Genomic DNA, 54,444 nt, shown 5'->3' on the forward strand with positions numbered 1-54,444 from the left:
CTGTTCACCGTTATTGGTGCCTACCTGCTGTTCGGCGAGACATTTTCGACCACGCAGTGGTTCGGCGTCGCGGTGTTACTGGCCGGTATCTTCGGATTGGCCGGATACAACCTGCGCTATCTCGAGACGAACCGCGAAACGCTGGGTATCGCCTTGTTTCTGGCCGTCGTAACCGGGCTGTTCGTAGCGCTTTATACAACCTATGACGCCTATGGCATTCGTGCGACCGCCGATCCGTTCACATTCCTGGCCTGGTTTTTCATGATCGACGGGGCGGCAATGCCGATTTATGCCTTCCTCAGATGGCGGGCCATGATCCATCGCCCTGCGATTGGCCCACTGATGCTGCGCGGGCTCGCGGGCGGTATCATCGCCCCATTGTCCTTCGGGGCCATCATGCTCGCCACACGGCTGGACAAAGTGGGCGAGGCCGCGGTGCTTCGCGAAACCTCGACCGTGTTCGCGGCCCTGATCGGATGGCTGGTGCTGAAAGAGACCGTCGGCCCCCGGCGTATTGCCCTGATGGCCTTGATTGCATTGGGTGCAGTAATAGTTGAAATGGGCGGGTAAGCAGCAGGACAGAATCATGACAGGTAACAAAGAAATCAACCCGTTTCTGAAACAGGTGCTGGAACTGGGCCCGCCTCTGGCCTTCTTCTTCATCTATCTGCGCCTGCGTGACGACAGTTTCCTGATCGGCGGCATCGAATATTCCGGCTTCATCATAGCGACGATCATCTTTGTACCGCTGATGCTGGGTGCCATGGGCATATTGTGGTTTCTGACCGGAAAACTCAGCCGGATGCAGATCTTCACGGCCTTCATGGTGATCTTTTTCGGCGGTCTGACGGCCTGGTTCAATGATGAGCGGTTTTTCAAGATGAAAACCACGCTGGTCTACGGCTTCTTCTCGGTCATCCTGGGCATCGGTCTTTTGCAGGGGAAATCCTATCTCGCCTATGTGCTGGACGAGATGTTGCCCATGCGCCATCAGGGCTGGATGATTTTGACACGTCGCCTCTGTGGCTGCTTCGCCGTTTTGGCAGTCGCCAACGAAGTTGTCTGGCGGACCTTGTCGACCGATCTATGGGTCAAAATCGAAACCTTTGGGTTTCCGATTGGCCTGATGGTTTTTCTGATGCTGCAATTCAACCTGCTGCAAAGCTATATGGACGACCCGGATCATCAATAGGTTCCGACTGCGCACATCACAAAACCGTGAACACGCCCGCATTGGCGCCAAGTATTCTGTCTGAAATCCGGCAATTACCCACAAACAGCTTGGCTAAGCGCCAAAGCTGTGAAGAATGGGGTAACCACTCACCACCCCCATCCGGAGCCCCGTACACTCATGACGGCCTTCCCAAACAGCGGCTTTCTTGCCGAAGCATCTGACCGCCTGAAAGCCATGCTTACCGCGCAGGCTACCGAAATTTCACTGAACGACGGGGAAACCCTTTTCGAACAGGGTGACGAGGGCAACGCGCTCTACGCCATTCTGGAAGGAACGCTCGAAGTGTCCTTTCTGGCGATGAGCGGCCGAAAGCTTACACTGACGCTGATGCGTCCGGGTGAGATCTTCGGCGAAATCGCCCTGTTTGATAACGGCCCGCGTACAGCCACCATCTCCGCTGCCGAACCCTCGCGTGTCCTGTGCGTGCTGCGCAACGATGTGCTGCGTCAAATACGACAGCACCCCGATCTGGCCGAGGACATGATCCGTCTGGCAGGTCTGCGCATGCGCTGGATGGGCTCGCAGCTGAACGAGCAGGTCTTTCTGCCGATGCCGATCCGGCTGGCCCGCAAACTGCTTCACCTTTCGGAGCTTCAGGACAATCCGGCAGACAGGATAACCCTGTCGCAAAGCGAACTTGCCGAATTCGTGGGCGCCACGCGCGAAGCGGTGTCCAAGACCATCTCCACCTGGAAACGTGACAATATTGTTCAGGCGTCGCGGGGGGGGTTGCTGATCCAGGACTTCGATGCATTGCGGGAACTGGCCGAATCCGACCTGATCTGACGCCTGTGACCTGCTTCACATACATGCGGCGACGTTAACACTAAATTAATAACTGTTACCGTAGGAGGTCAGAGAATCATCCCCGATATCTGTCCACTGACCTCTCCCTGTACCAGAGCCATACGTCCTTCCCAGGCGTATGGCTCACCTTTTTCATCAGCAATTTCAGACAAAAAAGGGCCGGAGTTTACACTCCGGCCCGATTACCTTTTTGCGCCTTGGGTCATTCACCAAGGCTGAGTGCGACAAACCGGGGTTCACCTCCGCGGCGCACCAACAACAGCAGGGACTTGCGCCCGGCCTCTCGTGCTTCTTCCATCCGTGTTTCGAGGTCACTGACGGATGTCACTTTTTGCTGACCGGCCTCGGTAATCAGATCACCGGCCCGCAATCCCTTGGCATAGGCTTCAGTCGCCTCATCAACTTCGCTGACGACCAACCCGTCGGCTTCGGCGTCCAGACCAAGGTCTTCCCGCAGCTTGTCGGTCAGCGGGGAAATGGTCAGCCCCAGGATCTCGGAGTTTTCGTCCTCATCGTCCGTTTGCGCGGGCTCATCTCCGTTTTCCACCCGTTCAGCATCCTCGCGACGACCCAGAGTGACCAGTACGGTCTGTGTACCGCCGTCGCGATGGACAACGACGCGAACGGACTTGCCGACCGTTGTTTCCCCCACCTGACGCACCAACCCGCGCGTGTCTTCCACTTCGACGCCATCAAAACTCAGGATCACGTCACCCGCCTTCAGCCCGGCTTCTTTTGCCGGCCCCTCGGGCACGTCGCTGATCAGGGCGCCACCGGGCTTCTCCAGCCCCATGGCTTCGGCCATGTCTTCGGTCACGTCCTGAATGCGCACACCCAGCCAACCGCGACGCGTTTCGCCGAATTCGCGCAGTTGATCGACAACCTTGACCACCACATTAGAGGCCATGGAAAAACCAATACCGATGGACCCGCCATTGGGTGACAGGATCGCGGTGTTCACACCTATGACCTGACCATCCATGTTGAACAGCGGCCCACCCGAGTTGCCCCGGTTAATCGCAGCATCCGTCTGAATGTAGTCGTCGTAAGAGCCGCTGAGCGCGCGGTTGCGCGCCGATACGATACCGGCCGAGACCGAGAACCCCTGCCCCAGCGGATTGCCCATGGCAATCACCCAGTCACCAACGCGCGCCGTGTCGCTGTCACCAAACTTTACATATTTGAGCGGACCGGTCGCTTCGACCTTAAGCAGTGCGATGTCGGTCTTTTCGTCCGTGCCGATCACCTTGGCCGGCAACTCCTTTACGGGTTGCCCGTCACCGGGAAAGAATTCGACAAGGATTTCGTCCGCTTCGGCGATGACGTGGTTGTTGGTTACAATGAACCCGTCTTCGGAAATCACAAACCCGGAACCCAGCGCATTGCTGCGGCGTGGGAGGTTCTCATCGCCGTCGCCGTTACGGTCCTGAAATTCGCGAAAGAAATCTTCGAACGGTGACCCTTCGGGCACGATCCCGCGCGGGCCGGTCTGGCCCTCGATCAGCGTGCTGGTCGTGATGTTGACAACCGCCGGGCTGATCTTTTCCGCCAGCGGAGCAAGGCTTTCGCTCCGGGCCTGAACGGCGACAGCCTGGGCCAGAACCAACACCATTGCGGCAAAGGCCAACCACATCCACCGCATCAATAAAACCGCGTCTTCACGCCCGAGGGAAATACTGCGTGCTTTTGCCTGCACCTGTGGTCTCCTTGTCGAATTATTCAGGTGGCCACTCTCGCGCGGCCTTACTTACGGACTAATGTAGTCAGTTTGACCTGTCCCGCAACTCAGGATCGCGTGGAAATCACCGGCAAGTGAGATGTCCTGCTCAAAAGCCCAGCTGATAGGCACCCCACAGAAGGATCAACCCGCTGATCACGCACAAAAGACCCGTAATTCGCCGTGCCTGCTCGGGCAGGGTCCGCAGGGTTTCCAGCATCCGTTCGATAAGCGAAGGGGCCAGCGCATAGGCCAGCCCCTCGACAATCAGCACCAGCCCGAAGGCCAGAAGGATCATACCCATTACCGGCCGCCCTGACCTGTAGGCGATTTCAGGTAATTAAAGAAATCCGAGTCCGGGCTCAGCACCATTGAACTGTTGCCGCCGCCCAGCGCGCGCTCATATGCGGAAAGCGAGCGATAGAACTCGAAAAACTCCGGATCCTTGCCAAAGGCTTCGGCGAAAATCGCGTTTCGTTCAGCGTCGGCTTCACCACGAATGATCTCGGCTTCACGGTTGGCGTCCGAGACCAGTTCCACCACGGTCCGGTCAGCCTGCGCGCGTACACGCTGGGCCGCTTCGTTACCACGGGCGCGTTCGTCAGTGGCTTCACGCTCCCGCTCGGCTTTCATCCGGTCGAACGTAGCCTCAAGGTTCGCCTGCGGCAGATCGGTGGCCTTCAGGCGCACGTCGATCACGTTAACGCCCAGCGCCTGCGCTTCGGCAATCGCGCTGTTGCGGATGCGCAGCATCAGGGCAGCCCGGTCCGAACTCAGGATGTCGCGCGACGAAACCGAACCCAGAACTTCGCGTGTTTCAGCGCGCAGGATACGGTCCAGACGATCCTCGGCCACCGGAACGCCACCGACACCAACGGCCTGACGGAACTGGTTCAGATCGGCAATCCGATAACGGGCGAAGGCATCAACCACAAGGCGGCGATCGTCCAGTGGTGTCACCTCAAGCGGCTGCACGTCGATCGAAAGGATGCGGTCGTCATAACGCACCACTTCGTCGAAAACCGGCAGCTTGAACGCGAGGCCCGGTTCCTCCTTGACGTTTACGACCCGTCCAAAACGCAGAACAAGGGCGCGTTCACGTTCGTCAACGATAAAGATGGACGACAGTCCGGCAACGACCAGGATGACGAGAACGATCAGAATAATGGGTGACTTACGCATCAGTTGCTCCCCTCGGCCTGATTACGGCGCAGCTCGTTCAGCGGTAGATAAGGCACCACGCCTTGCCCCTGCCCGGTCGAGTTCTCGTCCAGAATGATCTTGTCCACGTCACCCAGAACCTGTTCCATCCGTTCAAGGTACAGACGTTTGCGGGTTACATCCGGGGCTTTGGAATACTCTTCCAGAACGGCGCTGAAGCGGCTGGCTTCACCCATCGCACTGTTGATCTGCTGGGCTCGGTAGGCTTCGGCTTCTTCCAAAACCTGTGCGGCTTCACCGCGCGCCTCGGCGAGTACGCGGTTCGCATAGGCGTCGGCGACGTTCTGAAGGCGGTCACGCTCTTGCGCGGCGGCCTGAACGTCGCGGAACGAAGCAATCACGTCCTGCGGCGGGTCGGCCTTGTCGAAGTTCACACGAATGATGTTCACGCCCGAGTCGTAGCTGTCCATCGTCGCCTGGATCAATTCTTGCAAACGATCAGCAATGATACCGCGGTCGCGGTTCAGGATCGGGGCCAGTTCGCTTTGCGCGATGATTTCCCGCATCGCCGATTCCGACACCGCGCGAATTGTCTGGCGTGGATCGCGCAGGTTGAACAGGAATTTGGCGGGATCGTTGATGTTCCAAACGACCTGATAGTCGATATCCACCACGTTTTCGTCGCCGGTCAGCATCAGACCATCATCACTGCCGCGCGTACCGCCCATATCCTCGGTCTGTTCGCGGGTAACCGGAATAACCTCGGCGGTCACAACCGGCCAGGGTGCAAAGTTCAGACCCGGGTTCCCAACGGCCGAGAATTCACCCAGGAACAACTCAACCGACTGTTCTTCCGGTTTTACGGTATAGAAGCTGGCAGCCGCCCAAAGGCCCACTGCGACCAGAGCGCCGATGACTACCGTGCCTTTGGTAAAGACCGGGCCACCGCCACCTGCGCCCTGACCGTTGCCGCCACGGCCACCGCCGCCACGACCACCCATCAGCACGCGCAGCTGCTCCTGGCCTTTCTTCATCAGCTCGTCGATCTCGGGGATCTGCGGGCCATCTCCTTCGGGGGGCTTGCGCCCATCACCGTTGTTACCCCGATTTCCTCCGCCGCCCGAGGAGCCTCCGCCCCCCCAGGGGCCGCCGCTGTTGCCCGCCATATGTGTCTATTCCTTCGTTTAGGCCCGTGTGATCACGGGGTCCCTTGTAACTTGTGTGCGCGCGGTTGCAAATCAAGCAGTGCGCACAGGTTGCCGCATTGTAACAAGTTCTTCCGCCATTACCGGATGAACCGCAACCGTACGGTCGAAATCTTCTTTGGTCGCGCCCATTTTGACGGCGATCCCGGCCAGTTGAATCATCTCGCCCGCACCTGGTGCTACGATGTGACAGCCCAGCACCTTGCGGGTCGCCTGGCTGACGATCAGTTTCATTAGTACCCGCTGCGTGCCGCCGGCGAAGGCTTTCTGCATCGGCTTGAAGGATGTCGCGTAAACTTCGACCGGCTCCTGTGCCGCAGCCTCTTCCTCGCTTAGTCCGACGGTTCCGAATTCCGGTTGCGTGAAGATCGCCGTCGGGATCAGTTCATGATCAACCGGGGTCGGGTTGCCTTTGAACACAGTTTCCACAAAGGCCATGCCCTCGCGAATGGCGACCGGCGTAAGGTTCACGCGATCAGTTACATCACCGATGGCATAGATCGAGGGCACGCCGGTCTGACTGTACTCATCCACCACAATCTCGCCCTTGCGACCCCGTTCGACGCCCAGTGCCTCAAGCCCCAGATTATCCGCATTCGGAGCCCGGCCAGTCGCGTACATGACAACATCGAACCGATCTTCAGTGCCGTCAGTGGCCTTTACCCGGATCTTGTCACCTTCCTTGGTCATCTCCAGCACGTTGGTGCCAAGGCGCACATCGATGCCGTTCTGGCGCATCTCTTCGCAGATCAAACCACGCGCTTCTTCATCGAAGCCACGCAGGATTTGCGCACCGCGATAGAACTGGGTGGTCTTGACCCCCATCCCGTTCATGATCCCGGCAAACTCGCTGGCGATATAGCCGCCACCAACGATCAGGATGGATTCGGGCAGCTTGTCGAGGTGGAAGATTTCGTTTGATGTGATCGCTAGGTCAGAGCCCGGAAATTCGGGCACCACAGGGCGTCCGCCGGTGGCGATCAGGATGTGCTTGGCCGTCTTGCGTGTCCCATCCGCCAGCTCAACCGTGTGGGAATCGACCACAGTGGCGCGCTGGTCAGAGCTTTCGACACCGTTGTTTTTCAGAATGTTGCGATAGATACCTTCCAGCCGGTCCAGTTCCGCCACCAGTTTGCCATGGAATGTATTCCAGTCTAGCGCACCCGGCTGAACATCCCATCCATAGGCCTGCGCATCGTCTACCATGCCGGAAAACTCGCTGGCGAAAACCATCAGCTTTTTTGGAACACAGCCCCGGATCACACAGGTTCCGCCATACCGATCCTCTTCCGCCAGCGCCACCTTGGCGCCGGTCTCACCAGCGGCCACGCGTGCTGCACGGACCCCGCCCGAGCCGCCACCGATAACGAAAAGATCATAGTCAAAGCTCATACCGGGTTCCTTTGTTCAGTTTGCCTGAAGGGTTCTGGATATCTGGGCGCGGAAAATCGTCTGCCAACCCCTAAGGATCAGGAATTCGGGTTTCTCTCTCGCCATTTGCAGAAAATCCAGCCGCAATTTTCAATCAGAGAGGTCCGAAAACAGATTGTCCCTTTCGCCATCGGCCAACTGGTCCAGTTCCAGGGTTCCTTCGTTGATGTCGCGCAGTTCGACCCGCCCGTCACCGTGGCCAATTACGACCTTGTCGCAAATATCGATGAACAACCCGTTCTCGACCACTCCGGGAACCTGGTTCAGCACCAGCGCCAACTGACGGGCATTTCCGATGCGTTGCAGATGCAGATCCAGAATGTGGTTGCCCTCATCAGTGACAAAAGGGGCCTGGCCGTTCATTCGCAGCGCAGCCGAGGTGCCAAGCACATCCATCGTATCCAGTGCTTCCTCGATCAGGGTTCGCGTGGTTTGCCAGCCAAACGGGATCACCTCGACCGGCAATGGAAATGCCCCCAGGGTTTCAACTTCTTTGCCTGCATCGGCGATGACCACCATCTGATCGCTGGCCGTTGCCACTATCTTTTCCTGAAGATGCGCACCGCCGCCGCCCTTGATCAGGTTCAACTCGCCGTCAAATTCATCCGCACCGTCTATGGTCAGGTCCAGCCACCCCGCTTGATCCAGCGAGACGACTTCGATCCCGACCTCTCGCGCCAGCTGTGCCGTGCGGGTCGAAGTGGGCACGCCCTTGATCCGCAACCCTTCCTCTTGCACCCGTTCGCCGAGCCGACGCACAAGCCAAGCGGCCGTTGATCCGGTTCCCAATCCGACACGCATGCCGTCCTGAACCATTTCCGCGGCACGGTGCGCGGCTACATATTTCGCCTTGTCGATGGGCGACAGATCCCCTGTCATGGCAGCTTTCCCCCAAGTTGCTGCGGGCCTTATACGAAATGCCACACTCAACTTCGAGACCCAAAACGCCAATTCAACGGGGCGCCCTGTCGCGAAAATACGCGTTTCCTATTGGAAACGTCGCAATCGGCGTGTCCTGCGGGAAAGGTGCGTAATAGATATGCATTATGGAACCGCGCTACCGCCTGCATTACGCCCCTGACAACGCCTCGCTAGTGATCCGACTGGCGTTGGAAGAGATGGGTTTGCCTTATGAGACCGCATTGGTCGATCGGACCCGTGATGAGCAAAACAGTGCTGCCTATAAGCAACTGAACCCCAACGGCCTTATCCCTGTTTTGGAGACGCCGCAGGGACCGATCTTTGAAACTGCAGCCATTTTGCTGTGGCTGACCGATACACACGGGCAACTCGCACCGGCTCCGCAGCATCCGGACCGCGCGGCGTATCTGAAATGGCTTTTTTTTGCGTCGAACACGCTGCACGCCGACCTGCGCATTTTGTTCTATGCCGAGAAGTACATTGAGGCGGCGCAGACAGAAGCGCTGCGGGCTGGTATCCGGACCCGCCTGAAACGACATCTTTCAATCCTCGAAAAGCAGGCGAAGGACCCGCCGGGCTGGTTTGGCTCAGACCAACCGTCGGCCCTGTCATACTACATCGCCTGCATGATGCGATGGATGGCGTTGTATCCGGCCGAGGCCGATCGCAGCTGGTTCCAACTGACTGACACTCCTCATCTGAGGCAGCTTTTGCTGCAACTGGAAGCCCGCCCCGCAACGCGCGTAGCAATCGCAGCGGAAGGGCTGGGAGTTGCACCGTTCACTGCACCATCATACGCTACACCACCAGAAGGCTCAGCTACCTGATATGTTTCTATCTGTCTTCGATATGTTCAAAGTGGGCATCGGCCCGTCCTCGTCCCACACCATGGGACCAATGGTTGCCGCGGCCCGCTTTCTGGACCTGATGCGCGCCTCGCCGTTCGAATTCTCGGGGCTTCGGGGGTCATTGCATGGCTCACTGGCGTTCACAGGTGTGGGCCACGCGACCGACCGCGCCACGATCCTCGGGCTGGCCGGGTTTGTTCCGGACACCTATGACAACAACAAGGCCGAAGAAGCGCTGGCCGCCATATCAGACTCGCATACTGTCACGCCGGAAGGGCTGCCGACGCTGAAGTTCGATCCAAAATCGGATCTGGTGTTCGACTATGAAAACAACCTGCCGGGCCACGCCAATGGTATGATCCTGATGGCCACAGACGCGCAGGGCGATGTGATCCTCAGGCAGGTCTACTACTCGATCGGTGGCGGGTTTGTCCTGACCGAAGAAGAACTGGCCGAGGGCAAGGCAACGGATGAAGGTGATCCGGTGCCGTTTCCGTTCAAAACTGCGGTCGAGATGCTTGAGATGGCCAGTTCCAGCGGCAAAAGCATCGCGGACATGAAACGCGCGAATGAAATCGCGCGTGGATGCGCGGACAGTTTTGCCAAGGGCACCGCGCGCCTGTGGCAGGTAATGAATGACTGTATCGAACGTGGATTGGTCACAGATGGCATTCTGCCCGGTGGCCTCAAGGTTCGCCGCCGTGCCAAAGGCATCCATGTCGCACTGGTGGCCGAGCGTGGCATGAATCTGAACGCTCCGCACACGATCAACGACTGGATGAGCGTTTACGCCATGGCCGTCAACGAAGAGAACGCTGCCGGGGGCCAGGTGGTCACGGCGCCCACCAATGGGGCCGCAGGCGTTCTGCCGGCCGTTTTGCGGTACTATCTGGATCACGTACCCGGCGCGTCCGAAAGCCATGTGGAAGATTTCCTTTTGACGGCTGCCGCGATTGGCGGGCTGGTCAAGTTCAATGCCTCGATCTCGGGCGCAGAAGCCGGATGCCAAGCCGAGGTTGGCAGCGCCTCGGCGATGGCGGCCGCCGGTTTGTGCGCAGTGATGGGCGGCACGCCCGAACAGGTCGAAAACGCTGCGGAGATCGCGCTGGAGCATCACCTGGGAATGACATGCGACCCGGTTGCCGGACTTGTTCAGGTGCCTTGTATCGAACGGAACGGTCTGGGTGCGATCAAGGCGGTTTCAGCGGCCTCGCTGGCGCTGCGCGGCGATGGCAAGCATTTCGTTCCTCTGGATTCGGTCATTGAAACCATGCGCCAGACCGGGCACGACATGCACGAACGCTACAAGGAAACGTCTCTGGGCGGCCTGGCCGTCAATGTTCCGAACTGCTGAGGCAAACGGCGACGTCGCAACGCGTCCGTATTTCCGCGTTTTCTGGATGGATTTGCACCAAAAGCGGTGCAAATCTGTTCCTGAAAGGAAGGTGTTTCATGCGTGGACGTTGTCTTTGCGGAAAGGTCGGCTTTGAAGTCAGTCCACCTGTTTTGTCCTGCGTCACCTGCCACTGCGAAAGCTGCCGCAGGCAATGCTCGGCCCCGATGACCGCCTATTTCGGCATCCGGGACAGCCAATGGCGCTGGACAGGTGAAACACCAAAGACGTTTCATTCCTCTCCGGGCGTGGAACGCAGCTTTTGCCCGCATTGCGGCACACCAATGTCCTTTCGCTCGCAGTCTATGTCCGACGTGATGCATATGTACGTCGCCACACTTGAGGATCCCGAGGCTTTGCGGCCTACCCTGCACGTCGCCCATGAAGAGAAACTCAGCTGGCTCAAGCTGAATGACGGCCTGCCCTGCTGCATCGGACCCGATTACACCAAATACCAACCGCTTCCGGAAAGCTGACCTTTCCCCGTCCGCAGCAAATCGTTAGCGTCGCGAACATGACTCAGGACCGACCCGTACTCGGCATCATTCTGATGCTTGGCTTTTGCATGCTCGCCCCGCTGGGTGATGCCATGGCCAAACTGTTGGGTGAGACAACTCCGATCGGCATACTGGTCTTCACCCGGTTTGCCGTGCAGGCACTGATCCTGATCCCTCTGGTCGCCCTCACAGGTCGTCCTTGGCGTCTGCGGGGGCGTATTCTGAAACTGACCGTGATCCGGACCGGTCTGCACATCCTTGGCATCACAGCGATGTTCAGTGCCTTGCAATTCCTGCCGCTGGCCGATGCCATCGCTATCGCCTTCGTTATGCCCTTCATCATGCTGCTTCTGGGCAGGTTCGTTCTGGATGAAGAGGTTGGCATAAGGCGATTGTTGGCCTGTGTCGTTGGGTTTGCCGGTACGCTTCTCGTCATTCAGCCCAGCTTCGCTCAGGTCGGAGCGCCTGCCCTGCTGCCGCTGATCGTGGCCGTGGTGTTTGCGCTGTTCATGCTTGTCACGCGGCAGATCGCCAAGGAAACCGATCCGGTTTCGCTCCAGGCTGTTTCGGGCGCGATGGCAACGCTGATCCTGCTGCCTGTGCTGACCCTAGGAAGCGCCATTGACGTTCCGGAACTGACGTTCAGCCTGACTGACAAAGACGCGGTTTGGCTGCTTTTGGGTATCGGCGTTCTGGGCACCGTTGCCCACCTGTTGATGACCTGGTCGTTGCGCTATGCCCCATCAGCAACGCTGGCGCCGATGCAGTATCTGGAAATCCCGGTTGCGACCGTGTTCGGCTGGCTGATCTTTCACGACCTGCCCAACGGCATCGCCGCGTTGGGGATCGGCATCACGATGGCGGCAGGTCTTTACGTCATTCTGCGCGAGCGGGCCACCGCCCGGTCTGCGCCGACAGAAACGCCTGCATGACCTGATCCAGCGCGCAGCGGGGAACCATTGCAACCAGACCCGGGCCATTCATCTGCAACGTGACTTCGGATACCGCACGGTTGGACGTGCCGATCTGACCGTCCGGCTCCAGAACCAGATCATCGATCGGCCACTCCAGCCCTTGCGAGCGTCCTGTCACTCTTTGCAGGGGAAACAAGGATACCACGCTCCCTTTCGGCAAGTTCAGGGAAACCTTGGGCGGCGCGTGAAACACGACTTCGTGCTCTCCCAGCAGGATGCATGATTGGTCCTGACGCTTGATCAGTACGCTGAGGACCGCCAATTGATGATCCAAACGCCCGCCCAGAAAGCCAACGCCCAAAACCACGGGGGCTTCGATATTGCGCAGCGCCTTGTCGAAATCCGTGCTGTTCTGTTCAGGTATGGGAAACAGGCGGTCCGCCGGTATCTCTTCAAGGTCGGATGCGGAAAGCGAATCGAAATCACCGATGACGGCATCCGGAATACGCCCCGATTCCCTGAGAACCGTCGCACCACCATCCGCTGCAACGGCCAAATTGGCGCGATTCAGCGCCAGATTCAGATCATCGGGCCCGATTTGCCCTCCGCCAACCAGTAAGATTGGCTCGGACGACCGCACAATCGGCGCATTTTTTCTAAGATTGATCATTTTTCCCGGATTTGGACACATTCAGACCACAAAATGATAGGTTCATATAGAGAGTTTCGAACCAATACGTGTGCCTGATTCCGGGCGAATTGGTTCAGGTAGTTTGTAAAGGACGTGCGTCTGATGGTACAGAATAACAAGGTATTGACCGTTTCTTATGGAACCTTCTCCTGCACATTAGAAGGCTTTGACGATTCGTTTGAAACGATGAAAGCGATTGCCGAGTATTTTCGCGACCTTGCAGCAGATGATCGATACTTCGGCTCGGAACCGCCACAGCCTGACGCCGAAATGCTGACCCGGATCGCACAGCGGGACGCCTCGAAACGTGTGGAAGCCAGCCAGAGCGACAGTGGCCTACTGCTGCGCGCAACCGAAAGTTCAGCCACGATGGCCACGCCCACAATGCCGCCAGCACAGGAACCAACCATCAGTACCCCCGATCTGAATGTCGTCAATACACCGCAACCAGCGCAACCCGTTGCCACTGCCGAACCCTTCGATGCTGCGCCAGCCCCCCCTGCTGACAGCATCGCCGCCAAACTTCAGCGGATCCGCGCGGTGGTTTCGCACTCGACCGACAATCCTGTCGAATACTCTGAAGACGAAGACAGCACCTTGCTGAAAGGTGGTGCCGCCCCGGTTGACGCCGTGGCCGCAGCCTTTGAGGCGGGTGCGCTGAACCCGGCAGACATCGAGCCTGTGACCCCCGTCTCGATGCCTGCACCCGAAGCGGCAACCCCACCCGCCGCTCCAGAACCTGTTCCCGCACCAGCGCCTGTTGTATCCGAAGAGTTTGAATACGAGGCTGAAGCTCCGGCAGCGGACGCACTGTTTTCGGACCTTGATGATCTGACTGAAGACGAACAGCCGGAAGCAGAAGCCGAAGAAGACGAGATCGTAAACATCCTCAGCGAAGAAGACGTGGCAGAGCAGGAAGAGGAATCCGAAGCGGCCGAGTCGCAAGAGGAAGCAGCGGAAGACAACAAGCTTCTCCTGACTGCCGAAGATGAAGTTGCACTGCTGGACGAGATCTCGGCCGTCGAGGCAGAACTGGCGCAGCGGGCCGAAGACCAAAAGCCGAAGGATCATTCGAGCCTTGATCTGGACGTGTCCCGCCTGATGGACAAAGCCGACGAACAACTTGATGACCCGGCTGCAAATGATCAGCGCGAGACATATTCGCACCTGCGCACCGCGGTTGCGGCCACCGAAGCCGAGCGCAAGGAAAAGGGTGAATCTGCCGAGAAAGCTCAGGATCAGGAATACCGGGGGGATCTGGCGTCGGTCGTCAGCCCGCGCCGCCCGGAAATTCAGGTCACCAGCATGCGTCCGGAATCCGATGCCGCTGCACCGCTCAAACTGGTGGCGGAACAGCGCATCGACAATCAGCAAAACGAAGCTGGCCCCGTCACGCCCCGCCGCGTCACCACCCCGCAAGAAGAAAAGTCTGCTGACGAAGGTGGTTTCGCGACGTTCGCCCAGGAACAGGGCGCTCAGTCATTGCCTGATCTGCTGGAAGCCGCCGCTGCATACCTGTCCTTTATCGAGGGTCAGGAACAGTTCTCGCGCCCGCAATTGATGAACAAGGTCCGGTCCCTCAAGCAGGACGAATTCAACCGCGAAGAAAGCCTGCGTTCGTTCGGTCAATTGTTGCGGGATGGAAAAATCGAAAAGGCTGGCGGAGGCCGCTTTGCCGCCTCGAACCAGATCGGTTTTCGCCCCAGCGACGAGCGCGCAGCGGGCTGATCCGCAAAAGGTTTAGTCAGAAAAAGGCCGGAGGACACCTCCGGCCTTATTCTGTTTGCGTATCTGGGAACGAACCGGAAGACGCGTACGTTTCCGTCGTTCCAACACACTCGCTTTCGCGAGCGTGGCTAACGTGATCCCTGGTCAGGGTCTTCTTTGCCAACACCACGGAAAACGAACTTGAACGGCAATGCCCACAAGATGCCAAGCACGATGTAGACCAGCAGTTCCAGCCAGATTGGCGGGCGATCCAGCCAGTTCACAACCGTCACCACGGCAACGACGTAAACGGGCAAGCCAACCAGCAGAATAATCAGCGACCAGCGGCGGCGCGCCTTGTAGCTCAGGCCGGTTTTTTGTTCGTCGCTCATCAGTCGGCAAACGGGTCTGTCACCAGAATGGTGTCTTCCCGCTCCGGGCTGGTGGACAACAGGGCGACAGGGCATTCGATCAGTTCTTCGACACGGCGAACGTATTTGATCGCGTTGGCTGGCAAGTCCGCCCAACTGCGCGCGCCTTCGGTCGATTCACTCCAACCCTGCATTTCCTCATAAATCGGCTTGCAGCGCGCCTGCTGATCTGCCGCCGTGGGCAGATAATCCAGGCGCTCGCCATCCAGTTCGTAACCCACGCAAATCTTGAGCGTCTCGAAACCATCCAGAACATCCAGCTTGGTCAGCGAAATACCGTTCACACCGCTGGTCGCGCAGGTCTGGCGCACCAGGCAGGCGTCAAACCAACCGCACCGGCGCTTACGACCAGTGGTCGTGCCGAATTCGTGACCACGCTCACCAAGGCGCTGACCGTCATCATCCTCCAGTTCCGTGGGGAACGGCCCCTCGCCCACGCGCGTCGTATAGGCTTTGACGATACCCAGCACAAAATCGATGGACCCGGGGCCGATGCCGACCCCGGTTGCAGCCTGCCCTGCGATCACGTTGGACGAGGTCACAAAGGGATAGGTTCCGAAATCAATGTCCAGCAAGGCGCCCTGCGCCCCTTCGAACAGAATACGTTTGCCCGCTTTGCGCTTTTCATTCAGCACCTTCCAGACCGGGGCGGCAAACGGCAGAATCTGCGACGCAATCTCCTTGAGCTGCGCGATCAGACCGTCGCGATCGACCGGCTCGATCCCTAAGCCTTTGCGCAGCGGGTCGTGATGCTGCAACGCCCGGTCAACCCGAGCTTCAAGAGTTGCCTCGTCCGCCAGGTCCGCTACACGGACCGAACGGCGACCGACCTTGTCTTCATATGCCGGCCCGATGCCGCGCCCGGTTGTGCCGATCTTGGTACCCTTGCTTGCAGCCTCTTCGCGCGCGCGGTCCAGTTCGCCGTGAATCGGCAGGATCAGCGGTGTGTTTTCTGCGATCATCAGTGTATCGGGCGTGATATCGACACCCTGTGCCCGGACCGTTTCGATCTCCTTGACCAGATGCCACGGATCCAGAACCACGCCATTGCCGATGACACTCAGCTTGCCGCCGCGCACAACACCGGATGGCAGCGCATGAAGCTTGTAGACTTCGCCATCGATAACCAAAGTATGACCGGCGTTATGCCCGCCCTGAAAACGCGCGATCACGTCCGCCCGTTCGCTGAGCCAGTCGACGATCTTGCCTTTTCCCTCGTCGCCCCACTGGGCTCCGACAACAACCACATTGGCCATACCAGGTCCTTTTGTGCTGATTTATCAAACCCGGCTCGTATAGCGAGGTGACAGCAGCAGGGAAACAGGTAATTCGACGCATCCGCAAATCGCGCTGCGCGCGATGCCTCCGGCGGGGATATTTTTGGGCCAGATGAAGTCCGGATCCCTTGTTCATCTGGCCCGAAATATCCCGGGGGAGTCGCCCGGTGGGCGGCGGGGGCAGCGCCCCCTCACCCTTACCTGAGGCAAACGGGCTCACCATGAGGCGTCGTCAGATAGGCGTCTTCCCAAGCGTGTCGCAGCAACAGGAGTTCATCCGGGGCAGCATCACCATGCTCTGCCAACAGCGCCTCCAGCGTTTCGAGCCAGGCGTGAAAATAATCATCTCCGCCATCCAACTCTTTGCTCAGCCCATGTTTTCTTAAGGTCGCCGAAAACCTGGCGACCCAATCTGACCAACCGAACCGACCGGTTTCGTTCAGGGCCATGGTTATCGCAAAGACCTGTGCGTGCCATGGCTGGTCAAAAACGGGCTGAGGTGCCGAATGTGTCAGACAGGTGCTCATGCGGGTTCCAGATGGCTCTGCCAGACGTCCAAAACCACCTCATCCCTCGGGTGTTCCGGGTTGGCCCAGAGTTCAGATGCGGGGAAGACCACTGCGTAAAGCGGTTCAGGGGCTTCTCCCAGACCGTGTGCGTTTGAATCGGGAAAAACATGCGTTCCGTGCAGTCTCAGAATGCGCCCCTTTGCACCGGCGGCATAGATGGGCAGACGCGTGTGACCGCCGTCCACAAGACGATTGGCCGCCAGATGCGAGGTAACGACGTCCTGGCCTGCCACGAACCTGGCCGGAATATCCGACGGACGATCGGCGGGACCACCACTGGATAGTACACGGGCCACTGCTTCGGCCTTCATGGCCTTGCCTGCCAACGGATGTGGGCTTTCAGACGGGTTCCCCTGCAGGTCATCAGGCGTCAGGATGCCGCGCTCCACCAACAAATCGGCAAGGGCGGAGATCCACTTTTCATAGTACGAGAACCGGGTGTAATCCTTGGGCGACAGGCGTTCCCGTGCGTGGCGGGAAATGTCGATGTTCCACTGTCCCAGTGATCCGGCTGCCAGGGTCAGCGCCAGCGCCCGGGCGTGCCAGTCTTCGGGAAATACAGGGCCGTCCTCGGGCTCGGGGCGAACCGGTCCGTCGCCGAAACGTCCACCCATGTCGTGCACGCGAGTCATGCCGGCACCTTCGGCAATCCGGTCCCGATCATACTGTCCCGCGTGACAAGCGTGGCGAGTTCGTCTTCGCCTAACCCCTCCGTTCCCTGCGGACGCATCGGCAGTACAAGGTATCGAACCTCGGCCGTGGAATCCCAAACCCGGACCGATGTGTTATCGGGCAGCGTCACGCCAAAATCTGCCAGTACCTTGCGAGGTTCTCGCACTGCACGCGCCCGGTAGGCATCCGACTTGTACCAGCCCGGCGGTATTCCAAGCAGCGGCCAAGGGTAACAGCTGCACAATGTACAGACGACCATATTGTGCTGATCGGGCGTGTTTTCCACCACCACCATATGTTCACCCTGCCGCCCGTAGTATCCCAGTTCGGCAACAACCGGCGTGGCATCTTCCAGCAACGCGGCCTTGAAGGCCGGATCGCTCCACGCCTTGGCGACAACGCGGGCACCATTCTGAGGGCCGATCCTATTCTGATACGTATCTATGATCTCATCCAGCGCGGCTGGATCAATCAAACCCTTGCGTGTCAGAATCGTCTCAAGTGCCTTAACGCGAAGCGCGGGTTCGGGCGGCAAAAGGGCGTGCGGGTGATCGTGATCATCATGTGGCATGGCCGCAGCCTGCGCGAGGAAAAGCCATGCTGTCCAGTCCCTTTGACGTGATCTGAGGCATCAGGGTTCTTGATGCCAACTCCTCCCTTGCCCCCAGCATCAAACTTGCATAGATACCACGCGATACACGCCACGCTGTACAGGACCACCATGGAAAACGTCGTTCTCATCATCCATCTTCTTTTGGCTCTGGGCCTGATCGCCGTCGTCCTGATGCAGCGGTCCGAAGGCGGCGGCCTTGGCATGGGCGGGGGTGGTGGTGGCGCCATGACCGGTCGTGCGGCTGCAACCGCGCTGGGCAAGCTGACATGGATCCTGGCGGCATGCTTTATCGTAACCTCGATCACGCTGACCATTCTGGCGGCTCAGAAATCCTCGGGCAGTTCGGTGATCGATCGTCTGGGCGTTCCGGCACCGGCCGCAACAGAAGACAGCACACCAGCGGTTCCGTCGGCGGATGATCTTCTGCCACCGGCGCAGGGCGACAACGCGCCGCTGATTCCGCAAGCCGATTGATTCACTAGACCTAGAAACCTGAAAGAGAACTGCAACAGCATCTTGCGGTTCTCTTGCGCTATTGGCGCGAATCCTTTATACGTGAAGTCCCGTGATGCAGCGGTTTTTCGGAACCGCCGGGCAGCTGATTTTGACGTCTCACGGGAGCAGCCGAAAAAACATGGCGCGATTTATTTTCATCACTGGTGGTGTGGTTTCGTCCTTGGGCAAAGGACTGGCGTCGGCGGCCTTGGGCGCGCTGTTGCAGGCCCGGGGATATTCGGTGCGTCTGCGCAAGCTGGATCCCTATCTGAACGTCGATCCCGGCACGATGTCGCCGTTTGAACATGGCGAAGTTTTCGTCACCGATGACGGGGCCGAAACCGATCTGGATCTTGGTCACTATGAGCGTTTCACCGGTGTTGCCGCCCGAAAAACCGACTCGGTCAGTTCGGGGCGAATTTATTCCAATGTGCTCGAGAGAGAGCGCCGTGGCGACTACCTTGGCAAGACCATTCAGGTGATCCCGCACGTTACCAACGAAATCAAGGATTTCATCGCCATCGGCGAGGATGAGGTCGATTTCATGCTGTGCGAAATCGGTGGTACCGTTGGTGACATCGAAGGCCTGCCCTTCTTTGAAGCCATCCGCCAGTTTAGCCAGGACAAACCACGCGGCCAGTGCATTTTTATGCACCTGACGCTGCTGCCCTATATAAAGGCCTCGGGTGAGCTGAAAACAAAGCCAACCCAGCACTCGGTGAAGGAACTGCGTTCCATCGGGCTGGCCCCCGACATTCTGGTCTGCCGCTCCGAAGGTCCGATCCCCCAAAAAGAGCGCGAGAAACTGGCCCTGTTCTGCAACGTGCGCTCGGACAGCGTGATCGCGGCGCAAGACCTGTCCACGATCTACGACGCGCCATTGGCCTATCACCATGAAGGGCTGGATCAGGCCGTTCTGGATGCGTTCCAGATCAGCCCGGCCCCCAAACCGGATCTCGCGAAATGGGAAGATGTCAGCGATCGCATCCACAACGCCGAAGGTGAAGTGAAGGTCGCCATCGTCGGCAAGTACACTCAGTTGGAAGATGCCTATAAGTCCATCGCCGAAGCATTAACCCATGGCGGAATGGCGAACCGGGTGAAGGTGAAGATTGAATGGGTTGATGCGGAAATCTTCGACACCGAGGATGCCGCGCCCTATCTGGAAGGTTACCATGCCATCCTTGTCCCCGGCGGATTTGGAGAGCGCGGGACAGAAGGCAAGATCAAGGCCGCGCAATATGCCCGCGAGCACAAGGTGCCCTATCTGGGTATTTGTCTGGGCATGCAGATGGCCGTCATCGAAGCGGCGCGGAACGCCGCCGGCATCACCGAGGCGGGCTCTGAGGAATTCGACCACGAGGCCGGGAAGAAACGTTTTGAACCCGTGGTTTACCACCTGAAAGAGTGGGTGCAGGGCAACCACAAGATCGAACGCAAAGTCGGTGACGACAAAGGCGGCACCATGCGTCTGGGCGCATACAACGCAGTGCTGGCCGAAGGATCGAAAGTGGCCGAGGTCTACGGCAACACCAATATCGAGGAACGCCACCGGCACCGCTATGAAGTGGACATCAAGTACCGGGACAAGCTTGAAAAGGCGGGCCTGAACTTCTCGGGCATGTCACCTGACGGCCGTCTTCCGGAAATTGTCGAATGGTCGGATCACCCGTGGTTCATCGGGGTGCAATACCACCCGGAACTCAAATCCAAGCCGTTTGACCCGCATCCGCTGTTCCGCGATTTCGTGCGCGCGGCCAAGGAAACGTCGCGCCTGGTCTGACACAACAGACTGACCGGGCGCTGAACAGCGCCCGGCTACTGCACCATTCAGAGCTTCAGTGCTTTGCGGGTCTTGGGCCCGACGATCCCGTCTGGTTCCAGACCGTTTTCTGCCTGGAAATCAATCACAATTGCATGCGTGATCTGGCCGAATTCACCATCCGCAATAATGTCGTAGCCCAATTCCGCCAGCCGCTTTTGCAGTTCCTGAACTTCGGCCCCGATATCGCCAATGGAAAGGTTTGCGTTGGGGACGGTCCGGTTTGAAATCGCTTCTCCCAAAACACCGTCCTTGTGCCACTTGCGTATGGTCTCGTCGGCAATCTCGAAGTGCATTCCATCTTCAAAACTGCTGAAACCCACGCCCCAGAACCAGCCAGCCGCGTTGAAAAACGGTGCCATCGCGGCAAGGCCCGCCAGTGTCTTGCCGTCCTTACCAGCGGTTCCCCCTTTGACACCGATACCATCCAATGCACCTTCGATATTGATGTCGATTGCGCAACCCCATGAATGATTGGACGGATTGTTGCTGTTCTTGATTTTTCGGACACACAGCATCCCCGAACTCCCAAGGGTTTTGAACACTTCTGGATGAGCATCTTTCACATCCGCCATAACGCCGCGCAGCGAAGCAATAGCGGGTTTCAGGCCGGTCGCTTTGAACGGCCCCACGTCGTCTGTGACCATCAGCGATTTGAGCTTGTCGTTTCCTGCAATCCCTCGGCACTTGTTGTCCAGCACAGGCCGCGGCATGCCAAGGATAGCCAACATTGTGGACCGCTTGGCAGAGCTTAGCCCTTTGTTGATCTTTTTCGGTATGTCGACAACTTTCTTGGGCTTAACCATTTCTGACCTCCTGAAATACCGCATCTCACAACATCAAAGCGTGTCCGGCCCGCGCCAGTTTCTCAAAAAGAGACTTAATCGTAGCAACGCTCCGCTGAATACGTGAGGCGAAAATTGCTTTGTCTAATGCATCATTATGCATACACGATTTCCGCAAATCGGGCAAATCCGGCAAATAAACTCCGAAGGGTGGTTTTCGTCATTTGCGGGATTGCCATGTGCCACACAATCAGGCCACGTTTAGCGTGAATCAGAGGGCAAGTTATGACCAAAGGATACTGGATCGCTCACGTCGATGTGGACGACATTGAAACCTACAAAAACTACATTGCGGCAAACGCCGAACCTTTTCACGCCTATGGGGCAAAGTTCATGGTCCGCGGTGGTGAATACGAAATCAAGGAAGGCACCTCGCGGTCGCGTACGGTCGTGATTGAATTTCCAAGTTATGAGGACGCGCTGGCCTGTTATGATAGCGACGCCTATCAACGTGCCAAGGCTTTGCGTGACCCGGTCGCGACCAGCGATCTGGTGATTGTTCAGGGCTATGACGGGTAGTCCACGCTTGGCGACCTACAAAATATGGGATAAGCTGCGCTCATGCTAAAAAAGCTTTTTCAGGCCTTTCGCCCACCCCAGCAGACGACCCTGCCCGACCCGGATGCCGAACTGGCTCTTGGGGCCTTGATGGTGCGGGTGGCACAGGCGGATCGGGATTATAAGCTTGAAGAAATCAGCCTGATCGACAGGATTTTGGCCCGCCTCTACCAGCACAACGCGATCGAGGCTGCAAAAGTGCGGGCAACTTGCGAAAAGCTGCACGCGGCGGCCCCCGACACCGACACATTCGGCAAGCTGATCCGCGAAACAACAGACCTGAAAGAACGGTTGGCGGCTTTGGATGCCTTGTGGGAGATCGTGCTGGCCGATGGCAACTCTGACGAAGGTGAAATGAAAATCGTGGAAGAGGCCCGGATTGCCATGGGCCTTAGCTTCAAGGACAGCCAGATTGCCCGCGAACGGGTGCTGTCACGCTTGGAAGCTGAATAAACCGGATCTATATCTCTCTCATGTTCAAGGATTTTCTGTCACGGCTTTCCCAGCCTCAGCCCGACCCGCTTGCCGAAGACGATGCCCGATTGGCGCTGACCGCCTTGCTGGTTCGTATCGCGCGGTCCGACAACGACTATGCAGACTCTGAAATGGCGCGGATCGACCGGATTTCGGCGGAACGCTACGGCCTGTCCCCTTTCGAGGCCGCCGGTCTTCGTGCCCGCGCGGAAGACCTTGAAAGCGAGGCACCCGACACCGTGCGCTTTACCCGCGCCATCAAGGAAGCCGTCGCCTATGACGACCGGCTGGCCGTCGTTCAGGCAATGTGGTCTGTGGCTCTTGCCGATGGGCAGCGCTCGGGAGAAGAGGATTCGCTTCTGCGATTAGTGGTCAGTCTTCTGGGTGTCAGCGACGTGGACTCCGCGCTAGCCAGACAAAAGGCTGCCAAATCGTGACGGCGATGCTGGGCATGTACGACATGCCCGCGCTTCACGCGGCCAATGACCGGTTCTGGAGCTTGATTCGTGCGGAACTTGGGTTCGGCCCGACGCACCTGACCCGAGACCAGGATTTCTGGGAGGTCTGGCAAGACCCCGATCTGGTTTTGTCGCAAACCTGCGGAATGCCCTACCGCACAAGCCTGCACGGAAAAGTGCAACTGGTCGGCACGCCCGATTATGGCCTGCCCGACTGCCCAACCGGCTATTACTGCTCCGTGTTTGTGGCCCGCACCGATGACACACGCCCTTTGTCCGAATTGGCGACCGGCATCTTCGCCTATAACGAGGCGTTGTCCCAATCTGGGTGGTCCGCACCTGTTACTCATCTATCCGCTTTGGGCCTGCGCCCGGGTGAGTTGCTTGAAACCGGCGGCCACGCGCGCTCCGCCAACGCGGTCGCGGACGAACGGGCCGACTATGCCTCGCTCGACCTGCTGACCTGGACGCTGCTCAGGGAACACACAGAACTGGGATCGCAACTGCGCGAAGTCGCGAGAACGGAACCGACACCGACGCTGCCCTACATAACTGCCCTTGGGCAAGACGCCGGTCGCATCGCCGGGGCCGTCAGAAGGGCCATTAACCGTTTGTCAGATGCCGACCGCCAGGCACTGCACATCAACGGTTTGGTCGACATCCCGGCCGAGCGCTACCTGGCGGTTTCCACGCCCCCGGCCCCGCAAGCGTTCGGGTCGCACGACTGAACAAATTGAACAGCTGAATTGTTCAATTTGGTCGTTTCCCGATGGGAACATGTTATTTGCGCATTGCATTGCCCAACATTTTGCGCCCTATTACCGCACTAACACTCACAACAACTGGACGACCCGTGACAGATTCCACTCCCGTTATCGAGATCAAGAACCTTCACAAAAGCTTCGGGCATCTGGAGGTGCTGAAGGGGGTGGATATTACAGCCAGGCGCGGGGACGTTGTATCGCTCATCGGATCCTCCGGTTCCGGAAAGTCGACCCTGCTGCGGTGCTGCAACCTCCTGGAAGACAGTCAGGAGGGCGAAATCCTGTTCAAGGGTGAGCCAGTTCGCTGGAGTGGTGACAGCCATCATCGCCGGCCCGCAGACCCCAAACAGGTCCTGCGCATCCGGACCAACCTGTCGATGGTATTCCAGCAGTTCAACCTTTGGTCCCACATGACCATTCTGCAAAACGTGATGGAAGCACCCGTAACCGTTCTGGGCCGCAACAAGGCCGAGGTTGAAGACAGCGCGCGCAAATACCTGGAAAAAGTGGGTATCGGCGACAAATGTGACGTCTATCCGGCGCAACTGTCGGGCGGTCAGCAACAGCGCGCAGCTATCGCGCGCGGGCTGTGCATGGAACCCGAGGCGCTGCTGTTTGACGAACCCACTTCGGCATTGGACCCCGAATTGGAGCAGGAAGTCATCAAGGTGATCAAGGATCTGGCCGCCGAGGGCCGCACCATGATCATCGTAACCCACGACATGAAGATGGCTGCTGACATCTCCAGCCACGTTGTCTTTCTTCATCAGGGCCTTATCGAAGAAGAAGGCCTGCCCGAAGATATCTTTACCACCCCGGAATCCGAACGGCTTCGGGGCTTTCTCTCCGCCACCAAGGCGGCTTAACTGATCGATAGAATCACTAATGGGGAGTAACCAATGAAAAACCTGATTCTGACCACTGCAGCACTGGCGCTGACCGCAGGCATGGCAATGGCCGACACCGTCCGCATGGGGACCGAGGGCGCCTACCCTCCGTATAACTTCATCAATGACTCCGGCGAGATCGACGGGTTCGAGCGCGAAGTCGGCGATGAACTGTGTAAGCGCGCCGGTCTGGAATGCGAATGGGTCAAGAACGACTGGGATTCGATCATTCCGAACCTGGTTTCGGGCAACTACGACACCATCATCGCGGGCATGTCGATCACCGATGAGCGTGATGAGGTTATCGACTTCACCCAGAACTACTTCCCTCCGGCGGCATCGGCTTATGTCGGGGCATCCGAAGGTGTTGACGTAAGCAGCGGCATCGTTGCGGCACAAACCGCAACGATCCAGGCCGGCCACGTGGCCGAGTCCGGCGCAACCCTCGTCGAGTTTGCAACCCCTGAAGAAACCATCGCTGCGGTTCGCAACGGCGAGGCTGACGCGGTATTTGCAGACAAGGACTTCCTGGTGCCGATCGTCGAAGAATCCAGCGGTGAACTGGTATTTGTCGGCGACGATGTTCCGCTTGGCGGCGGCATCGGTCTCGGTATCCGTGAATCCGACGGCGAGCTGCGCGGCAAGTTCGACGAAGCCATTACTTCGATGAAGGCGGATGGCAGCCTGAACGAGCTGATCATCAAGTGGTTCGGCGAAGGCGTTCCGACGTACAACGCGGACGGCTCGGTCGTTACCAACTAAAAACTCTGTCTGATGGTTCGGCGCCTCTTGGCGCCGAACCTGTCTTGGCCCCGCGCCGGATCCGACGTTCGAAAGACGCCTTATGTTCTCCTACTGTACCGATCCCGACACGCTCGGCACTTTCCGCTGGTTTTCCTGCTATCTGACCAATGGCGTGCATTGGTCGTTTTATCTTTCGTTCGTCAAGGTACTGGCCCTTTTGGCCGTAACCGCCCCTGTCGCGCTTAGCTTTGGTTTCGCTGGAGCCATGGCCGCCCGGTCACATTTCCCACCGCTCAGCTGGCTGGGCAAGGGGTATATCGCCATCGTTCGGGGCGTACCCGACATCGCGTTTTTCCTGTTCTTCGTGATTGCACTGGATCAGGCATTCGAATGGACCCGCCACAAGGTCTTCTGCCCCGACTGGACCGATCCGATTCGACAGGGCAACGATTTCATCGTCTGTCAGGCTGCCAAGCTGCCGTTGGGCACTTCGCCGGAATGGGTGCATGAAACCTATGGGTTTTTTCTGGCCATCATCACATTCTCGATCGTATTCGGTGCATTTGCCGCCAACGTTCTGTTTGGGGGGATGCGCGCCGTGCCGCACGCCCAGCTTGAGACAGCCGAGGCCTATGGCATGACCCGCCGCCAGACCTTCTGGCGCGTCCTTGTTCCGCAAATGTGGGTCTATGCCCTGCCTGGCTTGTCGAACCTGTGGATGGTGCTGATCAAGGCTACGCCCCTGCTGTTCCTGCTGGGGATTGAGGATATCGTCTACTGGGCGCGCGAACTGGGCGGCACCAAGACGTCGAAATTCACGCAATACCCGCATGGTGACTGGCGCATGTGGTATTTCCTGTTCCTCCTGCTTTTCTATCTGGGCATGACCCGAGTATCCGAAATCGGGCTTGAACGACTGATGCGGCGACTGTCGCACGGTCAGGCAACATCCGGCGGAGAATTGCTGCGCAAGGAGACCACCGCATGAGCTGCCTGCAAACCATCCAGGACTATGCCCTGCGTTCCATCGGCCTCGGCGAGCGCCTGCTGCCGCGCAACGATTTTACCTTGTGCGAACAGTTCACCCTGATCGGATCGGGGATGATCTGGAACGTCTATTTCGGCCTGATGGCGCTGGCGACCGGGTTCTTTCTGGCCACCGCACTGGCCGTCGGCAAGTCTTCCACCAACAAATGGCTGCGCAAACCGTCTGAGTGGTTCATCTTCATCTTCCGGGGATCGCCGCTGTTCATCCAGTTCTTCTTTGCCTATTTCTTCTTCCTGTCCCTGAAGAAATCCTACCCTATGTTTGATGCCTTGACCTCGGCATGGCTTGGGGCGCTGATCGTTCTGTTGCTGAACACAGCCGCTTATACGGGCGAAATCTTCTATGGCGCCCTGCGCTCGATCCCAAAGGGCGATATCGAGGCGGCCGACGCTTACGGTCTGACCGGGTGGTCCCGTTTCCGCCGCGTTGTCTGGCCGACAATGCTACGCCTTGCATGGCCGGCCTATACAAACGAAGCGATCTTTTTGTTCCACGCAACGACGCTCGTGTTCTTCTCGGCCTTCCCGGCCTGGCAACAACGCGGAGACGCGTTGTACTACGCCAGCTATTTTGCGGACAAAACGTTCAACCCGTTTGTTCCCTATCCGATTCTGGCCTTTTATTTCATCCTGCTAACACTGGTGATCGTCTGGGGGTTCGGCAGGGTGAACAAGCACCTGAACCGGCACCTGCCGCAGGCCAAACGGTCCAAAATGCGGCTTCGCCTGAATCTGGCGCGTTAACAAACGCTTTTGAATCAATAACCGGGTTTGAACAACCAGGCCCGAACGTCTTTTTGACCTAGCCCAATGCGGGTTAGGTTGCGAAAATCCGTACCTGAGAAAAAGGGGAGAAGTGGTACCGCCTCCCTGGCTTGAACAGGGGACCTCTGGATCCACAATCCAGCGCTCTAACCAACTGAGCTAAGGCGGCACTCGTGAGGGGCGATGTACCGAACGCGCAGCGGGATTGCAAGAGGATTAAAGCTGAATTCTCCAGCTTTGTTCAACCAGATCGACGCCGAATGACTGCACCGGTTTGCTGCCCGTCAGCTGCCAACCGTTCGCCTTGTAAAGCGCGCACGCGGCCTTGTGGCTTTCATGCGTCCATAAGACCATTTCCTTGTAACCGGCAGTGCGCGCAAAGCTCGTGCAGGTGTCGAGTAGCCGCTTGCCCAGCCCCTGCCCTCTTGCCTGCGGCACAAGCAGAAACAGCCGCAGCTTTGCCGTGTCGCGGTCCAGCGAGACGCAGAAAATACTGCCCAGCCTTTCGCCCGCCTGTTCAACAATCCAGCCGCGTTCCCTGGCCGGATCATGCGATGCGGTAAATGCGTCCAGAATACTGGCAACAAGCGGCGCAAATGTGTGGTCAAAGCCTTCGTCGCGCGTGTAGAGACGGTCGTGTTGGTCAACCAGCCACGATGCATCGTCGGATCGAAACGGTCTGAGAAGCGCATCTTTCATAAGCCATCTGACCGCAAAGGCGACTTGATTCTCAACCCTTTGCGCGCTAGCACGAATGCTCAGTCCCGGAGGCACTTATGGGCATCAATACCGAACGCGACATTCAGGCTAACCTGCAGATCGGTCCGACCGATCACGGCATGGTCCGCCTGTTCATCGAAGCCGATGGCGTCGAGATTCCGATGGATTTTGACCCGGAAGAAGCTGAAGAAATCGCGGAAGAAATTCTGGCCGCAGCACAGGCTGCCCGCGCGGTTCAGGGCTGAGCCTTTACAGCCTGGGGTCGCGAAAAGCGTTCAGCCTGCGGGCGCTGTCCATGGCAAATTTCTGGATCATCTTTTTTCTCCGCGCCGGGGCAACCTTGTCCTCTGGCGCCATTCGGACGATTTCTGCATCATAGGCATCGGCAATGATCAGGCCGGTTTCCGGCGGCAGCATCTCGGTCGGGAATTCGGTATCGACGGCCCAAAAGAAACGGTCGCACCACTCCAGGTAGCCGTGCCACTTGGAATCTGACTGATAGTCCACCCAACTGGATTTGCATTCCACAACCCAAAGCTCGCCCTTAGGGCCAAGCCCCATCACGTCCACCCGCAATCCACGCGCGGGAACAAATTCTTCAATTGAAACATACCCGTGGGTCAGAAGGTGGCGTGAAACCCCGCGGGCCAGTTTCTGGCCGGGCTGCATTTCCAGTGTCATTCAAAATATGTGAACAATTCATGAACAAATATCAAGCCCCTCAAACATGTTGACATGATACCATTCAGTATCATAATAACGTGATACCAATCGGTATCTCTTTGAGGTGACCAATGAACACACAAACACAATTTGCATTCCGGGCGCTGGCCGACCCTACCCGCAGAGACATTGTAAGAATGCTGGCATCGGAGGATCTGACGATAGGCCAGTTGACGGACCGGTTCGACATGACCCGAGCTGCCGTCAAGAAACACCTGACCGTTCTGTCCGATGGCGGTCTGATTACGGTCGAGGCTCGCGGGCGAGAGCGCATCAACCGCCTGGAACCCCAAGGCATGGCACCCGTTCTGGACTGGTTCAGCTATTTTGATCAGTTCTGGGATGACCGTCTGAACAATCTGAAGGAAGCTATTAAAGGGAAAAAGAAATGACCAACGCTGTTTTGCAGAAAACAATCTTCCTGCGTGCCGAACCTGAAACGGTTTGGGCTTATCTGACCGACCCTGACCGCTTGGCAGAGTGGTTTCACAAACCCAAACACCCCCTGACCGAGGGCGGCAAGCTGGAGATGTTTGGAACCACCAGCGGCGATCTGCTGATCTGGGGTGAAGTCAAAAAGGCACGCCCTTTCGAATACCTTGAATACACGTTCACCGTGAAGCCGATGGGAGACGCCGTCAGTATAGTAAAATGGACCCTGGAACCCGTTGCCGGGGGCACGAAGCTTGGCCTGCTGCACGAAGGCCTGCCACAGGGCGCCGAGGCCTTCGGCCTGATCCTGGCGCTGGATAACGGTTGGGATGAACATTTCGGCAAGATGCGCACCGCATTGCACGAAACAGTTGATGCCTGACCCCTTGTGCAAACCCGCTGCAACCCCTACTTAGGCGCGTGGCGGGTTCTGCCCTTCTTGTGACTGGTAGCATTCTGGTGGCCTTAAGCAATTCCGAGGGGGCTGGCTCTGTTCAGGTCCTGGCCTGATTACCCGGCGCCCACCTGTACATACAGGTCCTCGGGAATCACACCGCACGGTTGACTGGTGGTCCCGCCACATTTTCCGCTAAAAAATCAGCGCTCTGCGCCAGTTTCCTGCTTCACCAAGGCGGGTTCAAATTTGTGGACAACCGGGGTTCCCCGGCGTGGCCCCTGCGGCTTTTCCGCCATGCTCATGACGGCATAGGCAAATTGCACCCCGGCAAAAACGATTCCATTCATGAACCAGATCATCAGCAATGCAATCAGGCCAAGTTCCGACCCGGTGATCAGATTGCGCAGATTGGCGACGTTGAAAACCAAAAGCACCGTAACGAAAGCCGCCGAGATGACAAATCCCCAGGCAACCTGAGTGATGTACAACCGTATCAGTTTGGGCATGGCGGGCCTCCTTGCGCTCTGACATTCAGTCTAGCGCTTGTCGGTCGCCGGTAAAGGCGTCAGAACGCCTCGGGCTTGGCCTCACGCGCCATGTGATCCAGAACGGCGTTCACGAATTTCGGCTCCTTGCCTTCCGGGAAAAAGGCCCGTGCTACATCGACGAATTCGGTGATTACCACTTTGGGCGGCGTGTCGCTTTGGGTCAGTTCGGCGCCTGCGGCGCGGAAGGTTGCACGCAAAGTTGGGTCGATGCGCGCGATGGGCCATTTCGCGACCAATGCGCGATCGGTCATCTGGTCGATCGGCGCCTGATAGTTCACGGCGTCATCCACGAGCTTTCGAAAAACGCTGATGTCGCCATCCAGCATTTCTTCGCCCTCGTAAACTGCGCCAAACCGGTGATCCAGAAACTCATTAACAACCTGTTCGGTCGTTTGTCCCGACTGCTCCATCTGGAACAACGCCTGCACAGCGTAAAGCCGGGCGGCGGATTTCATCAAGCGTTTCTGGTTGGCCGGTTTCGGCGCGTCTGTCTGGGTCATGCTGTCGTGGGTCCGTTGCTGTCGCCCGCCACAAGGATGGACTCGGACGGCGGCTTGAAGCCGACGCCCTTTTTGGAAGAGCCCCACTTACGGCTGAGCGCGATCAGATGCAAGGCCGCAGCGGCCGCTCCGCCACCTTTATTCATCTTTTCAGGGTTTGCGCGGACTTCTGCCTGATCGTCATTTTCGACAGTCAGGATACCGTTACCGATGCACAAGCCCTGCAAGCCCATGAGCTGAATGGCCCGGCTGGAATCGTTGCATACCGTTTCGTAATGCGTGGTCTCACCGCGGATAACACAGCCCAGCGCGACATAGCCGTCATAATTGCACTGACGATCGGCCATGGCGATGGCGGTTGGGATTTCCAGCGCACCGGGCACCTCGACAACCTCGCAAGTGCCACCTGCCGCTTTGATCTCGGCCTTGGCTCCGGCGATCAGGTTGTCGGCAATCGCGCGATAGAAAGGCGCGGCCACGATCAGCAGTTTCACCGGTTCATCGAATGTCGGCGTCGGCAGAACGCCATGTTTGTCTTGTTCAGCCACGATCAGTCATCCTTGAGTATGGAGCGGGTGCCGACGATGGACAGGCCAAACGCATCGAGCCCCAGATAAACGGTTTCCGGCGAGTCCGTCAGCAACACCAGTTGCTGAACGCCCATTTTGGACAGAATCTGAGCGCCCAGACCGGTTTGCTTGATGGTGCGCGGGCCTTCGTCCTCGGCCGCATACAGCGAGTTGCGCGGCTGGCGGAACAGGCACACGACCCCACGCCCTTCCTCGGCGATTTTTTCCATCGCGCGGGGCAGTTCCCGCGACGATTTCGGACCTAGGCCCAGGATGTCCGGCGCTTCGTGCAGGGCGTGGGTTCGGGTCAGGACAGGCTCGGGCGTGGTAATGTCGCCCTTGGTCATGACCACATGTTCAATACCGTGGGTCTGGTCCGTGAACAGGCGCATCTCCCACTCGCCGCCATATTCCGACATCACCATTTCGCGTGAGGTTTCGACCACCAGGTTGTCATTGCGTGACCGGTACGCGATCAGATCGCTGATCGTACCGATCTTCATGTTGTGCTCTTTAGCAAAGGCGACTAGATCAGGCAGGCGTGCCATGGTGCCGTCCGGTTTCATGATCTCGCAGATCACGCCCGAGGGGTTCAGCCCCGCCAGACGCGAAATGTCCACGGCAGCCTCGGTATGACCGGCACGCACCAGCACCCCGCCCCGCTTGGCCCGCAGCGGGAAGATGTGACCGGGAGTGGCGATTTGCGCCATCGTGTTCTGCTCATTGATTGCGGTCGACACAGTTAGTGCGCGGTCAGCTGCGGAAATACCGGTTGATACACCTTCACGCGCCTCGATCGACACGGTGAAGGCGGTTTCATGCCGGGACGAGTTGTTCACCGCCATCATCGGCAGGCCCAGCGCGTCGACCCGTTCGGCGGTCATCGGCAGGCAGATCAGGCCGCGCCCGTGGGTGGCCATGAAATTGATTGCCTCGGCATCCGCGAATTCGGCGGCGATGACCAGATCGCCTTCGTTCTCGCGATCTTCGTGATCGACCAGAATATACATCCGGCCTTTGCGCGCCTCATCGATGATTTCTTCGATCGGACTTATCGCGTCACGCAACTGGGCCTCGACCGGGCCGGGGGTTTCAAAGCTCATGGGGCAGCCTTTCGCAAGAGCACGTATGAGCGGCTGGATAGACCACCATTCGCCCAAAGGCCAGACCACATGCGGCGTCAGCGGACTAGAACGCGGCGTTGTTGGGCCTTAAAGTTCAGGACATTTCCGCCAGCCGCGCAACATATCGGGCCAACGTGTCGATCTCGAGATTGACGCGGTCGCCCATTCGAACATCACCCCAGGTCGTGACCTCCTTGGTGTGCGGGATGAAGTTGATCCCAAAGTCGCAACCTTCCACCGCGTTGACAGTCAGCGAGGTGCCGTTCAGAGCAACCGATCCCTTGGGCGCAATGAACTTGGCCAAATGCTCGGGTGCGCGCAGTGTGACACGGGTGCTGTCGCCCTCGTCTTCAATGCCAACCACCTCAGCGACCCCGTCCACGTGGCCCGAGACGATATGCCCGCCCAGTTCGTCTCCAACCTTCAAGGCGCGTTCAAGGTTGACACGCTTGCCAACCTGCCAGGCGTCGAGGTTGGTTTTTGACACGGTTTCAGCACTGATCTGCACATCGTACCAGTCATCGCCCAGCGCGATAACGGTCAGGCAGACCCCGTCGCTGGCAATCGAAGCGCCAAGATCGATGCCCGCAGTATCATAGCCGGTGCTGATCCGGGCCCGCAGATCGCCTTGCTGTTCCAGCTCGGTGACAGTGCCAACATCGGTGACGATCCCTGTGAACATTCTGTTAACCCTCAGTTCCTAACCTGTGTCTCGCTTCCACAGCCGAGGTAAGCCCAAGCGGCTTCCCGGGCAAGCCCCGGCTTGCCGGGAAATCGCCAAACGGGCATAGTTTTGACAATTAATACGAATACAGCAGTCCCGATGACCCACCTGCCCCATGCCCCGGATCGCCGTGTGTTCCTGTTTCTGCAGGGACCTCATGGCCCGTTTTTCAACGCCCTTGGGCGCATGTTGCGCGCATCCGGCGCGCAGGTCTGGCGCGTCGGCTTCAATGCCGGCGACCACGCGTTCTGGTTTGATCGCACAACCTACATTCCGTTCCTGGACAAACCAGAGCATTGGCCGGAAACCCTGACCGGGTTGATCAACGACCTCGATATCACAGACATCGTACTCTATGGCGACACGCGTCCGATCCATGCTCAGGCAGTCGAAATCGCAAGGGAAAGGGGCATCACCGTCCACGTGTTCGAAGAAGGCTATCTGCGCCCCTGGTGGGTCACATATGAACGCACGGGCTCGAACGGAAATTCCCGGCTGATGGACCTGAACGTTGACCAAATGCAGCAGGCCCTGGCCCAGTCGGACACGCAATCACCACCACCGTCCCATTGGGGCGATATGAGGCAACATATCTTTTACGGTGCCCTGTATCACTGGTTTGTACTGTTCCTGAACCGCCGCTATCGCAATTTCAGACCTCATCGGGACCTGCCGGTATCGAAGGAATTTCGGTTGTACTTCAAACGTTTGTCCCTGATGCCATTTCACCGGCTACAGCGGATCTGGGCAACGACCCACGTTCGGCTGGGCGGTCACCCCTATCACATGGTCCTGCTGCAACTGGGTCATGACAGCTCGGTTCAGGCGCATTCCGGGTATTCCTGCATGAGCGATTTTCTGGATCAAATTCTCGAAGGTTTCGCAAAGGGCGCGCCAAGGCATCATCGGCTGGTGATCAAGGAACATCCGCTGGAAAATCATCGCGAACCATTGCGACGACGCGTTCGTGAACTGTCGTCCCGGTACGGGATTGACGATCGCGTCTACTATGTTCCTGGTGGCAAGCTTGCCGGACTTCTGGATGACGCGAATTCTGCGGTCACGATAAATTCGACCGCCGGCCAGCAGGTATTGTGGCGCGGCATTCCCCTGAGAATTTTCGGCAAGTCCGTCTATGACAAACCCGAATTCGTTTCCGGGCAGGCCCTGACTGCATTCTTCGCGAACCCGGTCGCCCCTGACAGCGGCGCCTATCGGATCTATCGCCGGTTTCTTCTGGAAACCAGCCAGGTGCCCGGTGGGTTCTATTCACGCCGGGGGCGGCGGCAATTGTTGCGACGGGCTGTCGACATGATGTTGCGGCCGCAAGATCCATATCAAACAGTTCTGTCAGGCAAAGCGGCGCTGACGCCACAGTTGAGAATCGTTCAGTGAATCTGGACGGTTGTTTCTGGAAGTCACACCACATTGCGGGTAGCCTGCGCAGAAAGAAAGATAATTGAGGTATATCGGCAGTGAAGCGCTTTCCAATCCGGTGGATACGGGGGGTAACTCTCGTGGCGGCTTGCGGCTTTCTGGCTGCGTGCCAGCTTCCTAAATCCGGCCCGAACAAATCTGAAATCCTTGCAGGTTCTGTGCAGAATGGCGGGAATGCATTTGTCGTGGAAGTGGATGACCGCGTCGCCAAGGCAACATCTGCCGTGCCCCAATACGGCTTCTCTGCCGCCTTCAGCACTGCCCCGAACCTGACCGCAGACACCGTTCGCCCCGGCGATGTTCTGGGGCTGACAATCTGGGAAAACGTGGATGACGGCTTGTTGGCCAGCGAGACGGGACCGGCCACGACACTCGACGAAGTTCAGGTCGACAGCGAAGGCTTCATCTTTGTTCCCTATGCCGGTCGTTTGCGGGCTGCCGGCAACACACCGGAAGAGTTGCGCACCCTGATCACCAGCAAACTGCAGGACCAGACCCCGGATCCGCAGGTCGAAGTTCGTCGTGCTGCCGGTGACGGCTCGACCGTGTCCCTGACCGGAACCATTGGCGCACCGGGGATCTACGCGATCCAGCGCCCGACTCGCTCATTGTCCGGGATGCTGGCGCAGGCCGGCGGCGTCACTGTCTCGTCCGACATTGCGCTAGTCACGCTGATCCGTGGCGATCAGCGCGGGACAATCTGGTACGATGATCTGTTCCGCAACCCCAAGCTGGACGTCGCCCTGCGCGGTGGCGACCGCATTCTGGTTGAAGAAGACAGCCGCTCCTATATCGCGCTGGGTGCAACCGGAGGGCAATCCCGCGTTGCATTTGACAGTCAGGACCTGTCCGCGCTGGAAGCCCTGGCGCAGGTTGGCGGTCTTCAGTCGCTGTCGTCGGACCCTACCGGCATCTTCGTTCTTCGCAAAGAACGTCAGGATGTGGCGCGCAATGTGATGGGCCGGGCAGATCTGCAAGGGGATCAAAGGTTGATCTATCTGCTTAATCTGACGGCTCCGAACGGCCTGTTCATTGCGCGGGACTTCGTGATCCGCGACGATGACACGATTTACGTGACCGAAGCGCCCTATGCGCAATGGAGTAAGTCTATTTCGTTGATTGCGGGTGGCCTGACCCCGATCGCCAATGTCGCAACACTGACCGGCTACTGATGTATGTTGCCGCAAGAGGACACCGCAGCCGGGGCTGAACGCACCCGGCTGTTTGCCTACAACGGCGGGTTTCTCACATCACGGCGCATCTGGCGGATACTGTCTCTGGCCGGGTTTGATATTCGTCTGGGCCTGCCGAAGCCCGGTGATCTGGTTGGTGTCTGGGGCAACAGCCCAACCGCGCATCGCGGGCTGAAGATCGCGTCGAAGCGCCAGACACCGGCATTGCGGGTCGAGGATGCCTTTCTTCGGTCCTTGCACCCGGGGCGCTCAGGCGAACCGCCGCTGGGTTTGCTGCTGGACCGTTCAGGTCTGCACTTCGACCCTGATCAACCGTCGGATCTGGAAACCCTGCTGGCCAGACATCCGCTGGACGACACGGCCCTGCTGGACCGTGCGCGCGGCGCGATGGCGCGAATGCAGGAACTGCACCTGAGCAAGTATTCAGCCTTTGATCCAGACGTCCAAGCCCCGGACCCCGGCTATGTTCTGGTTGTCGACCAGACCATGGGCGACGCCGCCGTAACTGCCAGCAAGGGGGACACGGCCCGCTTCCGCGAGATGCTGGTCATCGCGCAAGAGGAAAACCCGGGTGCCGAAATCCTGATAAAGACACATCCGGAAACGCAGTCAGGGCACCGGCCCGGCCACTTTACCGATCAGGACCTGTCTGGCAGGGTGCGGTTTTTCAATGATCCGGTCAGCCCCTGGACCCTGCTGGAAGGCGCGATTGGTGTCTACACACTGTCTTCACAACTGGGGTTCGAAGCCATTCTCGCCGGCCACAAGCCCCGGGTGTTCGGGCAGCCCTTCTACGCCGGATGGGGGCTCACTCAGGATGAAACACCTCTTGCAAGACGCCAGAGAAACCTGACCCGCGCGCAATTGTTCGCCGCTGCGATGCTGCTTTATCCAACATGGTACGATCCGTACCGCGACCAGTTGTGCGAGCTTGAGACCCTGTTAAACACGCTCGAGGCGCAGTCACGCGCCTGGCGGCAGGATCATGGCGGCTGGACCGCATCGGGCATGCGACTGTGGAAACGACCGCACCTGCAGCGGATGTTCGGCCGACAGCGCAAAATTCGTTTCACTGCCGATCCTCCTGGCGCTTCGCAACGGCCTCATATGGTGTGGGCCAATCAGGCGCGGGATCTGGACGGCGTTACCAGGGTTGAAGACGGGTTTTTACGATCACGGGGGCTGGGCGCCAATCTTGTGCCTCCGCTGTCGCTGGTGACGGACGATCTGGGAATTTACTATGACCCGACGCGCCCCAGCCAACTGGAAAACCTGATCACGGCCCGGGAAAACCTGCGACCCGATCAGGCGCTCCGGGCCGAGCGGCTGGTTACCCAAATCATCTCGAACAGTCTGAGCAAATACAATACCGGCACCCACCCGCCCGAATTGCCGGTCGGGCACCGCATCCTGATCCCGGGTCAGGTCAAGGACGACGCCTCCATCCTGCTGGGCTGTGGAACCGTGCGCTCGAATTTGGACCTGCTAAGGGCTGCGCGTGAAGCAAACCCGGACGCGATCCTGATCTACAAACCTCATCCAGATGTCGAGGCGGGTCTTCGGGAAGGCGCAATCGAAGCCGAAGGTCTGGCAGATATCATTGTTCCGCACACAAACCCGGGCATTCTGTTGCCACAGGTACATGAGGTCTGGACCATGACGTCACTCATGGGGTTCGAGGCCCTTTTGCGTGGTGTCCCGGTGACAACGCTTGGCGCGCCATTCTATGCTGGATGGGGTTTGACGCAGGATCTGGGTACAGTTCCCGCCCGGCGAGGCGCGCGACCCAGCCTGTCGGGTCTGGTTCATGCCGTCCTTATCGACTACCCCCGCTATCTGGATCCGAAAACAGGCCTGCCCTGCCCGGTTGAGGTCGTACTGCAACGACTGGCCGAGGGGTATGATGCTCCACACGGGCCTTTGAATCGTCTGCTGTCAAAGCTTCAGGGTGCATTCGCAACCCATGCTCACCTGTGGCGCGGGCGCTAGCGCAAGGCCCGCGACCAGCGATGCAAAATATCACCGCCAACAGCGCGTGTTTCGATCAGGTCGAACCGGGGCGCTTCGTTCAGTTTATCAAGACCCAGCGCCCCAATCGCAGACAGGCCTTCCGCACCGATGGTCAGCCCGGCACTGAACCCGACCAGTTCATCGACCAGATCCGCCGCCAGTAACGATGCGGCCAGAGCGGAACCGCCTTCGCAAAAGATACGTGTCAGGCCGGCATGTCCAAGCTGCTGCAACAGGTCCGCCGGATCAATGTGGTGTTCCTGCAATGCACACGGGATCAGGCGCGCACCCATGCCCTGCCAGGCATTGGCACGATCCGGATCCGGATGCGGGCCGTGACATATCCAGACAGGAACGTCAGAGGCTGTGCGCGCAAGCTGCCCCATCAGCGGCAGGTCCAGATGGCGCGATACAACGACCCGAACCGGCTGTGACGCAATGCCCAGATCACGCACTGTCAGGGATGGGTCATCCGCACGCGCGGTGCCCGCGCCGATCAGTACCGCGTCGTGATGCGCCCGCATGGCGTGGACCAGACGCCGCGCTTCGGGTCCAGTAATCCACTGGCTATGACCGCTGGACGTTGCAATCCGCCCGTCAAAACTGCTGGCCAGTTTCAAAGTTACAAATGGGCGGCCCTGTTCGGTCTTCAGAAAAAAACCCGCATGGGCCTTGGCCGCATGTTCATCCAGCACGCCGGTTGTCACTTTGATACCGGCCTCACGCAGCATGGCCAGGCCCTGCCCGGCCACACGCGGGTCGCTGTCTTCGATGGCTGAAACGACCCGCCCCACGCCGGCGTCAATCAGGGCCTGCGCGCAAGGAGGTGTTTTGCCATGATGGGAACAAGGTTCTAGCGAAACATAGGCGGTTGCGCCATGCGCGGCATCTCCGGCCTGTTTCAGAGCTTCGGTCTCGGCATGAGGGCGCCCGCCCGGCTGCGTCCACCCGCGACCGACGATCCGGCCATCACGCACGATAACACACCCTACGGAAGGGTTGGGCCAACACGTGCCTTGCCCGCGCTGACCCAAGGATAAAGCCAGCGCCATATATCGCTTATCTGTTTCGCTCACTCGTCCGTCGAAGGCTGCGGCGGGCGCAGTTCGTGGACAAACTCCTCGAAATCATCGGCCGCCTGGAAATTCTTGTAAACGCTCGCAAAGCGAACATACGCCACCGTATCAATCCGGGCCAGCGCTTCCATGACGATTTCACCGATTTTGTTGGACGGGATATCCGTGTCGCCCATGCTTTCCAGGCGCCGCACGATACCCGAGATCATCTGATCGATCCTGTCCGGATCGATGGGGCGTTTCTGCATCGAGATCCGGATCGAACGCTCCAGTTTATCCCGGTCAAAATCCTCGCGCTTGCCGTTGGTCTTGATCACCACAAGATCGCGCAACTGCACCCGTTCATAGGTGGTAAAGCGTCCGCCACAGGCCGGACAGAACCGCCGCCTGCGGATCGCGACGTGATCCTCTGCCGGGCGTGAATCCTTGACCTGAGTATCGATATTTCCGCAAAACGGGCAGCGCATCCGCCGTCTCCTCGTCCCTTGTTCCGCCTCTTTTTGTAAGCGCTGCGGCTTACTTATCCACAACTATAGGGCAGCCGCTAGGATTTGGGTAGTCGGAATTTTTCACCGCAATATAAAGGGGTCATGCAAAATGTGCAGCGACTCGACGTACATGCGGTGCGGTGCGGTGTTCGAACAGATAGATCCCCTGCCACGTCCCAAGCACAGGCCGCCCCGCCGCAACAGGTATGGAAAGTGAAACCGGCATAAGGGCCGCTTTGATATGTGCCGGCATATCGTCAGGGCCTTCGTAAGTGTGCCTCAAATACGCCATCGAAGGATGATCTGACGGAGGCACGAGCCGTTCAAAGAACGCATGCAGATCACTCTGAACCTCGGGATCCGCGTTTTCCTGAATAAGCAGAGAGCAGGATGTATGCCTGACGAACAGCGTAAGCAAACCGTCGCCTGCAACCGAACTCATCCATCGACAAACGTCGCCTGTAAATTCATAGAGACCGGCGCCGCGTGTTGAGATGGTGAATTCGATCTGCAAAGCTCTGCTTACCATTACCTAGTTTATGAACTGCCGGCGGTTACACCGTCCATTTGCGCCCTGTACCGACATGCTTTCACCAACCTGAAAGCCAAGCGACACACTGCTTTGCTGAGGTGCGTTTTTCGGTGGTGTCAGGGAAAACTGAACAGCCGTTCGGCGACCTGTCGCCTCGCTTGGGCCATAACCCCGGACAACATACACCCGTTGCTGCCAACCGGCGCCAAGCGTCCGGCGCGCGAAATCGGCCGCGGCGCACCAATAACCGTCTACATCCTGGCGTGCTCTTGGGATCACCTCAAAAACCGAATTGTTGACGGCAACCGTCTGAAACCCGTTGGGCGCGGCCCCGGCTGTCATCGGAGCGGAGATCGCCACAGTGGCAAGAACCATTGAAGTCATGACCCGTTTCATCATTTTCGACCTTTCCTGTTTCTGACTGCCGCATAGACTAGTATGCCAGCATCGGCGGAACAGTGGTCCTCACAATCTATTCAGACGCACAGCCAAAATCTGTGAACCGGTGCCCCCGGACCTGCCCAAGCATTTTCCGGCCAAGCCAAAAAACTCAATAAAAAGAAAACGATCTTGTGGGTGCAGCGTGTCGGGGAACCCTTTGAACCGGGGTGGTAGTCCGGCTCTCTGGGCTCTGGCCTCTTCCCCAAAAGGCGCGGACCCGACAGCAATATGTACATAAGAATTGTCAAAACTCGGTCATGTGTACACCAGTCAAATCCTTGTGTGAATTTGCCAATCGCACCGAAAGCCGTCCCACAAAACTCGGATTCCGCGACAAAAGTTGGTGCGCGGCGGATCTTTGGTATTAAGATCAGCTTCAGATTTGAGAACGGATTACGCCGAGCCATGGAAGTTGATATTTGTCGCATTCAGCGATTGGCAAAGACACTGGACGAAGAAACCGGACAATCTGAGCTGACGGATCACGTCCTGCGGCAAAGCGGGCTCAGTCGGGCTGGAATTGCCCCGCCGACAACCACTTACCATGCAACAAAAGAGGCCCAGTTTGTCCGGTATGCCTGCGATGCGGTCAATGACATCACTTTTGCCGCCCGGGCAGGCATCCGATTTGATGAGTCATCTACTCTTACGGCCTATATCAGTAAATACTCCAGGAACTTACGCCAAGCCATTGAGAACACGTGCTACTTTCACTGGATGATTGATCCTGCGCTGATTTTCAATCTGCGCCTTTCAGACGACTCGGCAGTGTTTGAAATCGACTGGAAGGACGCCAGTTATTCCCGCTATCACAGACGCACCGAGTTCCTGCTATTTGCGGCCATAGCCCGACTGCGCGCCCTGACCCAGTCAGATTTTCACCCCGTCGAGATGCGCTTTCAGCATGAAATCGGTCAACGCGCTGCGGAATATGAGAAAGTAGGAGGGTTTCCAGTAGTTTTCGGCGCCGAACGGATGTGCATCGTCCTGTCGCTGTCCTCGCTTGATCTTCCAATTCCAACTTACGACCCTACACTGCGCGCCCATCTGCTTGACTATGCCGAGCGTTTGCTGGCCGACCGGCAATCACCAAGGCAAAAAACACGCGCAAGGGTCGAAGGGCTGATCACCCGGTCCCTGCCCGGAAACATAATCCAGGCAGATCAGGCAGCTGCCGATTTGGGTCTTAGCCCTCGCACACTGGCCCGCAGGCTGGCCGATGAAGGGACCAGCTATCGCAACATCGTTGAAGACCTGCGATGTGATCTTGCGCAGACCGTTCTGCGAAACGGGATGAACCTGTCCGAGATTTTCGATTCTCTGGGGTATGCCGATCAGGCCGCGTTTTCGACGGCGTTCAAACGATGGACCGGCCAGCCTCCGACCACATTTCGCGGCCGCGTCGATCGCCCGCTGAACCGCGTTTGAGCGTAGCCGGGGGTCATCGATGAGACCATCTCGCCCCGGCCCGTCCCATGAGTGGACCAGACGGATATAGAAATCCCGCTGTCCCTCTTCTTGTGAGTTCTCGCCAATTTGACTTTCAGACAGGACAACAAGATGTGAACGGTCCGGGAAAAGAAAAAGGCGCTTCGATCAGGGCGCCTTTGTAGCTACTGATCCAGGAAGGACCGCAGTTTTCTTGACCGGCTGGGATGCTTCAGTTTGCGCAGCGCTTTCGCCTCGATCTGTCGGATCCGTTCGCGCGTCACGCTGAACTGCTGGCCAACCTCCTCCAGCGTGTGGTCTGTGTTCATACCGATGCCAAAGCGCATCCGCAGAACGCGTTCCTCACGCGGGGTAAGCGAAGCCAGAACCCGGGTAGTTGTTTCCTTGAGGTTTTCCTGAATGGCGCTGTCCAGCGGCAACACGGCATTCTTGTCCTCGATGAAATCGCCCAACTGGCTGTCTTCCTCGTCGCCGATCGGCGTCTCGAGGCTGATCGGTTCCTTGGCGATCTTCATCACCTTGCGAACCTTTTCCAGCGGCATCTGCAGCTTTTCGGCCAATTCTTCCGGCGTCGGCTCGCGTCCGATTTCGTGCAGCATCTGACGACCGGTCCGAACCAGTTTGTTGATCGTTTCGATCATGTGGACCGGAATACGGATGGTGCGGGCCTGATCCGCGATCGAGCGCGTGATCGCCTGACGGATCCACCAGGTCGCATAGGTCGAGAACTTGTAGCCGCGACGGTATTCGAACTTGTCGACCGCCTTCATCAGGCCGATATTCCCTTCCTGAATAAGATCAAGGAATTGCAGGCCACGGTTCGTGTACTTCTTGGCAATCGAGATCACCAAGCGCAGGTTGGCCTCGACCATTTCTTTCTTGGCCTGACGTGCCTCTTTCTCGCCCTTTTGAACCTGCTGAACGATGCGGCGGAATTCGCTGATGTCCAGACCGACATATTGCCCGACCTGAGCCATATCGTTGCGCAGTTCCTCGACCTTGTCGGTCGAGCGTTCGATGAACATCTGCCAGCCGCGGCCCGGTTTTTCGGCCATCTCGGCCAGCCAGTTCGGATCCAGTTCGCGACCACGATACTCATCAATAAACTCACGGCGGTTGATACGCGCCTGATCCGCCAGCTTCACCATCGAACTGTCCAGCGACATGACGCGGCGGTTGATGCCGTAAAGCTGGTCGATCAGCGCATCGATCCGGTTATTGTGCAGGTGCAGGCCATTCACAAGCTCTACGATCTCGGCCCGCAGTTTCTGATAGGTCTCCTCATCCTTGGCGGTGAAAGATCCATCTTCATTCAACGTTGCCGAAATACGGCTGTCCTGCATTTCGGATAGCATCGCGAAATCAGACGAAATCCGCTCGAGCGTGGTCAGAACCTGCTCTTTAAGCGCTGTCTCCATCGCGGCCAGCGACATGTTGGCCTGTTCGTCTTCATCGTCGTCGTCGTCGGTGGCGATTGGGTTGCCATCCGCGTCCAGCTCGGGCCCGGTGTCTTTGGCGGGTTTGGCAGCCTGAACCGCTGAAGTGTCCACCACCGGCTCCTCGACATCGCCGTCCTCGTCCATCTGGTTGCCGAACGTGGTTTCCAGATCGATAACGTCGCGCAGCAGAATGTCTTCGGACAAAAGTTCGTCATGCCAGATCGTGATGGCCTGGAAGGTCAACGGGCTTTCACACAGACCGGCGATCATCGTGTTGCGGCCGGCTTCGATCCGCTTGGCGATTGCAATCTCACCTTCCCGGCTCAGCAGCTCGACGCTGCCCATCTCGCGCAGATACATGCGCACGGGGTCGTCGGTGCGATCCAGTTTCTCGGTGGCGGCACCCGACAACGCAACCTCACGGTTGCTTTCCGTTGTGGTCAGTTCGGTCGAGCCTTTGTTCTCTTCTTCTTCGGCCTCTTCATCTTCGATGATGTTGATGCCCATCTCGGACAGCATCGACATAACGTCTTCGATCTGTTCCGAACTGACCTGATCAGGCGGCAGAACCTGATTGAGCTGGTCGTAGGTGATGTAGCCCTTCTCGCGGGCCTCGGCGATCATCTTCTTGACCTGGGCCTGGCTCATGTCCAGCGAGATTTCCTGTTCCTGCTCGTCTGATTTGCGATCTTCGGACGTGTCTTTGGCGGCCATTCAATGCTCCTGCAGGGATGGGTGATTCGTTTGAACCGAATCATTAGCGCGTAGAAGTGATTCGGCCACCCGTTTACCCGTTTTTCTTTTCCAGTGCCTTACGAAAACATCACTTTAGCGGCGTTTCCGTTCGAATTTGATGCCGGACATGATGGCCTCGAACGCGTCTTTCTCGTCGCGGTTGATCCGCGCGCCGTTGTCGGCGATGTCAAAAACGGCCCTGTCCTCATTCTGGCTGCGGCTTGTACGGTTGCGCTCTTCGGCGGCTTGCGCCAGCCGATAGGTCAGCGCCTCATCTGCCAGTTCGGACAGTTCCTCCGCAGCTTCGGCAATCTCAGCATCCAACCCCCGGAGCGCTTTGATTTTTGCGAGTTCCTCGGCCAGCGTCATCTCGGCCTTTTCCACGTCGCCCGGTTTGTGCACGCAGGGGATGACTGCGACATGGCGAAGGGCCAGAAGGTTTTCAAGGGGTTCGGCCCCCAAAGTTCCCACTATGTGATCTTTCAGATTGTCCGGGTCATCAATTGCGTGGCGCAGGATGACCTCGCGCAGCGCCGAGTGGTCTGGATCGTGGCAGTCCATCTCCTCCAACTGGTGTTCGAACTGCACGACAACCTTGGGGTTCAGAATGGCGATGGCCAGAATGACCGCTTCGCGCATCTGGATATCTGCATTCTCGGACGAGGCCAGAAACGAGGCGCGCGCGCCCGGCGAAGCAGGCTGTTTTTGTGGCTTCCATTTGCCGCCCGACTGCCATTGGCGGTTTTGCGGTTGGCGTTGCGGACGGAAAAGCTGCCAGCACAGGTCTTTGACTTCCCGTTCATAATGAGAGCGTATTGATGCATCTCGGATCAACGCCGTCTTGTCCTTCAGAGCACGCTCCAAAGCCGCTCTACGCTCCGGGCTGTCGAAAACTATTCCCTCGGTCTCACGCTGCCACAGTAGCTTGACCATGGGCATGGCACCTTCCAACACGGCCTGCACAGCCGCAGGCCCTTCGGCGTGCAAAAGATCGTCGGGGTCTTTGCCTTCGGGCATCAGTGCAAAGCGCAGGGATTTTCCGGCTTCCAGAAGCGGCAAAGCCAGATCGACGGCCCGCATCGCCGCCCGCAGGCCGGCCGTGTCGCCATCCAGCGCAATGATCGGTTCATCCGAGATGCGCCACAGCAGTTGTAGCTGGTGTTCGGTAATCGCGGTTCCCAGCGGCGCAACCGCCGCCTCAAATCCAGCCTCGGCCAGCGCGATCACATCCATGTAGCCTTCGGCCACGATCAGGGGCTGCCCCTTCCCGGCCGCCTGCCGCGCGGGACCCTGATTGTAAAGGCTCCGGCCTTTGTCGAACAACTCCGTCTCGGGCGAGTTCAGGTACTTCGCGTTGTCATTGGGGTCCATCGCGCGGCCACCAAACGCAATGCAACGCCCGCGAGGATCACGGATCGGGTACATGATCCGGTTGCGGAATGTGTCATAGGGCTTCTTGCCCTTGTTCGAGGGTTTGGCCAGCCCGGCCCCGAGGATCAGATCCTCGGCCACGTTCTTGCCCCGCAGATGATCCCACAGCGCTTGCCAGCCATCCGGGGCAAAGCCGATTTCCCACCGGTCCAACGCCTGCTCGTTAAGCCCGCGACGCGTCAGATAATCCCGCGCGGCCCCACCTGCCCCGGTCTTGAGTTGCAGGCGAAAGAACTGGGCGGCCTGCTCCATCACATCAGCCAGTTGCGCGCGGCGGTCCTGTTTTTCCTGTGCTTTCGGGTCGCGTTGCGGCATGGGCATACCCGCCTCGCGCGCCAGAATCTCGACTGCTTCGATGAACGAGACATTCTCGGTCTCTTTCACAAAACTGATCGCGTCGCCTTTGGCGTGGCATCCGAAGCAGTAGTAGAACCCCTTCTGGTCGTCGACATGAAACGAAGCCGTCTTTTCGTGATGGAACGGGCACGGCGCCCACATGTCACCCTTGCCCTGATTGGACTTGCGCTGATCCCACATGACTTTGCGTCCGACGACCTGAGACAGGCTTAGCCGGGTGCGCAATTCATCCAGGAAACCGGGGGGCAATGACATGTGTCGAACCTGCCAGAAATGAAAACGCGCGCCAAGAGGATGGCGCGCTTATCCACAAGGAATATAGCCAGCTGTGGATTATTGCTGAAGACATAGCTCCAGCCAGGCCGCGCCCAGATCCTTTTTGCGAACGTCGCGCATCTTTTGCTCATACACCCAAGGGGTGATCAACGGAATCGCTGCATTGTAGTTTTCGGGCCAGGTCGGGCCGCTGTCAGCGACCGCCTTCGCAACATCGCGTTCCTTGACGCGATCCAGGCGGGCGTTCTGAATAGCGGCCACCACGTCGGCCTGATACTTGCAGCTTTGTTCTTTGGTCTCAGCCGCGGCCAGAGGCGTTGCCAAAAGAATGGCGGCGATGGCGATGCGCAACATTGAAAGTCCCCCGGGATTCGTTTCACTCGCGGCAACTTACCTGTGCGCCAAAGCGCCCGCCACAACCGATTTCCCGAATTCGTTGAATTGATCGGAGGCGACCCGGGTTACCTTGCGCCCGGATCGCCTCAATGCATCAAAGTCCCTTGGCCCGATAGCTTTTGGCAACTCTGTCGATGGCGACGATATACGCCGCAGTCCGCAGGTCCTCGACATCATCGCGGTTGTGCCAGACCTCACGCATCGACTGATAGGCGATACGCATCGTGTCATCCAACCCCGAGCGAACCAGTTCCAGTTCGTCCGCGCCCCTGAGGTACTTGGACTTGAAGTTCGGGGACATTGACCACGCGTCGCCCAGATATCTGTCCAGCCGCTCAAGTTCGCTGACAATCAGTTCGTGGCGAGCTTCCTCCTGCCGGCGCTGCATCCGCCCAAACCGGATATGGCTCAGGTTCTTGACCCATTCGAAATAAGAAACGGTCACACCGCCCGCGTTTGCGTACATGTCCGGAATGATAACGACGCCCTTTTTCCGAAGGATATCGTCCGCACCGGCAGTCACCGGACCATTCGCGGCCTCGATAATCAACGGCGCCTTGATCCTTTCTGCGTTGGAAAGGTTGATGACACCTTCCAGTGCCGCCGGGATCAGAATGTCACATTCGGCCTCAAGGACGGCAGCGCCCTCTGCGGTATGCGCCGCATCCGGATAGCCGCTGACGCCGCCATGCTTCACAATCCAGTTCCGCACCGATTCAACGTCGATGCCATCCGGATTGTGCAGGGCACCGTCCCGCTCAATGATCCCGATAACGCGCGCGCCATCTTCCTCGCTCAGGAACTTTGCGGCGTGATAGCCCACGTTTCCAAGCCCCTGAACGATCACGCGCTTGCCATCCAGACTTCCGGACAAGCCGGCCTTCTCGATGTCGTCCGGGTGCCGGAAGAATTCACGCAGCGCATACTGAATTCCGCGACCGGTTGCTTCGACGCGCCCCGCGATACCACCCGCGTTGAGAGGCTTGCCCGTCACACAAGCACGCGCATTGATATCCGTCGTATTCATGCGCGCGTATTGGTCGGCCATCCAGGCCATCTCACGCTCGCCGGTTCCCATGTCCGGGGCGGGCACGTTCTGCGATGGGTTGATCAGGTCGCGTTTTGCCAGTTCATAGGCAAACCGTCGGGTGATCTGTTCCAGTTCGTGTTCTTCATACTGACGCGGGTCAATACACAAGCCGCCTTTGGAGCCCCCGAACGGCGTCTCGACCAGCGCGCACTTGTACGTCATCAAGGCAGCCAGCGCCTCGACCTCGTCCTGATTGACTTCCATGGCATAGCGAATACCGCCTTTGACCGGCTCCATGTGTTCGGAATGGACCGACCTGTATCCGGTAAATGTATGGATATCACCGCGCAGGCGCACACCGAAACGGACGGTATATGTGGCGTTGCACACCCGGATCTTCTCTTCAAGTCCCGGCGGCAGATCCATCAGGGACGCGGCCCTGTTGAACATCAGGTCAACACTTTTACGAAAGCTGGGTTCAATAATGCCGGTCATAAATTCCTCCGTACCGGAAACTGACATATGTCACGACTTTTTGTCGCACCCTTCATGGAAAGCCGCAACGCCCAACTGCACTTTTTTAATAAGAATGCCCTCAAGGCGTATGCGCAACTGTTACTGAGTCGTTTGGTTTGGCCGAGTTGCAGGAGATTGTCGCCAAAACACAAACAGACCCTTTAGCATACCTATATTATCCTCACTTGAGTGGCGAAAAGGTCAAAACCAGGCCTTTTTTGCCCAATTGACGCCATGTTTCAAAGCTAGCTTTAACCCAATTTTATTTTCCTATGTCGCACACGTTATGTGCGAAGCGGAGGCATCAAAATGAAAAAGTTCTCGCTTATTGCCGGTAGCATTTTGCAGAAACGCAAATCTTCCACGTTGCGGCAGTTCGTCGAAAATGAAGACGGCACATTTTCATATTTTGTGCTGTTTGTTTTTTTGGGAATGTTGGCCGCAGCGGGTGTCGGCGTCGATTTAATGAACCATGAACGCGACAGAGCCAAACTACAGGCCACTCTGGACCGCGCCGTTCTCGCCGCAGCCGATTTGGATCAGAAAGAAAGCCCGAAGACCGTTGTTGAGTCCTATCTCGACAAGGCAGGGCTTTTGGAAAATCTCAAGACCGTCGACGTACAAGACAGTTTTGGTACGCGAAGAGTTTATGCGACGGCCGAAGCAGTGATACCGACAAATTTCATGGCCCTGTCAGGTATCAAAACTTTGACCGCGACCGCAGCCAGCGCCGCTGAAGAATCAATCGGAGCCGTTGAAATTTCGCTGGTTCTCGATATTTCGGGTTCAATGTCCGAAAATTCGGCCACCCCGGGGATCAGCAAAATCGATGTTCTGAAAGAAGCAGCATCTGATTTCGTTAAACTGATGCTCGACAAACCAGGTGAAAGCCAGATATCGATCTCGCTTATACCCTATGCGACGCAGGTTAATGCGGGCGCTTCCCTGCTGGACCAATTCACGAATGTCACGCAGGAGCATAGCTATTCGCACTGCGTGAATTTTATCCCTGAGCAATACAGTGATTCCGATCTCCTGCGGGGTGACAGGCTGGAACGGACAGCGCATTTTGACCCGTTCACTTATTCTGAGGGTTCGATCACTCTGCCTGTTTGCCCTGTCCGCGCCGGCAGCGCGATCACACCTGTCACGGATGACCTGGGCAAATTGCTTGACCAGATCGCACTTCTTTCACCCGGCGGAAACACGTCGATTGATGTTGGAATGAAATGGGGCGTTGCGCTTCTTGATCCCGGCATGAGCGGTATTGTCTCCGATCTGTCCCTTGAAACGGATGCGGCATATGCGCCGAAGACAATAGTCCCTTCCAAGTTTGCGAATCGTCCGACAAACTATGACTCGGACGTTCTGAAAATTGTGATCGTTATGACCGATGGAAAGAACACCGATCAGTACATGCTGAATCCGTCACTGAGGGAAGGTATGTCGGACGTATGGTACAACCCCGAAGCAGAAGAATACACCGTTTATCACTCGCAGGGACAGCCGAACTTTTTCTGGCCTCAGCAAGACCAGTGGGCAGACCATCCGTTCGGCAACCCTGAGCCCGAAACTGCCGACAACGAAGAGGTGGGTACGGCTTTCCGCCTGACATACCCGCAACTGTTCAACCGTGTGTCTTTGGCTTGGAACGCCAATTACAACTACTACTGGCAGTCCAGTGCCTGGGCTGAGTGGTACTCTGCAGCGTTCTCCAAAGTAGAAACCGCTGCCAAGAACCAGCACACCAAACACATCTGTGACGCAGCAAAAGACGAGGGCATTATCGTATATGGTATCGCCTTCGAAGCACCAAGAAGTGGCTATCGGGTTCTTCGGGACTGCGCTAGCTCGCACAGCCATGTCTACGACGTGAGCGGACTGTCGCTTGAAGACGCCTTTTCTTCGATCGCATCATCGATCCGCAAACTGAGGTTGACACAATGACTCAGAGTATTTTGCCTCTGATGCACCGGTTATTTGGGTCTGAAGATGGAAACGCCACGATTGAATTCGCTATTATCTTTCCGGCGTTCATGTTTTTCATCCTAGCAGGCGCAGAACTGACATTATTGACGACACAGCAGGGTATGTTGGAACGTGCTGTTGACCAGACCGTTCGCGACATTCGACTTGGAACAGGGAATAATCCGCAGCACGACGAACTAAAAGACACCATTTGTTCACGGGCTCAGTTCATCAAAAACTGCTCCTCCAACCTTCGGCTAGAGATGATCCGTCAGAGTGCCTTCACCGGGGTCGTGCTGTCCGATACACCTGACTGCACGGACAACTCCGAACAGGTAGATCCTGTTCTGAACTTCACCAATGGTCAATCCAATGAATTGATGATCCTGCGGGCATGCGCGCGGATTGATCCGGTGTTTCCGACCTCGACAATCGGCAAAACCCTCGTGGATGAAACCGGTCAATATGCGCTAACGGCTACGACAGCCTTCGTACAGGAACCTTTGTAAGATGACGTCGATCATGACAAAAATGGCAAAGTGTCTGAAATCGTTTCGGCGGGATGAACGTGGTATTATTACCGTAGAGGCCATCATGGTCTTTCCACTACTGTTCTGGACGGTATCGATGACCTTCGTCGCGTTCGAAGGCTTCCGTCAAAGCGCGTCAAATCTGAAGGCCGCATTTACCGTAAGCGATCTTATCTCTCGTGAAACTCAAACTATTACAGATGTTTACATAGATTCTCTGCACGAATTGATGGAGAAGATGGTCAACAATAATTCGCAAATGAATTTGCGTGTTTCGCTGATTGTTTTCGATGAAGAAGATGATCGCCATTATGTGCGGTGGTCGTCGACTCGCGGCTATGACGTCAAGTGGACAGATGACAGCATTCACGAAATTCGGTCCCAGCTTCCGCCGATGCCCAACCAAGACACTTTGATTCTGGTTGAAACGTCAAATGAATACGTTCCGATTTTTTACACGGGATTTAAATTCGCAACCGGAGTTACTTTCGAAAACTTTGTCTTTACTCGCCCGCGTTTTACCAACGAAATTGCGGCCTCGGTCTAGGTCAATCCATTTCAGCCAGAAGTGCGGACAACATTTCGGACATGAACTTGGTCTCGGCGGCGGCAGTCATGCCGCCGACCCCCACACGATGACCCAATCGCCACCAAAGGCCTGGCGCCCAGGTGTTTTTTCCCTTGCCGGTCGTGCGAACAAGAAACCCGTTTGATGGTTTGAAGGCAAACACGCCGCGATCAACAGTTTCAATATCTTCGACATTGGCAATGACCTGCCCCGCTCCGGTGCGCAACTCAGCTCGAGTCAGTTCGATACGGTCTGTTGTGGCGTGCCACATGCGATGTGCCAGCCAGAACGCCCCGCCCGCGATCACGAAAAGGAAAACCTGCCATCCCAAGGCAGGTGGTGCCGCCAAGGCGACGTAAAGTACCAACGCTCCAACTGTGCCCAGCATTCCTACACCTGCCCATCGTCTGGGTGATGATGCCTGAACTGTTGCCAGCACTTCGTCCTGCATGGGGCCCTCTTTCTTTGCCTCGACTTCCCTTACCTGCTTTGCGAAATAATGGACAGGGGGTCCCGACCTGCGCGGCGTCGCACATTGCGCGCGCGTTTTTGTCAATTGACCGCGCAGGCGCACAAATTACATGGTTGTCATGTAAATCAGGAGGCAAAAATGTCCCTCAGGCCTACTTTGGAAACCAGACAATCCGTTCCAACACGGGAAGGCGCCGGTGTGCATTTGCATCGTGCCTTCGGGTTTCAGGACCCGTCCGAACTCGACCCATTTCTTCTTTTCGACGATTTCAGGAATGAGAACCCGCAAGACTATGAAGCAGGGTTTCCGTGGCATCCGCATCGTGGAATTGAGACCATTACTTATGTTCTGTCCGGGACCGTCGAACACTCGGATTCACTGGGCAACACCGGAACGCTTGGCGCCGGTGACGTGCAGTGGATGACGGCAGGTTCGGGGATATTGCATCAGGAAATGCCACATGGAAACGCCAGTGGTCAGATGCATGGGTTCCAGTTGTGGGGGAACCTGCCTTCTGACCAGAAGATGACTGCACCCCGGTATCAGGACGTTCAAAGCCGGGAAATCCCCGAGATCACGGATGATGACGGCACCACAGTTCGTGTGATCGTGGGTACGTTCTGGGGGAAAACCGGCCCTGTCGACGGCATCGCGGCTGATCCGCAATACCTGGATATCTGCATCCCGGCAGGCGTCAAAAAAACTTTTCCCATAGACACTTATCGCCGGGCCTTCGCTTATGTTTTCGATGGTCAGGCCGCGTTTGCCGACGCATCACGACCCACCGGCGTTCTGCTGGAAAAAGAGGTGGCGGGGCAAGAGGTCAACATTCGCGACATGTCAGGCAACCGGACGCTGGTCCGCTTTGGGTCTGGCGACGAAATTACCGTTCAGGCGGGGCCGCAAGGAGTTCGGTTCCTGCTGATCTCCGGTGCGCCGATCAACGAACCAGTCGCCTGGCATGGGCCAATCGTCATGAACACCCGGGCCGAACTGAAACAAGCCTTTGAAGAGCTTCGAAACGGAACCTTCATCCGGCCATCACACTAAGGACGGGCGGGCAGATCACGTCGCAACGGCGCGACAGACCATGTCCCAATAGATCTGCTCGACCTGATCCAGTGACAACCTCCCGCCTGCCCGATACCAGGTCATCACACCATTCAGCATTGCGATCACAGCAAAGCTTGCGATCCTGGTGTCGGGTACTTTGAACAGGCCGGCGACATGACCGTCACGCAGAATACCTTCCAGTGAATCCTCGTACCTGCGGCGCAGATCTTCGATTTCCGTGAAATTCTCGGGCGTCAGGTTTCGCAACTCCATATAGGCTATGAACACTTCGTCCGGGCGTTCCAGGTGAAAGCGAATGTGAAATCCGACAAAGCGGCGCAAGGCATCGCGTGGATTTTCGGAGTTGTCCAGTGCCCCATAGGCCGACAGAAGCTCCTGCATATGGTCGCGCATCAAACGGAATAGCAGGCTTTGTTTGTCTGGGGTGTAGTTATACAAGGCACCAGCCTGTACACCGACCTCGGACGCGATCTGGCGCATTGAAACCGCCGCATACCCATGTCGGGCGAACAGAGCCAACGCTGCCTTGCGGATCCGCGGGCCGGTTATGTCAGAGTGTGAACCTTGGGTACGAGCCATAGGCAGACAGTATCTGAACGTTTGTTCAAATAGAACCCCGCTTGATCCAAACGAGCAAAAAGTGCATCACAATGGCGACTGCAACAACAACCGGCTTGTCATGAAACCCCTGCCCCTGCTGTTTTTGATGCTTGTCTGCGCCGCATGCGCGGACATTCCTGAACTGGAAGGCAGCGAGTCGCCAACCGTGCGCAAGTCCACGTTTCCCCGCTTGATCCCACTGAGCGAAGCGTTGGGCCCACCGGTTGATCCCGTAAGCGAAGCGGCCGAGGTCGAAGAGGACCTGAATGCGCGTGCCGAAGCGCTGGCGAATAAAGCGCAGGCTCTTCAGAACGCAGAAATCGACTGATTGCCGGATTTCATTGGCCGCGCTGTCCTCTGACGCATTGCACCGACCCCATGAACCCGCTAAGGCAGCGCCTGACGGATGAAAAATCCAGACTGGCGAATACGAGCGGAAAGGAATCCACCGAATGACACAGGCGCTGCGGCTGGGAATTGCTGGCTTGGGGACCGTCGGCGTGGGTGTGATCCGGATCGTCCGCAAGCATGCGGATCTGTTGCAGGCCCGGACCGGCAGACCAATTGAAATCGTGGCCGTTTCTGCCCGGGATTCCGGCAAGGATCGCGGTGTCAACCTGTCCGACTACGCCTGGGAAAGCGATCCTGTTGCGCTGGCCCGCAGAGACGACATTGACGTTTATGTCGAGCTTATGGGGGGCGAAAACGGCCCGGCTCTGGCCTCGGTCGAAGCGGCGCTGGAGACCGGTAAAGACGTGGTAACCGCCAACAAGGCGCTGCTGGCCGTCCATGGTCAGAAACTGGCGGAGCAGGCCGAAGCTGCAGGCCGTGTCATCCGGTTCGAGGCGGCGGTCGCGGGTGGCATTCCTGTGATCAAGTCCCTGACCGAAGGGCTTGCCGGGAACGACATCACCCGTGTCATGGGCGTGATGAACGGAACCTGCAATTACATTTTGACCCGGATGCAGTCCCAGGAATTGGGATACAACGCGCTGTTCGAAGAATGCGCCCAACTGGGGTATCTGGAAGCTGACCCTAATCTGGATGTGGGTGGCATTGACGCGGCCCATAAACTGGCGCTTCTGTCCTCGATTGCCTTTGGAACCAAGCCGAATTTCGACGGGATCGAAATCGAGGGCATTCAGCATATCAGCCTGGATGACATTCATCAGGCGGACGACATGGGATACCGGATCAAGCTGCTGGGCGTGGCACAGCGTACCCGGCGCGGACTGGAACAGCGCATGCAGCCCTGCCTGGTGCCAAGCGGCTCACCTCTGGGGCAACTGGAAGGCGGCACCAACATGGTGGTGATCGAGGGTGACTCGATCGAGCAAGTTGTTCTGCGCGGACCCGGTGCCGGTGAAGGCCCAACCGCCAGCGCTGTCATGGGTGACGTTTGTGATCTGGCACGCGGATTGCATATTCCGACATTCGGCCGACCGGCCTCGACGCTGCAAGAGGCTACGCCTGCGCGAACCGGATTGCCCGCGCCCTATTACCTTCGCCTTGCCCTGTTGGACAAACCCGGTGCGCTGGCGAAAGTTGCGGCCATTCTGGGTGATGCCGGAGTTTCCATCGACCGGATGCGCCAGTATGCCCATTCTGAAAACACGGCACCCGTCCTGATTGTAACTCACAAGACCACGCGCGCGACACTTGATGTGGCGCTGGAGGGGTTCAGGTCCACTGACGTGGTTTCGGGGGAACCTGTCGCGCTGCGCATCGAAGAGGTTTGACCC

Annotated in this window: 61 protein-coding genes and 1 tRNA gene (1 of these 62 only partly in view); 31 read left to right on the plus strand and 31 right to left on the minus strand. The window is 57.8% G+C overall.

What is annotated here, in order from left to right:
- The 3 genes from ACR0FE_RS19720 to ACR0FE_RS19730 all read left to right on the plus strand — a co-directional run.
- Positions 1 to 570: the 3' portion of a DMT family transporter gene (locus ACR0FE_RS19720; protein WP_170616500.1), read on the plus strand. The gene continues 333 nt to the left of window position 1, outside the view; the window shows 570 of its 903 coding nt (coding positions 334–903); its start codon lies off the left edge, out of view; it ends in the stop codon at positions 568 to 570.
- 16 nt (positions 571 to 586) lie between these two features.
- Positions 587 to 1,192 carry an inner membrane-spanning protein YciB gene (locus tag ACR0FE_RS19725; protein ID WP_480914800.1) on the plus strand — a complete coding sequence of 202 codons (606 nt, stop codon included), beginning with the start codon at positions 587 to 589 and terminating at the stop codon, positions 1,190 to 1,192.
- Between the two features lie 159 nt (positions 1,193 to 1,351).
- Positions 1,352 to 2,020, plus strand: coding sequence for a Crp/Fnr family transcriptional regulator (locus ACR0FE_RS19730; RefSeq protein ID WP_480914801.1), 669 nt, complete (start codon positions 1,352 to 1,354; stop codon positions 2,018 to 2,020).
- 223 nt (positions 2,021 to 2,243) lie between these two features.
- Here the strand turns inward: ACR0FE_RS19730 and ACR0FE_RS19735 are convergent, their stop codons facing one another.
- From ACR0FE_RS19735 to rpiA, 6 genes are all read right to left on the minus strand, one after another.
- Positions 2,244 to 3,683 carry a Do family serine endopeptidase gene (locus tag ACR0FE_RS19735; RefSeq protein WP_480914865.1) on the minus strand — a complete coding sequence of 480 codons (1,440 nt, stop codon included), beginning with the start codon at positions 3,681 to 3,683 and terminating at the stop codon, positions 2,244 to 2,246.
- Between the two features lie 184 nt (positions 3,684 to 3,867).
- Positions 3,868 to 4,062 (minus strand): DUF2065 domain-containing protein, encoded by a 195-nt coding sequence (locus ACR0FE_RS19740; protein WP_170616506.1) that lies wholly within the window; start codon positions 4,060 to 4,062, stop codon positions 3,868 to 3,870.
- The gene (gene hflC, locus ACR0FE_RS19745) at positions 4,062 to 4,940 is read right to left on the minus strand and encodes a protease modulator HflC (protein ID WP_170806106.1); all 879 of its coding nucleotides are present in this window, start codon (positions 4,938 to 4,940) and stop codon (positions 4,062 to 4,064) included. The genes ACR0FE_RS19740 and hflC overlap by 1 nt, the downstream gene beginning before the upstream one ends.
- Entirely contained in the window at positions 4,940 to 6,085 is a 1,146-nt protein-coding gene (hflK, locus tag ACR0FE_RS19750; protein WP_170616510.1) for an FtsH protease activity modulator HflK, read from the minus strand. Before hflK ends, hflC begins: the two co-directional genes overlap by 1 nt.
- Positions 6,086 to 6,157: 72 nt before the next feature.
- Positions 6,158 to 7,516 carry a glutathione-disulfide reductase gene (gene gor, locus ACR0FE_RS19755; RefSeq protein WP_480914804.1) on the minus strand — a complete coding sequence of 453 codons (1,359 nt, stop codon included), beginning with the start codon at positions 7,514 to 7,516 and terminating at the stop codon, positions 6,158 to 6,160.
- A 129-nt stretch (positions 7,517 to 7,645) separates the two neighbouring features.
- Positions 7,646 to 8,434, minus strand: coding sequence for a ribose-5-phosphate isomerase RpiA (gene rpiA, locus ACR0FE_RS19760; RefSeq protein ID WP_480907189.1), 789 nt, complete (start codon positions 8,432 to 8,434; stop codon positions 7,646 to 7,648).
- Between the two features lie 167 nt (positions 8,435 to 8,601).
- Between rpiA and ACR0FE_RS19765 the strand changes: the two genes are divergently transcribed.
- From ACR0FE_RS19765 to ACR0FE_RS19780, 4 genes are all read left to right on the plus strand, one after another.
- The gene (locus ACR0FE_RS19765) at positions 8,602 to 9,303 is read left to right on the plus strand and encodes a glutathione S-transferase family protein (RefSeq protein WP_480914806.1); all 702 of its coding nucleotides are present in this window, start codon (positions 8,602 to 8,604) and stop codon (positions 9,301 to 9,303) included.
- Between the two features lies 1 nt (position 9,304).
- Positions 9,305 to 10,678, plus strand: a complete 1,374-nt coding sequence (locus ACR0FE_RS19770; protein WP_480914808.1) for an L-serine ammonia-lyase — start codon at positions 9,305 to 9,307, stop codon at positions 10,676 to 10,678.
- Between the two features lie 98 nt (positions 10,679 to 10,776).
- Positions 10,777 to 11,193 (plus strand): GFA family protein, encoded by a 417-nt coding sequence (locus ACR0FE_RS19775; protein ID WP_480914810.1) that lies wholly within the window; start codon positions 10,777 to 10,779, stop codon positions 11,191 to 11,193.
- A gap of 38 nt (positions 11,194 to 11,231) precedes the next feature.
- A complete protein-coding gene (locus tag ACR0FE_RS19780) occupies positions 11,232 to 12,146 on the plus strand; it encodes a DMT family transporter (RefSeq protein ID WP_480914812.1) in 915 nt (304 codons plus the stop codon).
- Here the strand turns inward: ACR0FE_RS19780 and ACR0FE_RS19785 are convergent.
- A complete protein-coding gene (locus ACR0FE_RS19785; RefSeq protein ID WP_480914813.1) occupies positions 12,091 to 12,798 on the minus strand; it encodes a thiamine diphosphokinase in 708 nt (235 codons plus the stop codon). The genes ACR0FE_RS19780 and ACR0FE_RS19785 overlap by 56 nt on opposite strands.
- A 123-nt stretch (positions 12,799 to 12,921) precedes the next feature.
- Between ACR0FE_RS19785 and ACR0FE_RS19790 the strand changes: the two genes are divergently transcribed.
- The gene (locus ACR0FE_RS19790) at positions 12,922 to 14,547 is read left to right on the plus strand and encodes a hypothetical protein (protein WP_480914815.1); all 1,626 of its coding nucleotides are present in this window, start codon (positions 12,922 to 12,924) and stop codon (positions 14,545 to 14,547) included.
- 128 nt (positions 14,548 to 14,675) lie between these two features.
- Here the strand turns inward: ACR0FE_RS19790 and ACR0FE_RS19795 are convergent, their stop codons facing one another.
- The 5 genes from ACR0FE_RS19795 to nthA all read right to left on the minus strand — a co-directional run bounded on the left by ACR0FE_RS19795 (position 14,676) and on the right by nthA (position 18,046).
- Positions 14,676 to 14,918, minus strand: coding sequence for a DUF2842 domain-containing protein (locus ACR0FE_RS19795; protein ID WP_170806099.1), 243 nt, complete (start codon positions 14,916 to 14,918; stop codon positions 14,676 to 14,678).
- Positions 14,918 to 16,213: an adenylosuccinate synthase gene (locus ACR0FE_RS19800; RefSeq protein WP_170616541.1), complete on the minus strand. Its 1,296-nt coding sequence runs from the start codon at positions 16,211 to 16,213 to the stop codon at positions 14,918 to 14,920. The genes ACR0FE_RS19795 and ACR0FE_RS19800 overlap by 1 nt, the downstream gene beginning before the upstream one ends.
- Positions 16,214 to 16,431: 218 nt before the next feature.
- Positions 16,432 to 16,761: a nitrile hydratase accessory protein gene (locus ACR0FE_RS19805; RefSeq protein WP_170616543.1), complete on the minus strand. Its 330-nt coding sequence runs from the start codon at positions 16,759 to 16,761 to the stop codon at positions 16,432 to 16,434.
- Entirely contained in the window at positions 16,758 to 17,435 is a 678-nt protein-coding gene (gene nthB / locus ACR0FE_RS19810) for a nitrile hydratase subunit beta (RefSeq protein ID WP_170616546.1), read from the minus strand. The genes ACR0FE_RS19805 and nthB overlap by 4 nt, the downstream gene beginning before the upstream one ends.
- Positions 17,432 to 18,046, minus strand: a complete 615-nt coding sequence (nthA, locus tag ACR0FE_RS19815; protein ID WP_170616548.1) for a nitrile hydratase subunit alpha — start codon at positions 18,044 to 18,046, stop codon at positions 17,432 to 17,434. Before nthA ends, nthB begins: the two co-directional genes overlap by 4 nt.
- A 150-nt stretch (positions 18,047 to 18,196) precedes the next feature.
- Here nthA and secG point away from each other — a divergent pair, with 150 nt between their 5' ends.
- Both secG and ACR0FE_RS19825 read left to right on the plus strand, forming a co-directional pair.
- Positions 18,197 to 18,562 carry a preprotein translocase subunit SecG gene (gene secG, locus ACR0FE_RS19820; protein WP_170616550.1) on the plus strand — a complete coding sequence of 122 codons (366 nt, stop codon included), beginning with the start codon at positions 18,197 to 18,199 and terminating at the stop codon, positions 18,560 to 18,562.
- 160 nt (positions 18,563 to 18,722) lie between these two features.
- Positions 18,723 to 20,366 (plus strand): CTP synthase, encoded by a 1,644-nt coding sequence (locus ACR0FE_RS19825; RefSeq protein WP_480914819.1) that lies wholly within the window; start codon positions 18,723 to 18,725, stop codon positions 20,364 to 20,366.
- A gap of 47 nt (positions 20,367 to 20,413) precedes the next feature.
- Here the strand turns inward: ACR0FE_RS19825 and ACR0FE_RS19830 are convergent, their stop codons facing one another.
- Positions 20,414 to 21,211: a peptidoglycan-binding protein gene (locus tag ACR0FE_RS19830; protein ID WP_170616555.1), complete on the minus strand. Its 798-nt coding sequence runs from the start codon at positions 21,209 to 21,211 to the stop codon at positions 20,414 to 20,416.
- Between the two features lie 264 nt (positions 21,212 to 21,475).
- Between ACR0FE_RS19830 and ACR0FE_RS19835 the strand changes: the two genes are divergently transcribed.
- From ACR0FE_RS19835 to ACR0FE_RS19870, 8 genes are all read left to right on the plus strand, one after another.
- Complete coding sequence (locus ACR0FE_RS19835) at positions 21,476 to 21,769, plus strand: DUF1330 domain-containing protein (RefSeq protein ID WP_170677578.1); 294 nt, start codon at positions 21,476 to 21,478, stop codon at positions 21,767 to 21,769.
- 42 nt (positions 21,770 to 21,811) lie between these two features.
- Positions 21,812 to 22,261 carry a tellurite resistance TerB family protein gene (locus ACR0FE_RS19840; protein WP_170616560.1) on the plus strand — a complete coding sequence of 150 codons (450 nt, stop codon included), beginning with the start codon at positions 21,812 to 21,814 and terminating at the stop codon, positions 22,259 to 22,261.
- Between the two features lie 20 nt (positions 22,262 to 22,281).
- Positions 22,282 to 22,719 carry a tellurite resistance TerB family protein gene (locus tag ACR0FE_RS19845; RefSeq protein ID WP_170616564.1) on the plus strand — a complete coding sequence of 146 codons (438 nt, stop codon included), beginning with the start codon at positions 22,282 to 22,284 and terminating at the stop codon, positions 22,717 to 22,719.
- Positions 22,716 to 23,468, plus strand: a complete 753-nt coding sequence (locus ACR0FE_RS19850) for a PhnD/SsuA/transferrin family substrate-binding protein (protein ID WP_170616567.1) — start codon at positions 22,716 to 22,718, stop codon at positions 23,466 to 23,468. Before ACR0FE_RS19845 ends, ACR0FE_RS19850 begins: the two co-directional genes overlap by 4 nt.
- A gap of 125 nt (positions 23,469 to 23,593) precedes the next feature.
- Positions 23,594 to 24,370, plus strand: a complete 777-nt coding sequence (locus ACR0FE_RS19855; RefSeq protein ID WP_170616569.1) for an ATP-binding cassette domain-containing protein — start codon at positions 23,594 to 23,596, stop codon at positions 24,368 to 24,370.
- A gap of 33 nt (positions 24,371 to 24,403) precedes the next feature.
- Entirely contained in the window at positions 24,404 to 25,153 is a 750-nt protein-coding gene (locus tag ACR0FE_RS19860) for a transporter substrate-binding domain-containing protein (protein WP_170616571.1), read from the plus strand.
- 82 nt (positions 25,154 to 25,235) lie between these two features.
- The gene (locus ACR0FE_RS19865) at positions 25,236 to 26,123 is read left to right on the plus strand and encodes an ABC transporter permease subunit (protein ID WP_170616573.1); all 888 of its coding nucleotides are present in this window, start codon (positions 25,236 to 25,238) and stop codon (positions 26,121 to 26,123) included.
- Positions 26,120 to 26,926 carry an ABC transporter permease gene (locus ACR0FE_RS19870; protein ID WP_480914821.1) on the plus strand — a complete coding sequence of 269 codons (807 nt, stop codon included), beginning with the start codon at positions 26,120 to 26,122 and terminating at the stop codon, positions 26,924 to 26,926. The genes ACR0FE_RS19865 and ACR0FE_RS19870 overlap by 4 nt, the downstream gene beginning before the upstream one ends.
- Positions 26,927 to 27,039: 113 nt before the next feature.
- Here the strand turns inward: ACR0FE_RS19870 and ACR0FE_RS19875 are convergent.
- Together ACR0FE_RS19875 and ACR0FE_RS19880 are read right to left on the minus strand one after the other, a co-directional pair.
- Positions 27,040 to 27,116: transfer RNA gene (locus ACR0FE_RS19875), tRNA-His, on the minus strand.
- 47 nt (positions 27,117 to 27,163) lie between these two features.
- Positions 27,164 to 27,646, minus strand: coding sequence for an N-acetyltransferase family protein (locus ACR0FE_RS19880; RefSeq protein ID WP_480914823.1), 483 nt, complete (start codon positions 27,644 to 27,646; stop codon positions 27,164 to 27,166).
- Between the two features lie 77 nt (positions 27,647 to 27,723).
- On the opposite strand from ACR0FE_RS19880, the gene ACR0FE_RS19885 reads away from it, so the two are divergent.
- Complete coding sequence (locus tag ACR0FE_RS19885; protein ID WP_170616580.1) at positions 27,724 to 27,912, plus strand: DUF6324 family protein; 189 nt, start codon at positions 27,724 to 27,726, stop codon at positions 27,910 to 27,912.
- A gap of 4 nt (positions 27,913 to 27,916) precedes the next feature.
- On the opposite strand, the gene ACR0FE_RS19890 is transcribed toward ACR0FE_RS19885, so the two are convergent.
- Positions 27,917 to 28,348, minus strand: a complete 432-nt coding sequence (locus ACR0FE_RS19890; RefSeq protein ID WP_480489663.1) for an MmcB family DNA repair protein — start codon at positions 28,346 to 28,348, stop codon at positions 27,917 to 27,919.
- A gap of 113 nt (positions 28,349 to 28,461) precedes the next feature.
- Between ACR0FE_RS19890 and ACR0FE_RS19895 the strand changes: the two genes are divergently transcribed.
- On the plus strand, positions 28,462 to 28,782 hold the full coding sequence (locus ACR0FE_RS19895) for an ArsR/SmtB family transcription factor (protein ID WP_480914826.1): 321 nt from the start codon (positions 28,462 to 28,464) through the stop codon (positions 28,780 to 28,782).
- Positions 28,779 to 29,204: an SRPBCC family protein gene (locus ACR0FE_RS19900; protein ID WP_480914828.1), complete on the plus strand. Its 426-nt coding sequence runs from the start codon at positions 28,779 to 28,781 to the stop codon at positions 29,202 to 29,204. The genes ACR0FE_RS19895 and ACR0FE_RS19900 overlap by 4 nt, the downstream gene beginning before the upstream one ends.
- A gap of 215 nt (positions 29,205 to 29,419) precedes the next feature.
- On the opposite strand, the gene ACR0FE_RS19905 is transcribed toward ACR0FE_RS19900, so the two are convergent.
- The 5 genes from ACR0FE_RS19905 to ACR0FE_RS19925 all read right to left on the minus strand — a co-directional run bounded on the left by ACR0FE_RS19905 (position 29,420) and on the right by ACR0FE_RS19925 (position 32,642).
- Complete coding sequence (locus tag ACR0FE_RS19905) at positions 29,420 to 29,725, minus strand: hypothetical protein (protein WP_170616590.1); 306 nt, start codon at positions 29,723 to 29,725, stop codon at positions 29,420 to 29,422.
- A 59-nt stretch (positions 29,726 to 29,784) separates the two neighbouring features.
- A complete protein-coding gene (gene nusB / locus ACR0FE_RS19910; protein WP_170616592.1) occupies positions 29,785 to 30,267 on the minus strand; it encodes a transcription antitermination factor NusB in 483 nt (160 codons plus the stop codon).
- Positions 30,264 to 30,815 carry a 6,7-dimethyl-8-ribityllumazine synthase gene (locus tag ACR0FE_RS19915; protein ID WP_480811343.1) on the minus strand — a complete coding sequence of 184 codons (552 nt, stop codon included), beginning with the start codon at positions 30,813 to 30,815 and terminating at the stop codon, positions 30,264 to 30,266. The genes nusB and ACR0FE_RS19915 overlap by 4 nt, the downstream gene beginning before the upstream one ends.
- A gap of 2 nt (positions 30,816 to 30,817) precedes the next feature.
- The gene (gene ribB / locus ACR0FE_RS19920) at positions 30,818 to 31,939 is read right to left on the minus strand and encodes a 3,4-dihydroxy-2-butanone-4-phosphate synthase (RefSeq protein WP_480489659.1); all 1,122 of its coding nucleotides are present in this window, start codon (positions 31,937 to 31,939) and stop codon (positions 30,818 to 30,820) included.
- 115 nt (positions 31,940 to 32,054) lie between these two features.
- Entirely contained in the window at positions 32,055 to 32,642 is a 588-nt protein-coding gene (locus ACR0FE_RS19925) for a riboflavin synthase (protein ID WP_480489658.1), read from the minus strand.
- 141 nt (positions 32,643 to 32,783) lie between these two features.
- Between ACR0FE_RS19925 and ACR0FE_RS19930 the strand changes: the two genes are divergently transcribed.
- The 3 genes from ACR0FE_RS19930 to ACR0FE_RS19940 all read left to right on the plus strand — a co-directional run bounded on the left by ACR0FE_RS19930 (position 32,784) and on the right by ACR0FE_RS19940 (position 37,303).
- On the plus strand, positions 32,784 to 34,079 hold the full coding sequence (locus ACR0FE_RS19930) for a capsule biosynthesis protein (RefSeq protein WP_480914830.1): 1,296 nt from the start codon (positions 32,784 to 32,786) through the stop codon (positions 34,077 to 34,079).
- An 80-nt stretch (positions 34,080 to 34,159) separates the two neighbouring features.
- Positions 34,160 to 35,293, plus strand: coding sequence for a polysaccharide biosynthesis/export family protein (locus ACR0FE_RS19935; RefSeq protein WP_170616605.1), 1,134 nt, complete (start codon positions 34,160 to 34,162; stop codon positions 35,291 to 35,293).
- Positions 35,294 to 35,296: 3 nt separating this feature from the next.
- The gene (locus tag ACR0FE_RS19940) at positions 35,297 to 37,303 is read left to right on the plus strand and encodes a capsular polysaccharide biosynthesis protein (protein ID WP_480914832.1); all 2,007 of its coding nucleotides are present in this window, start codon (positions 35,297 to 35,299) and stop codon (positions 37,301 to 37,303) included.
- Here the strand turns inward: ACR0FE_RS19940 and ribD are convergent.
- The 4 genes from ribD to ACR0FE_RS19960 form a co-directional block, all read right to left on the minus strand.
- On the minus strand, positions 37,300 to 38,400 hold the full coding sequence (gene ribD / locus ACR0FE_RS19945) for a bifunctional diaminohydroxyphosphoribosylaminopyrimidine deaminase/5-amino-6-(5-phosphoribosylamino)uracil reductase RibD (RefSeq protein ID WP_480914834.1): 1,101 nt from the start codon (positions 38,398 to 38,400) through the stop codon (positions 37,300 to 37,302). The genes ACR0FE_RS19940 and ribD overlap by 4 nt on opposite strands.
- Positions 38,397 to 38,867 carry a transcriptional regulator NrdR gene (gene nrdR, locus ACR0FE_RS19950; RefSeq protein ID WP_039525240.1) on the minus strand — a complete coding sequence of 157 codons (471 nt, stop codon included), beginning with the start codon at positions 38,865 to 38,867 and terminating at the stop codon, positions 38,397 to 38,399. Before nrdR ends, ribD begins: the two co-directional genes overlap by 4 nt.
- A 121-nt stretch (positions 38,868 to 38,988) precedes the next feature.
- Positions 38,989 to 39,402, minus strand: a complete 414-nt coding sequence (locus ACR0FE_RS19955) for a secondary thiamine-phosphate synthase enzyme YjbQ (protein WP_480914867.1) — start codon at positions 39,400 to 39,402, stop codon at positions 38,989 to 38,991.
- 18 nt (positions 39,403 to 39,420) lie between these two features.
- Positions 39,421 to 39,819 carry a hypothetical protein gene (locus ACR0FE_RS19960; RefSeq protein WP_480441964.1) on the minus strand — a complete coding sequence of 133 codons (399 nt, stop codon included), beginning with the start codon at positions 39,817 to 39,819 and terminating at the stop codon, positions 39,421 to 39,423.
- Positions 39,820 to 40,266: 447 nt separating this feature from the next.
- On the opposite strand from ACR0FE_RS19960, the gene ACR0FE_RS19965 reads away from it, so the two are divergent.
- A complete protein-coding gene (locus tag ACR0FE_RS19965) occupies positions 40,267 to 41,289 on the plus strand; it encodes an AraC family transcriptional regulator (protein WP_480914836.1) in 1,023 nt (340 codons plus the stop codon).
- Positions 41,290 to 41,474: 185 nt separating this feature from the next.
- On the opposite strand, the gene rpoD is transcribed toward ACR0FE_RS19965, so the two are convergent.
- The 4 genes from rpoD to ACR0FE_RS19985 form a co-directional block, all read right to left on the minus strand.
- A complete protein-coding gene (gene rpoD, locus ACR0FE_RS19970) occupies positions 41,475 to 43,463 on the minus strand; it encodes an RNA polymerase sigma factor RpoD (RefSeq protein ID WP_170677613.1) in 1,989 nt (662 codons plus the stop codon).
- 114 nt (positions 43,464 to 43,577) lie between these two features.
- Positions 43,578 to 45,527 carry a DNA primase gene (dnaG, locus tag ACR0FE_RS19975; protein ID WP_480914838.1) on the minus strand — a complete coding sequence of 650 codons (1,950 nt, stop codon included), beginning with the start codon at positions 45,525 to 45,527 and terminating at the stop codon, positions 43,578 to 43,580.
- 78 nt (positions 45,528 to 45,605) lie between these two features.
- Positions 45,606 to 45,902 (minus strand): hypothetical protein, encoded by a 297-nt coding sequence (locus ACR0FE_RS19980; RefSeq protein ID WP_170616618.1) that lies wholly within the window; start codon positions 45,900 to 45,902, stop codon positions 45,606 to 45,608.
- A 136-nt stretch (positions 45,903 to 46,038) separates the two neighbouring features.
- Positions 46,039 to 47,469 carry a Glu/Leu/Phe/Val family dehydrogenase gene (locus ACR0FE_RS19985; RefSeq protein ID WP_170616620.1) on the minus strand — a complete coding sequence of 477 codons (1,431 nt, stop codon included), beginning with the start codon at positions 47,467 to 47,469 and terminating at the stop codon, positions 46,039 to 46,041.
- A 330-nt stretch (positions 47,470 to 47,799) separates the two neighbouring features.
- Here ACR0FE_RS19985 and ACR0FE_RS19990 point away from each other — a divergent pair, with 330 nt between their 5' ends.
- From ACR0FE_RS19990 to ACR0FE_RS20000, 3 genes are read left to right on the plus strand one after another with little or no spacing between them, the layout of a single operon-like run.
- The gene (locus tag ACR0FE_RS19990; protein WP_170616622.1) at positions 47,800 to 49,437 is read left to right on the plus strand and encodes a Tad domain-containing protein; all 1,638 of its coding nucleotides are present in this window, start codon (positions 47,800 to 47,802) and stop codon (positions 49,435 to 49,437) included.
- Positions 49,434 to 49,967 carry a TadE family protein gene (locus ACR0FE_RS19995; protein WP_170616624.1) on the plus strand — a complete coding sequence of 178 codons (534 nt, stop codon included), beginning with the start codon at positions 49,434 to 49,436 and terminating at the stop codon, positions 49,965 to 49,967. Before ACR0FE_RS19990 ends, ACR0FE_RS19995 begins: the two co-directional genes overlap by 4 nt.
- A 1-nt stretch (position 49,968) precedes the next feature.
- On the plus strand, positions 49,969 to 50,535 hold the full coding sequence (locus tag ACR0FE_RS20000; protein ID WP_170677620.1) for a pilus assembly protein: 567 nt from the start codon (positions 49,969 to 49,971) through the stop codon (positions 50,533 to 50,535).
- Between the two features lies 1 nt (position 50,536).
- On the opposite strand, the gene ACR0FE_RS20005 is transcribed toward ACR0FE_RS20000, so the two are convergent.
- A complete protein-coding gene (locus ACR0FE_RS20005; RefSeq protein WP_170616628.1) occupies positions 50,537 to 51,007 on the minus strand; it encodes a hypothetical protein in 471 nt (156 codons plus the stop codon).
- A 159-nt stretch (positions 51,008 to 51,166) separates the two neighbouring features.
- Between ACR0FE_RS20005 and ACR0FE_RS20010 the strand changes: the two genes are divergently transcribed.
- On the plus strand, positions 51,167 to 52,078 hold the full coding sequence (locus ACR0FE_RS20010) for a pirin family protein (protein ID WP_480914841.1): 912 nt from the start codon (positions 51,167 to 51,169) through the stop codon (positions 52,076 to 52,078).
- A gap of 15 nt (positions 52,079 to 52,093) precedes the next feature.
- On the opposite strand, the gene ACR0FE_RS20015 is transcribed toward ACR0FE_RS20010, so the two are convergent.
- Positions 52,094 to 52,681, minus strand: coding sequence for a TetR/AcrR family transcriptional regulator (locus ACR0FE_RS20015; RefSeq protein WP_170806077.1), 588 nt, complete (start codon positions 52,679 to 52,681; stop codon positions 52,094 to 52,096).
- 100 nt (positions 52,682 to 52,781) lie between these two features.
- Here ACR0FE_RS20015 and ACR0FE_RS20020 point away from each other — a divergent pair, with 100 nt between their 5' ends.
- Both ACR0FE_RS20020 and ACR0FE_RS20025 read left to right on the plus strand, forming a co-directional pair.
- A complete protein-coding gene (locus ACR0FE_RS20020; protein ID WP_170677628.1) occupies positions 52,782 to 53,030 on the plus strand; it encodes a hypothetical protein in 249 nt (82 codons plus the stop codon).
- Between the two features lie 124 nt (positions 53,031 to 53,154).
- Complete coding sequence (locus tag ACR0FE_RS20025) at positions 53,155 to 54,441, plus strand: homoserine dehydrogenase (protein WP_170616636.1); 1,287 nt, start codon at positions 53,155 to 53,157, stop codon at positions 54,439 to 54,441.
- Positions 54,442 to 54,444 lie beyond the last annotated feature (3 nt).

Source organism: Ruegeria sp. K7 (assembly GCF_056531785.1).

Bases quoted from the DNA above. Each gene is read 5' to 3' on its own strand.
- ACR0FE_RS20015 (WP_170806077.1), bottom strand. From the start codon at position 52,681: ATGGCTCGTACCCAAGGTTCACACTCTGACATAACCGGCCCGCGGATC.
- ACR0FE_RS20000 (WP_170677620.1), top strand. From the start codon at position 49,969: ATGACGTCGATCATGACAAAAATGGCAAAGTGTCTGAAATCGTTTCGG.
- ribB (WP_480489659.1), bottom strand. From the start codon at position 31,939: ATGAGCTTTGAAACCCCCGGCCCGGTCGAGGCCCAGTTGCGTGACGCG.
- ACR0FE_RS19900 (WP_480914828.1), top strand. From the start codon at position 28,779: ATGACCAACGCTGTTTTGCAGAAAACAATCTTCCTGCGTGCCGAACCT.
- ACR0FE_RS19995 (WP_170616624.1), top strand. From the start codon at position 49,434: ATGACTCAGAGTATTTTGCCTCTGATGCACCGGTTATTTGGGTCTGAA.
- rpoD (WP_170677613.1), bottom strand. From the start codon at position 43,463: ATGGCCGCCAAAGACACGTCCGAAGATCGCAAATCAGACGAGCAGGAA.
- ACR0FE_RS19980 (WP_170616618.1), bottom strand. From the start codon at position 45,902: ATGTTGCGCATCGCCATCGCCGCCATTCTTTTGGCAACGCCTCTGGCC.
- ACR0FE_RS19860 (WP_170616571.1), top strand. From the start codon at position 24,404: ATGAAAAACCTGATTCTGACCACTGCAGCACTGGCGCTGACCGCAGGC.
- gor (WP_480914804.1), bottom strand. From the start codon at position 7,516: ATGAGCTTTGACTATGATCTTTTCGTTATCGGTGGCGGCTCGGGCGGG.
- ACR0FE_RS19805 (WP_170616543.1), bottom strand. From the start codon at position 16,761: ATGAGCACCTGTCTGACACATTCGGCACCTCAGCCCGTTTTTGACCAG.
- ACR0FE_RS19890 (WP_480489663.1), bottom strand. From the start codon at position 28,348: ATGACACTGGAAATGCAGCCCGGCCAGAAACTGGCCCGCGGGGTTTCA.
- ACR0FE_RS19905 (WP_170616590.1), bottom strand. From the start codon at position 29,725: ATGCCCAAACTGATACGGTTGTACATCACTCAGGTTGCCTGGGGATTT.
- ACR0FE_RS19780 (WP_480914812.1), top strand. From the start codon at position 11,232: ATGACTCAGGACCGACCCGTACTCGGCATCATTCTGATGCTTGGCTTT.
- ACR0FE_RS19840 (WP_170616560.1), top strand. From the start codon at position 21,812: ATGCTAAAAAAGCTTTTTCAGGCCTTTCGCCCACCCCAGCAGACGACC.
- ACR0FE_RS19940 (WP_480914832.1), top strand. From the start codon at position 35,297: ATGTTGCCGCAAGAGGACACCGCAGCCGGGGCTGAACGCACCCGGCTG.
- ACR0FE_RS20025 (WP_170616636.1), top strand. From the start codon at position 53,155: ATGACACAGGCGCTGCGGCTGGGAATTGCTGGCTTGGGGACCGTCGGC.
- ACR0FE_RS19765 (WP_480914806.1), top strand. From the start codon at position 8,602: ATGGAACCGCGCTACCGCCTGCATTACGCCCCTGACAACGCCTCGCTA.
- ACR0FE_RS19725 (WP_480914800.1), top strand. From the start codon at position 587: ATGACAGGTAACAAAGAAATCAACCCGTTTCTGAAACAGGTGCTGGAA.
- ACR0FE_RS19930 (WP_480914830.1), top strand. From the start codon at position 32,784: ATGACCCACCTGCCCCATGCCCCGGATCGCCGTGTGTTCCTGTTTCTG.
- ACR0FE_RS19925 (WP_480489658.1), bottom strand. From the start codon at position 32,642: ATGTTCACAGGGATCGTCACCGATGTTGGCACTGTCACCGAGCTGGAA.
- nrdR (WP_039525240.1), bottom strand. From the start codon at position 38,867: ATGCGCTGCCCGTTTTGCGGAAATATCGATACTCAGGTCAAGGATTCA.
- nusB (WP_170616592.1), bottom strand. From the start codon at position 30,267: ATGACCCAGACAGACGCGCCGAAACCGGCCAACCAGAAACGCTTGATG.
- ACR0FE_RS19825 (WP_480914819.1), top strand. From the start codon at position 18,723: ATGGCGCGATTTATTTTCATCACTGGTGGTGTGGTTTCGTCCTTGGGC.
- ACR0FE_RS19785 (WP_480914813.1), bottom strand. From the start codon at position 12,798: ATGATCAATCTTAGAAAAAATGCGCCGATTGTGCGGTCGTCCGAGCCA.
- secG (WP_170616550.1), top strand. From the start codon at position 18,197: ATGGAAAACGTCGTTCTCATCATCCATCTTCTTTTGGCTCTGGGCCTG.
- ACR0FE_RS20010 (WP_480914841.1), top strand. From the start codon at position 51,167: ATGTCCCTCAGGCCTACTTTGGAAACCAGACAATCCGTTCCAACACGG.
- ACR0FE_RS19960 (WP_480441964.1), bottom strand. From the start codon at position 39,819: ATGATGAAACGGGTCATGACTTCAATGGTTCTTGCCACTGTGGCGATC.
- ACR0FE_RS20005 (WP_170616628.1), bottom strand. From the start codon at position 51,007: ATGCAGGACGAAGTGCTGGCAACAGTTCAGGCATCATCACCCAGACGA.
- ACR0FE_RS19740 (WP_170616506.1), bottom strand. From the start codon at position 4,062: ATGGGTATGATCCTTCTGGCCTTCGGGCTGGTGCTGATTGTCGAGGGG.
- ACR0FE_RS19770 (WP_480914808.1), top strand. From the start codon at position 9,305: ATGTTTCTATCTGTCTTCGATATGTTCAAAGTGGGCATCGGCCCGTCC.
- ACR0FE_RS19830 (WP_170616555.1), bottom strand. From the start codon at position 21,211: ATGGTTAAGCCCAAGAAAGTTGTCGACATACCGAAAAAGATCAACAAA.
- ACR0FE_RS19885 (WP_170616580.1), top strand. From the start codon at position 27,724: ATGGGCATCAATACCGAACGCGACATTCAGGCTAACCTGCAGATCGGT.
- ACR0FE_RS19735 (WP_480914865.1), bottom strand. From the start codon at position 3,683: ATGCGGTGGATGTGGTTGGCCTTTGCCGCAATGGTGTTGGTTCTGGCC.
- rpiA (WP_480907189.1), bottom strand. From the start codon at position 8,434: ATGACAGGGGATCTGTCGCCCATCGACAAGGCGAAATATGTAGCCGCG.
- nthA (WP_170616548.1), bottom strand. From the start codon at position 18,046: ATGCCACATGATGATCACGATCACCCGCACGCCCTTTTGCCGCCCGAA.
- ACR0FE_RS19880 (WP_480914823.1), bottom strand. From the start codon at position 27,646: ATGAAAGATGCGCTTCTCAGACCGTTTCGATCCGACGATGCATCGTGG.
- ACR0FE_RS20020 (WP_170677628.1), top strand. From the start codon at position 52,782: ATGAAACCCCTGCCCCTGCTGTTTTTGATGCTTGTCTGCGCCGCATGC.
- ACR0FE_RS19895 (WP_480914826.1), top strand. From the start codon at position 28,462: ATGAACACACAAACACAATTTGCATTCCGGGCGCTGGCCGACCCTACC.
- ACR0FE_RS19790 (WP_480914815.1), top strand. From the start codon at position 12,922: ATGGTACAGAATAACAAGGTATTGACCGTTTCTTATGGAACCTTCTCC.
- ACR0FE_RS19800 (WP_170616541.1), bottom strand. From the start codon at position 16,213: ATGGCCAATGTGGTTGTTGTCGGAGCCCAGTGGGGCGACGAGGGAAAA.
- ACR0FE_RS19795 (WP_170806099.1), bottom strand. From the start codon at position 14,918: ATGAGCGACGAACAAAAAACCGGCCTGAGCTACAAGGCGCGCCGCCGC.
- ACR0FE_RS19870 (WP_480914821.1), top strand. From the start codon at position 26,120: ATGAGCTGCCTGCAAACCATCCAGGACTATGCCCTGCGTTCCATCGGC.
- hflK (WP_170616510.1), bottom strand. From the start codon at position 6,085: ATGGCGGGCAACAGCGGCGGCCCCTGGGGGGGCGGAGGCTCCTCGGGC.
- ACR0FE_RS19775 (WP_480914810.1), top strand. From the start codon at position 10,777: ATGCGTGGACGTTGTCTTTGCGGAAAGGTCGGCTTTGAAGTCAGTCCA.
- nthB (WP_170616546.1), bottom strand. From the start codon at position 17,435: ATGACTCGCGTGCACGACATGGGTGGACGTTTCGGCGACGGACCGGTT.
- ACR0FE_RS19985 (WP_170616620.1), bottom strand. From the start codon at position 47,469: ATGACCGGCATTATTGAACCCAGCTTTCGTAAAAGTGTTGACCTGATG.
- ACR0FE_RS19965 (WP_480914836.1), top strand. From the start codon at position 40,267: ATGGAAGTTGATATTTGTCGCATTCAGCGATTGGCAAAGACACTGGAC.
- dnaG (WP_480914838.1), bottom strand. From the start codon at position 45,527: ATGTCATTGCCCCCCGGTTTCCTGGATGAATTGCGCACCCGGCTAAGC.
- ACR0FE_RS19845 (WP_170616564.1), top strand. From the start codon at position 22,282: ATGTTCAAGGATTTTCTGTCACGGCTTTCCCAGCCTCAGCCCGACCCG.
- ACR0FE_RS19990 (WP_170616622.1), top strand. From the start codon at position 47,800: ATGAAAAAGTTCTCGCTTATTGCCGGTAGCATTTTGCAGAAACGCAAA.
- ACR0FE_RS19730 (WP_480914801.1), top strand. From the start codon at position 1,352: ATGACGGCCTTCCCAAACAGCGGCTTTCTTGCCGAAGCATCTGACCGC.
- hflC (WP_170806106.1), bottom strand. From the start codon at position 4,940: ATGCGTAAGTCACCCATTATTCTGATCGTTCTCGTCATCCTGGTCGTT.
- ACR0FE_RS19835 (WP_170677578.1), top strand. From the start codon at position 21,476: ATGACCAAAGGATACTGGATCGCTCACGTCGATGTGGACGACATTGAA.
- ACR0FE_RS19865 (WP_170616573.1), top strand. From the start codon at position 25,236: ATGTTCTCCTACTGTACCGATCCCGACACGCTCGGCACTTTCCGCTGG.